Origin of the sequence: Streptomyces sp. MCA2 (assembly GCF_023544705.1) — a bacterium.
GTDB lineage: Bacteria > Actinomycetota > Actinomycetes > Streptomycetales > Streptomycetaceae > Streptomyces > Streptomyces decoyicus.
The window spans coordinates 1-57,079 of sequence record NZ_JAMJFM010000054.1 but is presented as its reverse complement, the minus strand read 5'-3'; the positions used below and the strand labels follow the sequence as shown (position 1 = coordinate 57,079).

The 57,079-nt window shown below is 71.0% G+C and carries 50 protein-coding genes (1 of these 50 cut by a window edge); 26 read left to right on the top strand and 24 right to left on the bottom strand.

Annotation, left to right across the window (positions count from 1 at the left end; genetic code table 11):
* A protein-coding gene (locus M8I34_RS33365; RefSeq protein ID WP_244417426.1) for a DUF2795 domain-containing protein crosses the window boundary here: on the bottom strand, positions 1 to 113 show its 5' end (the start). It extends 304 nt beyond the left edge of the window; the window shows 113 of its 417 coding nt (coding positions 1-113); it begins with the start codon at positions 111 to 113; its stop codon lies beyond the left edge, outside the window.
* 291 nt (positions 114 to 404) lie between these two features.
* On the opposite strand from M8I34_RS33365, the gene M8I34_RS33360 reads away from it, so the two are divergent.
* Positions 405 to 1,544 carry a Vms1/Ankzf1 family peptidyl-tRNA hydrolase gene (locus M8I34_RS33360; protein WP_250056009.1) on the top strand — a complete coding sequence of 380 codons (1,140 nt, stop codon included), beginning with the start codon at positions 405 to 407 and terminating at the stop codon, positions 1,542 to 1,544.
* A gap of 99 nt (positions 1,545 to 1,643) precedes the next feature.
* Positions 1,644 to 1,772 (top strand): LPFR motif small protein, encoded by a 129-nt coding sequence (locus M8I34_RS41500; protein WP_284051089.1) that lies wholly within the window; start codon positions 1,644 to 1,646, stop codon positions 1,770 to 1,772.
* 138 nt (positions 1,773 to 1,910) lie between these two features.
* Here the strand turns inward: M8I34_RS41500 and M8I34_RS33355 are convergent, their stop codons facing one another.
* Together M8I34_RS33355 and M8I34_RS33350 are read right to left on the bottom strand one after the other, a co-directional pair.
* Entirely contained in the window at positions 1,911 to 3,353 is a 1,443-nt protein-coding gene (locus M8I34_RS33355; protein ID WP_250056007.1) for an MFS transporter, read from the bottom strand.
* Entirely contained in the window at positions 3,350 to 4,297 is a 948-nt protein-coding gene (locus M8I34_RS33350; protein ID WP_250056005.1) for a nucleoside hydrolase, read from the bottom strand. Before M8I34_RS33350 ends, M8I34_RS33355 begins: the two co-directional genes overlap by 4 nt.
* Positions 4,298 to 4,641: 344 nt before the next feature.
* On the opposite strand from M8I34_RS33350, the gene M8I34_RS33345 reads away from it, so the two are divergent.
* From M8I34_RS33345 to M8I34_RS33335, 3 genes are all read left to right on the top strand, one after another.
* Positions 4,642 to 5,661, top strand: a complete 1,020-nt coding sequence (locus M8I34_RS33345) for a LacI family DNA-binding transcriptional regulator (protein ID WP_250056002.1) — start codon at positions 4,642 to 4,644, stop codon at positions 5,659 to 5,661.
* 224 nt (positions 5,662 to 5,885) lie between these two features.
* Positions 5,886 to 6,404 carry a lytic polysaccharide monooxygenase auxiliary activity family 9 protein gene (locus tag M8I34_RS33340; protein WP_250056000.1) on the top strand — a complete coding sequence of 173 codons (519 nt, stop codon included), beginning with the start codon at positions 5,886 to 5,888 and terminating at the stop codon, positions 6,402 to 6,404.
* Positions 6,405 to 6,574: 170 nt separating this feature from the next.
* The gene (locus M8I34_RS33335; protein WP_250055998.1) at positions 6,575 to 7,522 is read left to right on the top strand and encodes a hypothetical protein; all 948 of its coding nucleotides are present in this window, start codon (positions 6,575 to 6,577) and stop codon (positions 7,520 to 7,522) included.
* 199 nt (positions 7,523 to 7,721) lie between these two features.
* On the opposite strand, the gene M8I34_RS33330 is transcribed toward M8I34_RS33335, so the two are convergent.
* Together M8I34_RS33330 and M8I34_RS33325 are read right to left on the bottom strand one after the other, a co-directional pair.
* Positions 7,722 to 8,144 carry a DUF779 domain-containing protein gene (locus tag M8I34_RS33330; protein ID WP_250055996.1) on the bottom strand — a complete coding sequence of 141 codons (423 nt, stop codon included), beginning with the start codon at positions 8,142 to 8,144 and terminating at the stop codon, positions 7,722 to 7,724.
* Between the two features lie 235 nt (positions 8,145 to 8,379).
* Positions 8,380 to 8,931: an NUDIX hydrolase gene (locus tag M8I34_RS33325; protein ID WP_250055994.1), complete on the bottom strand. Its 552-nt coding sequence runs from the start codon at positions 8,929 to 8,931 to the stop codon at positions 8,380 to 8,382.
* Positions 8,932 to 9,160: 229 nt separating this feature from the next.
* Between M8I34_RS33325 and M8I34_RS33320 the strand changes: the two genes are divergently transcribed.
* From M8I34_RS33320 to M8I34_RS33280, 9 genes are all read left to right on the top strand, one after another.
* Complete coding sequence (locus M8I34_RS33320; RefSeq protein ID WP_250055992.1) at positions 9,161 to 12,073, top strand: AAA family ATPase; 2,913 nt, start codon at positions 9,161 to 9,163, stop codon at positions 12,071 to 12,073.
* Positions 12,074 to 12,393: 320 nt separating this feature from the next.
* Entirely contained in the window at positions 12,394 to 12,774 is a 381-nt protein-coding gene (locus tag M8I34_RS33315; RefSeq protein ID WP_244417416.1) for a hypothetical protein, read from the top strand.
* A gap of 77 nt (positions 12,775 to 12,851) precedes the next feature.
* The gene (locus M8I34_RS33310; RefSeq protein WP_250055990.1) at positions 12,852 to 13,559 is read left to right on the top strand and encodes a hypothetical protein; all 708 of its coding nucleotides are present in this window, start codon (positions 12,852 to 12,854) and stop codon (positions 13,557 to 13,559) included.
* Positions 13,560 to 13,600: 41 nt separating this feature from the next.
* On the top strand, positions 13,601 to 13,987 hold the full coding sequence (locus tag M8I34_RS33305; protein WP_250055988.1) for a hypothetical protein: 387 nt from the start codon (positions 13,601 to 13,603) through the stop codon (positions 13,985 to 13,987).
* 3 nt (positions 13,988 to 13,990) lie between these two features.
* A complete protein-coding gene (locus tag M8I34_RS33300; RefSeq protein WP_250055986.1) occupies positions 13,991 to 14,407 on the top strand; it encodes a hypothetical protein in 417 nt (138 codons plus the stop codon).
* Between the two features lie 152 nt (positions 14,408 to 14,559).
* The gene (locus M8I34_RS33295) at positions 14,560 to 15,090 is read left to right on the top strand and encodes a DinB family protein (RefSeq protein ID WP_250055984.1); all 531 of its coding nucleotides are present in this window, start codon (positions 14,560 to 14,562) and stop codon (positions 15,088 to 15,090) included.
* A 138-nt stretch (positions 15,091 to 15,228) separates the two neighbouring features.
* A complete protein-coding gene (locus tag M8I34_RS33290) occupies positions 15,229 to 15,786 on the top strand; it encodes a PadR family transcriptional regulator (RefSeq protein WP_244417411.1) in 558 nt (185 codons plus the stop codon).
* 107 nt (positions 15,787 to 15,893) lie between these two features.
* Positions 15,894 to 17,621 (top strand): acyl-CoA dehydrogenase family protein, encoded by a 1,728-nt coding sequence (locus M8I34_RS33285; RefSeq protein ID WP_250055982.1) that lies wholly within the window; start codon positions 15,894 to 15,896, stop codon positions 17,619 to 17,621.
* Between the two features lie 122 nt (positions 17,622 to 17,743).
* Positions 17,744 to 18,364, top strand: coding sequence for an L-threonylcarbamoyladenylate synthase (locus M8I34_RS33280; RefSeq protein WP_250055980.1), 621 nt, complete (start codon positions 17,744 to 17,746; stop codon positions 18,362 to 18,364).
* Positions 18,365 to 18,449: 85 nt separating this feature from the next.
* Here the strand turns inward: M8I34_RS33280 and M8I34_RS33275 are convergent, their stop codons facing one another.
* Positions 18,450 to 19,538, bottom strand: coding sequence for an NAD(P)-dependent alcohol dehydrogenase (locus M8I34_RS33275; protein WP_250055978.1), 1,089 nt, complete (start codon positions 19,536 to 19,538; stop codon positions 18,450 to 18,452).
* Between the two features lie 242 nt (positions 19,539 to 19,780).
* Here M8I34_RS33275 and M8I34_RS33270 point away from each other — a divergent pair, with 242 nt between their 5' ends.
* Positions 19,781 to 20,416, top strand: a complete 636-nt coding sequence (locus M8I34_RS33270) for a LysE family translocator (RefSeq protein ID WP_250056032.1) — start codon at positions 19,781 to 19,783, stop codon at positions 20,414 to 20,416.
* 115 nt (positions 20,417 to 20,531) lie between these two features.
* On the opposite strand, the gene M8I34_RS33265 is transcribed toward M8I34_RS33270, so the two are convergent.
* Positions 20,532 to 21,263, bottom strand: a complete 732-nt coding sequence (locus M8I34_RS33265; RefSeq protein WP_250055976.1) for a response regulator transcription factor — start codon at positions 21,261 to 21,263, stop codon at positions 20,532 to 20,534.
* 209 nt (positions 21,264 to 21,472) lie between these two features.
* Between M8I34_RS33265 and M8I34_RS33260 the strand changes: the two genes are divergently transcribed.
* From M8I34_RS33260 to M8I34_RS33245, 4 genes are read left to right on the top strand one after another with little or no spacing between them, the layout of a single operon-like run.
* Positions 21,473 to 23,020, top strand: a complete 1,548-nt coding sequence (locus M8I34_RS33260) for a tryptophan halogenase family protein (protein WP_250055974.1) — start codon at positions 21,473 to 21,475, stop codon at positions 23,018 to 23,020.
* Between the two features lie 4 nt (positions 23,021 to 23,024).
* Positions 23,025 to 24,299, top strand: a complete 1,275-nt coding sequence (locus M8I34_RS33255) for a cation:proton antiporter (RefSeq protein ID WP_250055972.1) — start codon at positions 23,025 to 23,027, stop codon at positions 24,297 to 24,299.
* Positions 24,286 to 24,840, top strand: a complete 555-nt coding sequence (locus M8I34_RS33250; RefSeq protein WP_250055970.1) for a flavin reductase family protein — start codon at positions 24,286 to 24,288, stop codon at positions 24,838 to 24,840. The genes M8I34_RS33255 and M8I34_RS33250 overlap by 14 nt, the downstream gene beginning before the upstream one ends.
* Positions 24,841 to 24,845: 5 nt before the next feature.
* Complete coding sequence (locus tag M8I34_RS33245) at positions 24,846 to 25,319, top strand: YbaK/EbsC family protein (RefSeq protein ID WP_250055968.1); 474 nt, start codon at positions 24,846 to 24,848, stop codon at positions 25,317 to 25,319.
* A gap of 48 nt (positions 25,320 to 25,367) precedes the next feature.
* On the opposite strand, the gene M8I34_RS33240 is transcribed toward M8I34_RS33245, so the two are convergent.
* From M8I34_RS33240 to M8I34_RS33220, 5 genes are read right to left on the bottom strand one after another with little or no spacing between them, the layout of a single operon-like run.
* Complete coding sequence (locus tag M8I34_RS33240) at positions 25,368 to 26,552, bottom strand: FAD-binding oxidoreductase (RefSeq protein WP_250055966.1); 1,185 nt, start codon at positions 26,550 to 26,552, stop codon at positions 25,368 to 25,370.
* On the bottom strand, positions 26,542 to 27,519 hold the full coding sequence (locus M8I34_RS33235; RefSeq protein ID WP_250055964.1) for an L-tyrosine 3-hydroxylase: 978 nt from the start codon (positions 27,517 to 27,519) through the stop codon (positions 26,542 to 26,544). The genes M8I34_RS33240 and M8I34_RS33235 overlap by 11 nt, the downstream gene beginning before the upstream one ends.
* Positions 27,516 to 28,004, bottom strand: coding sequence for a VOC family protein (locus tag M8I34_RS33230; RefSeq protein ID WP_250055963.1), 489 nt, complete (start codon positions 28,002 to 28,004; stop codon positions 27,516 to 27,518). Before M8I34_RS33230 ends, M8I34_RS33235 begins: the two co-directional genes overlap by 4 nt.
* Before the next feature lie 17 nt (positions 28,005 to 28,021).
* Entirely contained in the window at positions 28,022 to 29,827 is a 1,806-nt protein-coding gene (locus M8I34_RS33225; protein ID WP_250055961.1) for a gamma-glutamyltransferase family protein, read from the bottom strand.
* Positions 29,828 to 29,842: 15 nt separating this feature from the next.
* Positions 29,843 to 31,210 (bottom strand): TrpB-like pyridoxal phosphate-dependent enzyme, encoded by a 1,368-nt coding sequence (locus M8I34_RS33220; protein ID WP_250055959.1) that lies wholly within the window; start codon positions 31,208 to 31,210, stop codon positions 29,843 to 29,845.
* Between the two features lie 358 nt (positions 31,211 to 31,568).
* Here M8I34_RS33220 and M8I34_RS33215 point away from each other — a divergent pair, with 358 nt between their 5' ends.
* Positions 31,569 to 31,943: a nuclear transport factor 2 family protein gene (locus M8I34_RS33215; RefSeq protein ID WP_250055957.1), complete on the top strand. Its 375-nt coding sequence runs from the start codon at positions 31,569 to 31,571 to the stop codon at positions 31,941 to 31,943.
* 94 nt (positions 31,944 to 32,037) lie between these two features.
* Here the strand turns inward: M8I34_RS33215 and M8I34_RS33210 are convergent, their stop codons facing one another.
* From M8I34_RS33210 to M8I34_RS33175, 8 genes are all read right to left on the bottom strand, one after another.
* Positions 32,038 to 33,189, bottom strand: a complete 1,152-nt coding sequence (locus tag M8I34_RS33210) for a substrate-binding domain-containing protein (RefSeq protein WP_250055954.1) — start codon at positions 33,187 to 33,189, stop codon at positions 32,038 to 32,040.
* A gap of 52 nt (positions 33,190 to 33,241) precedes the next feature.
* A complete protein-coding gene (locus M8I34_RS33205; RefSeq protein ID WP_250055952.1) occupies positions 33,242 to 34,285 on the bottom strand; it encodes an ABC transporter permease in 1,044 nt (347 codons plus the stop codon).
* Positions 34,282 to 35,817, bottom strand: coding sequence for a sugar ABC transporter ATP-binding protein (locus M8I34_RS33200; protein ID WP_250055950.1), 1,536 nt, complete (start codon positions 35,815 to 35,817; stop codon positions 34,282 to 34,284). Before M8I34_RS33200 ends, M8I34_RS33205 begins: the two co-directional genes overlap by 4 nt.
* Positions 35,818 to 35,991: 174 nt before the next feature.
* A complete protein-coding gene (locus M8I34_RS33195; protein WP_250055948.1) occupies positions 35,992 to 38,895 on the bottom strand; it encodes a SpoIIE family protein phosphatase in 2,904 nt (967 codons plus the stop codon).
* Between the two features lie 203 nt (positions 38,896 to 39,098).
* Positions 39,099 to 40,067 carry a cyclase family protein gene (locus tag M8I34_RS33190; protein ID WP_250055946.1) on the bottom strand — a complete coding sequence of 323 codons (969 nt, stop codon included), beginning with the start codon at positions 40,065 to 40,067 and terminating at the stop codon, positions 39,099 to 39,101.
* A gap of 189 nt (positions 40,068 to 40,256) precedes the next feature.
* Complete coding sequence (locus M8I34_RS33185) at positions 40,257 to 40,685, bottom strand: MarR family winged helix-turn-helix transcriptional regulator (RefSeq protein WP_244417392.1); 429 nt, start codon at positions 40,683 to 40,685, stop codon at positions 40,257 to 40,259.
* 28 nt (positions 40,686 to 40,713) lie between these two features.
* On the bottom strand, positions 40,714 to 42,558 hold the full coding sequence (asnB, locus tag M8I34_RS33180) for an asparagine synthase (glutamine-hydrolyzing) (protein ID WP_250055937.1): 1,845 nt from the start codon (positions 42,556 to 42,558) through the stop codon (positions 40,714 to 40,716).
* A gap of 402 nt (positions 42,559 to 42,960) precedes the next feature.
* Complete coding sequence (locus M8I34_RS33175; protein ID WP_374211023.1) at positions 42,961 to 45,054, bottom strand: SpoIIE family protein phosphatase; 2,094 nt, start codon at positions 45,052 to 45,054, stop codon at positions 42,961 to 42,963.
* Between the two features lie 356 nt (positions 45,055 to 45,410).
* Here M8I34_RS33175 and M8I34_RS33170 point away from each other — a divergent pair, with 356 nt between their 5' ends.
* Entirely contained in the window at positions 45,411 to 45,566 is a 156-nt protein-coding gene (locus tag M8I34_RS33170) for a DUF6131 family protein (RefSeq protein WP_150127167.1), read from the top strand.
* Positions 45,567 to 45,630: 64 nt separating this feature from the next.
* On the opposite strand, the gene M8I34_RS33165 is transcribed toward M8I34_RS33170, so the two are convergent.
* Positions 45,631 to 47,130, bottom strand: coding sequence for a PepSY domain-containing protein (locus M8I34_RS33165; protein ID WP_250055935.1), 1,500 nt, complete (start codon positions 47,128 to 47,130; stop codon positions 45,631 to 45,633).
* Between the two features lie 353 nt (positions 47,131 to 47,483).
* Complete coding sequence (locus tag M8I34_RS33160) at positions 47,484 to 47,705, bottom strand: hypothetical protein (RefSeq protein WP_250055933.1); 222 nt, start codon at positions 47,703 to 47,705, stop codon at positions 47,484 to 47,486.
* Here M8I34_RS33160 and M8I34_RS33155 point away from each other — a divergent pair.
* Positions 47,704 to 48,072 carry a hypothetical protein gene (locus M8I34_RS33155; protein ID WP_250055932.1) on the top strand — a complete coding sequence of 123 codons (369 nt, stop codon included), beginning with the start codon at positions 47,704 to 47,706 and terminating at the stop codon, positions 48,070 to 48,072. The two genes, M8I34_RS33160 and M8I34_RS33155, sit on opposite strands and share 2 nt — an antisense overlap.
* 117 nt (positions 48,073 to 48,189) lie before the next feature.
* Here M8I34_RS33155 and M8I34_RS33150 read toward each other — a convergent pair whose 3' ends face one another.
* Positions 48,190 to 48,684: a peptidylprolyl isomerase gene (locus tag M8I34_RS33150; protein ID WP_250055929.1), complete on the bottom strand. Its 495-nt coding sequence runs from the start codon at positions 48,682 to 48,684 to the stop codon at positions 48,190 to 48,192.
* A gap of 144 nt (positions 48,685 to 48,828) precedes the next feature.
* Complete coding sequence (locus tag M8I34_RS33145; RefSeq protein ID WP_250055927.1) at positions 48,829 to 50,097, bottom strand: aminotransferase class I/II-fold pyridoxal phosphate-dependent enzyme; 1,269 nt, start codon at positions 50,095 to 50,097, stop codon at positions 48,829 to 48,831.
* 630 nt (positions 50,098 to 50,727) lie between these two features.
* Between M8I34_RS33145 and M8I34_RS33140 the strand changes: the two genes are divergently transcribed.
* From M8I34_RS33140 to M8I34_RS33125, 4 genes are all read left to right on the top strand, one after another.
* Complete coding sequence (locus M8I34_RS33140; protein WP_250055917.1) at positions 50,728 to 51,966, top strand: MFS transporter; 1,239 nt, start codon at positions 50,728 to 50,730, stop codon at positions 51,964 to 51,966.
* 132 nt (positions 51,967 to 52,098) lie between these two features.
* Positions 52,099 to 53,946 carry an alpha/beta fold hydrolase gene (locus tag M8I34_RS41735; protein WP_308372734.1) on the top strand — a complete coding sequence of 616 codons (1,848 nt, stop codon included), beginning with the start codon at positions 52,099 to 52,101 and terminating at the stop codon, positions 53,944 to 53,946.
* 268 nt (positions 53,947 to 54,214) lie between these two features.
* The gene (locus M8I34_RS33130; protein ID WP_250055915.1) at positions 54,215 to 56,146 is read left to right on the top strand and encodes a RiPP maturation radical SAM C-methyltransferase; all 1,932 of its coding nucleotides are present in this window, start codon (positions 54,215 to 54,217) and stop codon (positions 56,144 to 56,146) included.
* Positions 56,147 to 56,174: 28 nt separating this feature from the next.
* Complete coding sequence (locus M8I34_RS33125; protein ID WP_250055906.1) at positions 56,175 to 56,849, top strand: DUF5825 family protein; 675 nt, start codon at positions 56,175 to 56,177, stop codon at positions 56,847 to 56,849.
* Positions 56,850 to 57,079 lie beyond the last annotated feature (230 nt).

Here is a 57,079-nt window from a genome sequence, read left to right as displayed (position 1 = left end):
TGCTCCTCATCGGTCCGCAGGGAGCGCTCCGCGGTCATCTGCCCGCGCAGTTGCTTCTTCATGACGTCGTCCCGGGCGGGGCCGGTCTTGTCCGTGCCGTGTTCCATGACCATGGGTGCCTCCGGCTCTACGGGTCCCTGCCGACCCGACGCGTTACTCCCAGTTTCCCTGGTCCCTCAGCCCTAACAACCCGGCGGCGGCTGTTTCAAGCATGTACACGGAAACCGTCCGGGCATGCGCGGAACGTGACGGCAGATGCATATGCCCGCCATGCATACGCCTTTCGGGAACGGGAATTCGTATGTCAGCCCACCCCACACCGACGACAGCCGGCCGCAACCGACGACAGCCCCTCGCACAACGGGAGAATCCGCGGAATCCGAGGAAGCCAAGGAGGCAGCACCATGCGACTCTCGCTCCTGAAACCGGTTATCGACCGGCCAGGCCCCTGGGCATCCGTCTATGCCAATATCCCGCAGAGCACCGAGGACGCCGCAAAACAACAAGAGTTGACGGCAAGTGCCACCACGGCGCAGTTGTTCGCGCTCGGCGCGGACGAGGCCACCTGTGGCGCGGTGCACGAGGCACTGCTCACGTGGCGCGGTGGCGAGAGCGGGGCGCACGCCGGGCGGGCGCTGTTCGCCGCCCACGGTGCGGTCGTGCTCGACACCCCCCTTCCCGGACCCCCGGCCTTCCCCTTCGCGGCCTGGGGCCCGGTGCCCCGGGTCACCCCCTTGCTGGCGGCGATCGGCGACGACCCTGTCTGCCTCGTGGTCCGTCTGGACCGGGCCGGAGCGGACTTCGCGGTCCTCGGTCAACGGGGCACCGAGGACGCCGGCCAGGTCAGCGGTGCCGACTGGCCCCTCCACCGCACCTCGTCGGGCGACCCGTCCGAACGGCACTTCCAGACCAAGGTGGAGAACACCTGGGAACACAACGCCGCAGAGATCGCCGACGCGGTGCGCGAGGCCTTCGAGAAGAGCGGCGCCGAGGCCGTCCTCCTGGTCGGGGAGGCGCGGGAACGCCACTCGGTCCACGACAAGCTGCCCGAACCGCTGCGCGCCCTCACCTACGAGAGCGAGCACGGCGGGCGTGCGCCCGGCGCCGAGAGCGCGCTGGTGGACCGGGACATCGCCCACGTCAGGGCGGTCCAGGAACGCGAACATGTCGCGCAGGTGGCGGACCGCTTCCGCACGGGCGCCGGGCCCGGGAACAAGAGCGCCCCGCACGCCGCCGCAGGTATCCCCGCCCTGGTCGAAGCGGCCCGGGAACACCGGATCGACACGCTGCTGGTCAGTCCGCACGGCGCGGACATCGCACGGCATATCTGGGTGGGCTCGGATGCGGACCAACTTGCCGTGCGCGGTACGGAGTTGACGTCTCTGGGCGAGGAGCATCCGGTCGCCGCACGGGCGGATGACGCCCTGGTGCGGTCGGCGGCCGCGACCGGCGCCGACGTCGTGGTGGTCCGTGACCCCGAGCGGGCGCCGTCCGGCGGCCTCGGCGCCATCCTGCGCGGGACCGAAAAACCGGCACCGGAATGACCTGGTGACCTACTCCTTCGGCGGGCAGCACCCGACCGATCGAACCGGCCGACGGCGACGCATATCCCGCGTTGCCGGACGCCATGAGGGAGGCTCAGTATGTTGACGGCGATCGCAGATGTGCTCAGGTCGATCGGTGGCGCCCTCGCCACCGTCGTCACCCTGCCGTTCCGGGCCGTGGCCCGGCTCTTCGGCGGGGCCGCGGACACCGCACACGGACGCCACTGAAGCGCACGCGGAGAGCATGGCCTGCCGCAACGGGCACCATGGCATGCCGCATGGGCACGTCCGCGCACCCTTCCGCCGGCACACCGCCGCCCGCCGACCGGCATCCGGTCGGCGGGCGGGGGGGTGCCGACGGCTGCCTCAGCTCTGGGCTTCGGCCGCCACCGGCTTCGGGATCAGGAAGGACGTCGCGATGGCCGCGGTCAGAATGACCACGCCCGCGATCATGCCTGCGGTGTAGCCGCCGGCCGACGACGGGTCCGTCGGTGTGGCGGCCGTCTTGACCGCGTAGAGGAGCGCAAAGCTCAGGCCCGCGCCGAGGTTGAACGCGCCCGCGTTGAGACCGGGCAGGAAGCCCGGGTTCTCGCTGGGGGAGAGGACGATGCCCAGCCCGTTGAGGACGATGTTGGCCACGCCCGCGTAGGCGACGCCCACCAGGATGGACGTCACCAGCAGCAGGACCTGCGAATGGCTGTCCATCGTGAGCAGCATCAGGACGACGGTCGCCACCGACCCGACCAGGCCGAACCGCAGGATGCGGCCGTAGCCGAAGGTGGCGGCGAGGCGGCCGGCCAGCGGGCCCATGGCCAGCCCGGCGAGCGCGTACGGGGACAGCGTCCACCATGCGGAGGCCTCGGCGCTCATGCCGAGACCGGCCTGGGCGTCCTGGGCGAAGGCCGGGATCAGCCCGTTCATGACGGCGAACACACCGGTCATGGTGAGCACGGTGGTCAGCAACGTCGCCCACGTCGCGCGCTGCTTGAGGTGCCGGGTGGCGACCAGCGGGTGCCCACTGCGGTTCTCGGTCCGCCAGAACAGGGCGAAGGCGGCCGCGGACACCACGAGGAGGACGGCGATCAGCGGCCAGTTCGCGGCGGCCAGCTTGCCCGCCTCGTTGAGCGCGGTCAGCAGCGAGCCGACGGAGACGACGAGCAGCGTGACCCCGGGCCAGTCCATACGGGTCGCCGTGGGCGCCTTCGACTCCGGCGTCAGGGTGGCGACCAGCACGGTGGCCAGGGCCGCGACGACCGCCATCGCCCAGAAGACCGACCCGAACCCGTGGCGGTCGGCGAGGTAGCCGCCCGCCAGGGAGTCGACCCCGGCGATACCGCCGTTGACCGCGGTGATCACGCCGAGCAGGGTGCCGTAGCGCTTCGGCTCCTTCACCTCGACCCGCAGCATGATCAGACAGAGCGGGACGACCGGACCGCAGACCCCCTGGATGACCCGGCCGGCGAACAGCATCGGCACGCTGGTCGCCAGCGCGGCGACCACACATCCGACGACCATCAGGCCGAGCATGCCGGCCAGTACCCGGCGGCGGCCGATGACATCGCCCAGCCGCGGGAGGAACAGGGAGAACAGTGCCGCCGAGGTGAAGAACGCGGTCTGGGTGAGGCCGATCTCCGCGGAGCTGGCGCCGAGCGAATCCTCGATGTTCTTCAGCGCGGGGCTGAGCATGCTGGCGTTGAGCTGGAAGGCGAAGCACGCCGCGAGCAGCGCCGCGACCAGGACGCCTATCCGGACGCCGGAGCCGCCGCCGTCCGTTGCCTCGACGGGGCGCTGGGTGGTGGAAACGTTCATGCCTCGACGTCGCCGATCCGCTCGAGCGCGTCCACGACGAGGTTCCAGAACCGCTCGTGGTCGAGCTTGACCGCGACCTGGGTGGTGCAGTCGTCGGGGGCGGGCGCACGGAAGTCCGTCACGGTCATCCCGAGCGTCAGCGCACCGCGCAGCTCGATGTCCACCGGGGCCTTGCGCACGGTCATGACGTCCGGGTCGATCACATACGCGACCGCGCACGGGTCGTGGACCGGCGGGTGGTCGAAGCCCTGGTTCTCGCGGTAGGCCTCGCGGAAGAAGTCCAGCAGCTCCAGGACGAAGGTGGCGGGCCCGGTACCGACCGCGGCGATCTTCTCCTCGACCGCGGGGGTGGCCAGCGCCTGGTGCGTGAGGTCCAGGCCGACCATGGTGACCGGCCACGTCTCGTTGAAGACGATGTGCGCGGCCTCGGGGTCGATGATGATGTTGAACTCGGCGACCGCGCTCCAGTTGCCCTCGTGGTAGCCGCCGCCCATCAGGACGACCTCGCGGACCCGCTCCGCGATCCGCGGCTCCTTGCGGACGGCCAGCGCGATGTTGGTCAGGCCCGCGGTCGGGACGATGGTGATCTCGCCGGGCTCGTGGGACATCACCGTGTCGATGATCAGGTCCACCGCATGCCGGCGGTCCAGCTCGATGGCGGGCTCGGGCAGGTCCGGGCCGTCGAGGCCGGTCTCGCCGTGGATGTCCGGCGCCGTCTCGATCGACCGCACCAGCGGACGCGGGCAGCCGGCGGCAAAGGGCACGCCCGTGATCCCGGCGATGCGCGCCACGGACAGGGCGTTGCGGGTCACCTTCTCCAGCGTCTGGTTCCCGACCACGGTCGTCACGGCGACCAGCTCGACATCGGGATTGCCATGGGCCAGGAGCATGGCGATCGCATCGTCATGCCCCGGGTCGCAGTCGAGGATGATCTTTCTGGCCAACGGAGGAGCCCCTTTGCTCTGCTGCTCGGAAAAGCGGTGATGTGGTGGTGTGCGCGGGCCGGCATGGGCTCCGGCGCACAGCGCGCCCGGCGGTCACCCATGGTGAGCCCGGGCGTGGGGTCAGCCGACGGGCGAGCAGCATGGGAAAACGTTCTCCGGAAACTTGACCCATGGACCGGCCGGTTGTCAACGGTTCAATCTCTGGCCTTCCACCCCTTATCGGGAGGAAGGGTGAGCGGCGCGGCCGGTGAATCCGCGCCCTATGGGACAACGATTGCCAGGCGTTCAAAGGGGCGTATGCTCCCTCCGGTTCGGGTGGGCCGAGCGAAGGGAGCCGGGAGACGGTGGCCGAAGTCACGTTGAAGGATGTCGCGCTGGCGTCGGGCTGCTCCATTGCCACGGTCTCCCGCGTCCTGGCCGGCACCCGTCCGGTCGGCGCCGAGACCGCCCGCACCGTACGCGAGGCGGCCGAGCGGCTGGGCTACCGGCCCAACCATGTGGCCCGCGCCCTGCGCAACCGTTCCACCGGCACCGTCGGACTCGTTCTGCCCCAGATCACCAACCCGTTCTTCCCCTCCCTCGTCCGGGAGCTGGAGCACGCCCTGCACGCCGAGGGCCGGGCCGTGCTCCTCGCCGACTGCGACGACGACCCGGTGACCGAGGCGGCCCGGATCGGCGCGTTCCTGGGGCGGCAGGTCGACGCCCTGCTGCTGATACCGGTCGACGAGCGGCGCAGCCGGGAGGCGGTGGCGAGCGCGGCCGCCCGGGTGCCGCTGGTGCTGCTGGACCGCGGATGCGGCCCCGGCGTCGCCGACTCCGTCGCCGTCGACAACGCGGCGGGGATGGCCCTCGTTCTCGGTCATCTGGCGGCCACCGGCCGCCGCCGCCCGTGCTTCGTCGGCGCCGCCGGTACCGCGTCGGCGGCGGTCGAACGGCGCGCGGCCTACGAGGCGGGCGCCGGGGCGCTGGACCCCACGGCCCCCGGCCGCGTCGAACTCGGCGACTTCTCGGTGCAGTGGGGGCGGGCCGCCGTCGACCGTGTCTGGCCGTCCCGGCCGGATGCCCTGATCTGCGCCAACGACCTCATCGCCGCCGGCGCGCTGCAACGTCTGCGGCAGTTGGGCGCGGACGTACCGGGCGAGGTCGCCGTCACCGGGTTTGACGACATCCCGCTCGCGGGACTCGCCGATCCGGCGCTGACCACGGTCCGCCAGCCGGTCGGCGAACTGGCCGCCGAGGCCGCCCGTCTGCTGAGCCGGCGCCCGGCCGGAGGGGAGCCGGGGCCACGGCACACGGTCCGGCTCGCACCGCAGCTGGTCGTACGGGCCTCCAGCGCACCGGTCGGCGCCCCCTCGGCCCCCTGACCGCTGCCTCTTGGTCCGCTGACCGCTTCCCCCATGGGTGAGAGCCGCAGCGGCTCCGCAACTCTTGACCGTACGCGGTCAGCGAGTAAAGTCTAGACCAATCAGTACACCCTCGCGTCATCCACCCCACACTCAACGAGGCATCCCGGGGCGGACGTTCGGCGCCGTCGGCGGCGTCGGGTCCGCCGTTCTCGCGTGGCGGTCTCCTTCGCGAAAGGGTTGTCATGCACAGGAGAAGAAGGCTGGCCCTCGCCATCGGGGCGGGCATCGCCCCGCTGCTCGTCGTCACCCTGCCGGTCAGTCCGGCAAGCGCGCACGGCTATGTGTCCTCGCCGCCGAGCCGGCAGGCGCAGTGTGCCGCGGGCACCATCGAGTGCGGCCCCGTCAAATGGGAGCCGCAGAGCGTCGAGGGGCCCAAGGGGCTGACCAGCTGTAGTGGCGGCAACAGCCGGTTCGCCGAACTCGACGATGACGCCAAGGGCTGGAAGGTCACTCCGATCGGCAGCTCCCAGTCCTTCAACTGGAGACTGACGGCCCGTCACTCCACCAGCACCTGGCAGTACTTCGTCGGCGGAAAGAAGGTCGCCGAATTCAACGACGGCGGTGCCCAGCCACCCGAGACCGTCTCGCACACCGTCAATTTCGGCTCCCTCAAGGGCAAGCAGAAGATCCTCGCGGTCTGGAACATCGCCGATACCGCGAATGCCTTCTACGCCTGCATCGACGTCAGCATCGGCGGCTGAGCGTCTCCCCTCGACGCCCGCCCCCTCGCCCCTCCCGGCCCCACCGCCCCGTCTCCCTCCGCCGGTCACAGCCGTGTGCAGCCGAGCGGCAGGGCGACGAGGGCGGTGCGGCACCCGTTACGATCGGCCCATTCAAGGCCGTTGTGCGTGGCCGCTGCCGGGAGGAAGAGATGGGCCTGTTCCGCCGAGGACCGAAGCGGGATTCCCGCGAGCTGGCACGTGACGGGGAGTTCGGCTTCTTCTCCGAGCGCGAAGGCGGCGTCTTCAGATCACAGGTCCGGCAGGCCTTCGCGGAACAGGGGCTCGAAGTCACCGCGTACGCGGGGGTGGTCACCGACTCCGCGGGCCGGCAGTTCGGCCTCGGCAACCTCGCCGCGGTGTGCCACCGCGACCGGCGCGGTGAGCGCAGCTGGCCCGCGCTGATCCGGGATCACGTCGGCAAGGTGCTCCGTACGATGGACGGCCCGCAGCCGCTGGAGATCCTCAGCGCGGACGAGATCCGGGCCTGCCTCTACCCCCGTGTGGTCGCCCAGGAGACGCTGCCCGCCTCGGACTCCTTCCGCTACGGCCGCGCGCCGGCACCGGGGCTGCGGGAGGTGCTCGCCCTCGATCTGCCCGAGGCGGTGCAGATGCTGAGCGAGGACTCGCTCCACGACCTCGGGGACGTGGCCGAGCTGCGTATCCGCGCGATGAACAATCTGCGCGCCCTGCCGGTCGAGGGGCACGAGACCGTCCGGCGCGGCGACGGTTCGGCGTTCGAGGTGCTGCTCGGCGATTCCTTCTTCACCGCGAGCCGGGTGCTGGTACTGGACGAACTGGTGCAGCGGCTCATGGGCACCGAGCTCACCCCGGACGGTGCGCTGGTCGCCCTGCCCTTCCGCCACCAGCTGGCGTTCCACCGTATCCAGGATGCCCAGGTCGTCCCGGCGTTGCAGGCCATGGCGCAGTTCGCGGCGGCCGGGCACGAGGAAGCGGCGGGCGCCATCAGCCCGAGGGTCTTCTGGTGGCGCCGGGGCGTGATGACCCCGCTGAGCGAGCCGGACGGCGGCGGGCTGCGGGTGGTGGCGGATGCGGACTTCCAGGCGATGCTGGAGCGGTTGGTGCAGGACGAGGCCTGAGCGGCGCCACGGAGTCCGGGCGCGCACACCTCGCACAAGATTTTCTTGCGAAATATTCACCATGAGGGAACCTGCGGCCCCTTCCACCCGTTATCACTAGTGAGGCCCCACGCTCTCCCCCGTGCGTGGGGCCTCACTGTGTCCCCGGGCCCTGTGTCCCCGGGCCGGTATCCGTGCGCTCCGGCCCGCCCGCTCGGTCTCAGCCGTCGAGCCCTGCGCGTTCCTCCTCGGTGAGCAACCGCGAGCGGATCAGGAAGCGGACGCCCTCCGGCGCTTCCAGGGAGAAGCCGCTGCCCCGCCCCGGTACGACGTCCACCGTCAGATGGGTGTGCCGCCAGCGCTCGAACTGGTCCGCCGACATCCAGAACCCGACCGGTTCCGGCACGCCCTCCACGGTCAGCCGGGCCAGCAGCACATCCGACGCACCCGTGCGGAACTCCCCGGCCTGGTAGCACATGGGCGCGCTGCCGTCACAGCAGCCGCCGGACTGGTGGAACATCAGCGGGCCGTGCTGATCGTGCAGCAGGCGCAGCAGTTCCGTCGCCGCCGCGCTGAGCGCGATACGCGAAGCGCCCTCCGGGGCAGCGCCCCCGGCCGCCTCCTGCCCCTCGCCGCCGCCCATCAGATGCCCCCCGGCTTCTTCGCACAGCAGCTGACCAGCGGGTTGTTGGTCTCTTGTCGGTACACGTGCCGTTCCTCCCTTGACCGGCCACAACGGACGCCACCCCGGGACGGCGGCGAACCGGCCCGGAAGGGGCCGGATCGTGGTCACCGAGCCGCCACAGAGGCAGTGCCCCAGTTAACTCCCTGCAACGTTGCGCGGTGGTTGCACACGAAGGCGGGAACTGCGGGAACTGTCAGACGCGGCGGCTCCCGTCGGCGTCCGGAGATTCCCGGCGGTCGTGGTGCGACACGGGCGCCGCAATGCCGAAGAAGTGCGGGGGCGGTACCTCGATGTCCAGGTCGGGGCGCCAGGCCGCGAGGATCTGGGCGGAGGGCGTGAACAGCGGGCCCGGCAGGCCGGTGGGGTCGTGCCACTGCCAGTCGCCGACGTTGTCGGGCTCCGCCGCGTAGGGCGTGCCGGTGTAGGCGGTGACGACGGCGGCCATCGTGATGCGGTGGACGCCCTGGACGTCGTCGTGCAGCATCGCGAAGACCCGGACGGCGTGCGGCTCGGCATGCAGACCGGTTTCCTCGTGCAGTTCCCGTGCGGCGGCGGCCGGCACACTCTCGCCCGGGTCGATCTTGCCTCCCGGGAGTTCCCAGGTCCCGGCGCGGTGCCGGCCGATCAGGACCTGCCCCTGAGGGGCGAGGACGATGACGCCCACGCCGAAGGCGGCCCGCGCCTCCGGCGGCCGGCTGTTGCGCGGCCGGCCGGTCACCGTGCCTCGAGTGGTTCCGTCCGTCATGCCGCGCCTCCTGGAGTCCGTCCGGTGAGAGGGGCAGCAGCGTATGCCGTCGGCGGCGGCGCGCGTGCGGGGTACCCGCCTCCCGTGACGGACCGCGGCATTCCGCCCGGGCGCACGTCTCTCCGGCGGATCCTTCGGCCGGGTACATCCGGTCGCCCGGATCAAGCAACCGCGGTGGTCATCGCGACGTCTCGAAAGCCAGATGGAACAGAGGAGAGTTGACCAACCCGTGACGTTCGGACATTCCCGTGATGCATGCGGTGACGACTGGCCGTTGGTGGGGCGTGCACGCGAGCTCGCTGCCCTCGACGCCGTGGCCGCCGACGTCTTGTCCGGCCGGCCGCGCGTCGTCCAGCTCGAAGGGCCGGCCGGGATCGGCAAGTCCGTCCTGCTGAGCACCTGGTGGGAACGTAACGAGCAGTTCCGGGTGCTCCGGGCCCGCTGCCATCCCCTGGAGCGCGAATTCGCCTTCGGCGCGGTGCGGCAGCTGTTCAAGCCGCTGCTGGCGGCGGTCTCCGAAACCGAGCGCGCACGTCTCCTGGAAGGCTCCGCTGCCGCCACGCTGCGGGCGCTGGACGACGCCGCCGCCACGGACCCCGTGCCGGAGGCGGCCGATGTGACGGCATCGACGCTGCGGGAACTCGACGCGCTCGTCTCCCGGCTCGCCCGCCGGCAGCCTCTCCTCCTGGCGGTCGACGCCCTCCAGTGGATCGACCAGCCGTCCCTGCGATGGCTCGTCCATTTCGTCGGACGGGCCGACAGCCACCCGGTGCTGATCGCCGTGACCACCCGCAGCGGCGAGGTGAAAAGGCTCGATCCGCTGTTCGCCGAACTCGTCCGTCCCGCGAACTGCCACACCCTCGACCTGGAGCCGCTCGACGTATCCGGGGTGCGGCAGCTGGTGCGGACGCTGTGGGACGCGGAGACGCCCGACGAGGGCTTCTGCGCCGCCTGTCACGCCGCGACGGGCGGGCACCCGCTGTTCGTCCGCGCCCTGCTCCACCAGGCACAGCGCAACGGGGCGCAGCCGACCGCGGCATTCCGGGACCGGATCCCCACGGTCCTGCTGTCGACGCTCGGCGGGGAGATCTCGCACCGGCTCTGCCAGGCGTCCGGCGAAGTCGTGGCGCTGGCGCGGGCGCTGGCCTTCCTGGGCGACCGCAAACCGCCCGAGCTGCTCGCCGCGTACTGCGGGACAGGACGGGCCGTGGTGCTCTCCGCGGCCGAGGATCTGCGGTCGCTGGGCCTGCTGCGGGCGGACGGCGACCTCCGCTTCACCCACCCGGTCGTCCGGGACACGGTGCTGGGAACGCTGTCGCCCGAGGAACTCGGCGTCGGCCATGCGCGGGCGGCCCAGGTGTCCTGCCTCAGCGGACGTCCCGACGAGGAAGTCGCGGCCCATCTGCTGGCGGCCGGCCCCGTACACGGCTCCTGGGTCCTGCCGGCTCTGCGCAGAGCAGCCACCCAGGCCTTACGCCGTGGCGCACCGGAGACCGCCGTGACCTATCTGCACGCCGCGTTGAACCAGCCGCTGGACCTGCCCGAACGCGCCCGCGTACTCCTCGAACTGGGCACGGCGGCCAGCCATTACGACGCCGCGCTGGCCATCTCCTGTGTCACCGGCGCGCTCGAGGAACTGACCGACGAAACGGCCCGCAGCGACGCCCTGGGCGTGCTGGCCTACTCACTGCTGCTCTCCCGTGGCTCCCGTACGGACCTGTCCAGCGTGGACCGGAAGATCGCGGCACTGCGCGACCGGCACACCGCGGGCTCCGGGGCCGCCGACCGGGAGCTGGCGCTGCGGATGACCGCGCTGCGCTCGTGGATGGAGTTCGAGCGGCCGTCCGTCGGCCCCGCCCCGGCGCCGGCCCCCGGCACGGACGACGACCTGGCCGACCGCACCGCGGGGGAACGGCAGCTGCTCGCCATCCGTGCCTTCCGTGCTCTGCGCGCCGCCCTGCCCGCCCCGTACATCGCCGGTCTCATCGAGCGCGCGTCCGTCAATCTGCCGGCGTTCTCCCATGACCTCTTCCCGCTGCACTACTTCGTCGCCCAGACGCTGCTGTACCTCGACGAGCTCGATACGGCCGACCGGCTCAACCGCCATCTGACACGGGAGATCTCGGGCAAGGGCATGGAACTGCTCGTCTCCTCCCTGCTGCTGTACCAGGCAGGGCTGGCGCTGCGCCGCGGGAACATCACCGAAGCCCTCGACACGGCGCAGGCCGCGGCGGACCAGGCATCCTCCGCCGGCCGGCCCCCGTACGCGCTGACCTTGGACACGATCAGGATCGATGCCCTTCTCGCGCAGGGCCACATCGAGGCGGCCGAGCGGGTCGCGGTCCCCCATGCCGTGGCGGGGCAGGCCGAAGTGGCGTGGGAGCGGCCCCGGTTCCTGATGAGCCTGGCGGCGCTGCGGATCGCTCAGGGCGATCTGCGCACGGGGCTCTCGCTGCTCCGTGAGTGCGGCCACCACTGCGACGCCGCCGGGACGGTCAGCCCCACGATGTCTCCATGGCGCTCCCGTGCCGCGGCCGCCCATCTCGCGCTGGGGGACGCGAAGTCGGCCCATGAGCTGGCCGAGCAGGAACTGGATCTCGCCCGCCGCTGCCGGATCCCGCGTGCCCTCGGGGTGGCGCTACGGGTGGCGGGAACGGTGACGCCTGGCCGCCAGGGGCTGGACCTGCTGGCCGAAGCCGTGAGCGTGCTCGGCCCCACCCCCGCACGCCTCGAACTCGCCCGCGCCCTGCACGACTTCGGTGTCGCACTGCTGCGCCAGGACGACAGACGAGGTGCCCGCGGTGTACTGCGCGAGGGGCTGGACCTTGCCGTCGGCTGTGGTGCCACGGCGCTCGCCACACGGCTGGGGGAGCGGCTGCACCTCGCCGGCGGCCGGGTCAGCAGAGCAGGTGGGCAGGGGATCCGCGCGCTGACCGCAGGGGAAGAGCGCGTCAGCACACTGGCGGCTCAGGGATACAGCAACAAGCAGATCGCCGAACTGCTCGTCGTCACGCTGCGGACGGTGGAGACCCACCTCACCGGTGCCTACCGCAAGCTCGGGATCACCGGGCGCCCGCACCTGGCGGCCGCGATGGCCGAGGCGGCCAGGTTCCGCAGGGGGAGCGACCCGGCAGATTCCTGAGCACGGTGCCACCGGCTCCGCGACCGACCCTGAAGGCCCCTCATCGGAAGGTGAGGGGCCTTCGGTATGTCCGTCGGCAGTCGTCATCGGACCTGTGGTCGGCAGGGACAAAGCCCTGTGGTTCTCGTGGTCCTCGTGGTCCCAAGCCGTGGTTCCGGTTTTCTTCCGGCATTCCTCGTGGTTGTCCCGGGAGGGCGGTCTCCGGGTACCGAAGTCTTAGCCGCAATCAATTGATTCGGCGGCCTTGGCATGACTTACTCACCTTTCACGGCGTCGCATTCTTTCGACGTCACCAGCCAGTGCAAGAGGGAGTAGTAACCGTGAAGATCAGCCATCGGGCCGTATTCGGTCTTCTTTCGGCGGGTGCCGCGTGCTTCTCAACCGTACTCTCCGCTCCCGCCGCTTATGCGGGATCCGACAACTACATCCAGATCACCAACCACGGCGGCGTCCTCGCCAATACCTGCTACAAGTGGCGTGGCGCCGAGGGCAAGAACTACTGCCACAACGTCAAGCCGGTGGGCCAGACCTGGAAGGCGTATTTCCCCGCGGAAGCGACCGGCGCGATGATCGATCTCAGCATCAGCGTGGTGGACTACGCCACGGTGGACTCCGCAGCGGTGATCGATACCAACAAGAACCACTGCTTCGAGATAACCGGCCTCGCCGACCGGCCGAAGCTTCAGGAAACGGGCTGCTGAAGGCAGGTATCACGGAGAGCGCCGGTGCGGCGCTCTCCGCCGGAAGAGTTTCCGTCAGCAACAGAGTGAGGAAAACGTTGATCTCCACATCCGCATCCCGAGCAGGTATCGCCCTCGGTGCCGTCACCGCCGCGCTGTTCCTGGTGGCGCCCATGGCATCGGCGGCCGCGCAAGACGCCGGCCTCGCCCAGGTGAACGGCCACACCGATAAGTGGATGGCGGAGGCAACCCCCTCCGTCACCTACGACAACGGTTACAAGGTGGACTCCGCGGAAGAAGTCAAGAGCGCACTGGAACAGTGCAAGGACAGCGGTGTTTCGTGCGCCGAGAAGCCCGTGGAAAGCAAGCAGGTGACGAAGTGGTTCGACGTGGGAAATGACGCCATGGGCGTCGGCCCCATCGAGAACTGCGGTACCGGGCAGGGGGAGATAAACCAGACGCTCAGCGGAAGCAAAACCTTCACCTGGGGCTGGAACGTCGGCGGCAACGTCGATCTCACCCTGGTCAAGGACGTGCTGAAGATCGGCGCCTCCGCGCAGTACAGCGAGACCAATGCCGAGACGAAGGCCGGCGACATCCGCATCACCGTGAAGCCGGGCGAGCGGGGAATGCTGATGATGGGCAAGGACACGGAACAGCGAACCTCCGATGTGACGATCCAGGGCGGCAAGTTCGGCGGCGCGAAGATCACGGGACTGCGCACCGAAATCCTTCTCGCCGAGGCGGCGCGGGTGAGCACCGACGTGGTCAAGTGCGGTGAACTGCTGAAGAAGGAGCAGAGTTGAGCGCCGGTTCCGCTCACCAGAAACTCATGAAGGGGCACCCTGTGCGGAATTACAAGAGGTCGGTGGCCTACGGCGTTGCCGCCCTGGGCCTCGCGCTGGCCGGCGGAGCAATGACCGCACCGTCCGCCGCGGCCGCGGGCTCGGGCAAGTACATCGGTTTCACCAACAACGGCTGGTATCTCGTCGACACCTGCTACCACTGGCAGTCCTCGACGACCCCGGACTCCTGCGACAGAGGAAAGCCCAAGGGCACGGACTGGCGGGTGGAAATCCCCGACGACGCCCAGGGCGTCAGGGTCGAGGTGACGGTGCTCGCGCAGGTCGGTGGCGGCAATGTGTCGCCGCAGATAACGGACCTGAGCCGCAACCATTGCTACGTGCTGAGCGGTCTCACGGGTAGCCCGGCGATCACTGATAAGGAGTGCTAGGGAATGCCCGGACCATCGAAGCGAGAGGCGAACTCCAGCGTGCGAAGCAAGAAGCGTTCCCTGGCATACGGCGCGGCCGCCCTGGGCCTGGCGCTGGCCGGTGCGGTATTGACGGCCCCCTCCGCCACTGCCGCCTCGGACAACTACCTCCAGTTTGACCACCAGGCGGCGTCCCTCATCGACACCTGCTACGAGTGGAAGGGCCCGGAGGGCATAGAGAAGAAGAACTACTGCCACAATTACCGGCCGGTCGGGGATTCCTGGAAGGCCTATTTCCCCGCTGAGGCAACCGGGGTCACGGTCACCGTGCACTGGTCGGGAGGCTCACAGCCGCTGTACATCAACGAGGCCGACAAGAACCACTGTTACCGGATCGAAGGCATTCTGCCCGGGATCCACGTCCTCGATACGAAGTGCTGAGCGACTGACTCCGGGGCCCGTCGGTGCATTCCGCCGACGGGCCCCGCGGCATGCCGCCGGACCGCATGCGGCCCTTCGGGGAACTCCCAGGGAACGGCACTGCACGGACACATCACTGGACAGTTCACTTTCCCCTCCTTAAGGTCCTCATCATGGTCCACAAGATCGAGCCAGCCGTAGAGCCTCCGGTCACTCTCACCAGCCCCTCCGACCTTCTGACCGGCTACCTCGACTTCTACCGGGACGCCGTGCTGCGCAAGGTGGAGGGAATGTCCGACGCGGAGTTGAGGAACAGCCGGCTGCCCACCGGCTGGTCGCCACTGGGCTTGTTCAAGCACCTGGCCTGCGTGGAACTGCGCTGGCTGCAATGGGGCTTCAACGGGGAACACATCGAAGAGCCCTGGGCCGAATTCAAAGAACGCCCCGGGCCGTGGCACGTCGACTCCGGCGAAACGTTCGAGGACGTCAAGAAGTTCTTCCAGGAGACCTGCGCACGATCCCGCGCCATCGTCACCGCGGCACGGCTGGAGGACCAGGCAGCCACCCTCGGCGGAAAGGTTCCGGCCGACGAGGACCGTCCCACCCTGATCTGGATCCTCTTCCACCTGCTCCAGGAGTACGCCCGGCACGTAGGGCACCTCGACATCGCCCGCGAGCTGGCCGATGGAGCCGTCGGGGAGTAACCGACGACACCGCCCGCCCGTCATGGGCCGGCACCAACGGGGGCAGTAGTCGAGGAGCCGCACCCCGCCCGGGTGAGCCGTGTCTCACCCCGGCGGTGCCCCTTGTCTATGCAACTCGTTGCATAGAAGGATCGGGGTATGGCGCTCGAACACGCGATCCTCGTCTCTCTGCTGGAGAAGCCGGGCTCCGGCTATGAGCTGGCCCGGCGGTTCGAGCGGTCCATCGGATACTTCTGGACCGCCACCCATCAGCAGATCTACCGCGTCCTCAAGCGCATGGAGAGCGACGGGTGGCTCGACGTCCGCGAGGTGCCGCAACAGGCCCGGCCGGACAAGAAGGAGTACTCCGTCGCCGCCCCCGGCAGGGCCACGCTCTCCCAGTGGCTGCACGAGCCGATCGAACCCGAGAGCGTGCGGCACGAGCTCGCCGTGAAGATCCGCGGCGCGGCCTTCGACGACCCGGCCGCGCTGATCCGCGAGGTCGAGCGCCACCACCAGGCGCACACCGACCGGCTCGCGCACTATCTCGCGGGGGAGCGGCGGGACTTCACCGGCCCCGAGGCCCCCGCCACGCCCGACGCCGGGCAGGAACTCCAGCACGTCGTGCTGCGCGGCGGCATCGCGTACGAGCGCATGACCCTCGCCTGGCTCGACGACGTACTCGCCACCCTGCACCGACTCGGCTCCGCGCGCTGAACCGGCGCCGACGAACCGCCTGTCCGCCCCACCCCGCCGTCCACCGACACGGCCCCGAAGCATTCCCTCCACGTCCCTCAACCCCCGAACCGGAAAGGCGAACATCCATGGCCGACCAGCTGCTGTTCAACCCGCACACCTACGACCCGGCGCACTTCGACCCCGAGACCCGCAGGCTGCTGCGCGCCACCGTCGACTGGTTCGAGGAGCGCGGCAAGCGCCGGCTGATCGAGGACTACCGCTCCCGTGCCTGGCTGGCGGACTTCCTCGCGTTCTCCACCAAGGAAGGGCTGTTCGCGACCTTCCTCACCCCGGCCTCCGCCGCCGACGGCCAGCAGGACAAGCGCTGGGACACCGCCCGGATCGCCGCCCTCAACGAGATATTCGGCTTCTACGGGCTCGACTACTGGTACGCCTGGCAGGTCACCATCCTCGGCCTCGGCCCGGTCTGGCAGAGCGACAACGCCGCCGCCCGCAGCCGCGCCGCCGAGCTCCTCACCCAGGGCGAGGTGTTCGCCTTCGGCCTGTCCGAGAAGTCCCACGGCGCCGACATCTACTCCACCGACATGCTGCTGGAGCCGGACGCCGACGGTGCCGGCGGCTTCCGCGCCAGCGGCTCCAAGTACTACATCGGCAACGGCAACGCCGCCGGGCTCGTCTCCGTCTTCGGCCGCCGCACCGACATCGAGGGCCCGGACGGCTATGTCTTCTTCGCCGCCGACAGCCGCCACCCCGCCTACCACCTCGTGAAGAACGTCGTGGACTCCTCGAAGTACGTCAGTGAGTTCCGCCTCGACGACTACCCCGTCGGCCCGGACGACATCCTGCACACCGGCCGCGCCGCCTTCGACGCCGCCCTCAACACCGTCAACGTCGGCAAGTTCAACCTCTGCACGGCTTCGATCGGCATCTGCGAGCACGCGATGTACGAGGCGGTCACGCACGCGCAGAACCGCATCCTCTACGGCCGCCCCGTCACCGCCTTCCCGCATGTCCGCCGCGAGCTGACCGATGCCTACGTCCGCCTCGTCGGGATGAAGCTGTTCAGCGACCGCGCCGTCGACTACTTCCGCTCCGCCGGCCCCGACGACCGCCGCTACCTGCTCTTCAACCCGATGACGAAGATGAAGGTGACCACCGAGGGCGAGAAGGTCATCGACCTGATGTGGGACGTCATCGCGGCCAAGGGCTTCGAGAAGGACACCTACTTCGCCCAGGCCGCCACCGAGATCCGCGGCCTGCCGAAGCTGGAGGGCACGGTCCACGTCAACCTCGCCCTGATCCTCAAGTTCATGAGCAACCATCTGCTGAACGCGGCCGACTACGAGGCGGTGCCGTCCCGCCTCGACGCGGCCGACGACGCGTTCCTCTTCCGGCAGGGACCGGCCCGCGGCCTGGGCGCCATCCGCTTCCACGACTGGCGCACCGCCTACGACGCCTACGCCGAGGTGCCCAACGTCGGCCGCTTCCGGGAGCAGGCGGACGCCCTCTGCGAGTTCGTCACCACCGCCGCCCCCGGCGAGGAGCAGAGCCGCGACCTCGACCTGCTGCTCGCCGTCGGCCAGCTGTTCGCGCTGGTCGTGCACGGCCAGCTGATCCTGGAGCAGGCGCGCCTGACCGGTCTCGACGCCGACGTGCTCGACGAGCTGTTCGCCGTCCTCGTACGCGACTTCTCCGCGCACGCCGTCGAGCTGCACGGAAAGGATTCCGCCACCGAGGCACAGCAGCGCTGGGCACTGGACGCGGTCCGGCGTCCGGTCGTCGACGACGCCCGCTCGACGCGCGTCTGGGAGCGTGTCGAGGCCCTGGCCGGGGCGTACGAGATGGCGCCGTAGCAGCGGTGCCCCCGGGCCGCCCGCATCGCGGACCGGCGGACCGGCCGACGCCTCCAGGTGCCGGCCGGTCCTGCCGGACCTGTGACGTGGGCGCGAGTGGCCGGATCACGTAGGCTCGGCGGATGGCGAAGTATTTCGACGTGCACCCCGAGAACCCCCAGCGGCGCACCATCAGCACGGTGGCCGACAGCATCCGCTCCGGCGCGCTCATCGCGTATCCGACGGACTCCTGTTTCGCGCTGGGATGCCAGCTGGGCAGCCGCGACGGCATCAGCCGGATCCGGTCGATCCGCAACCTCGACGACCGTCACCACTTCACCCTCATGTGTGAGAACTTTGCTCAGCTCGGGCAGTTCGTGCACATCGACAACGACGTCTTCCGCGCGATCAAGGCGGCCACGCCCGGCAGTTACACCTTCATCCTCCCCGCCACCAAGGAGGTGCCGCGCCAGCTGTGGCACCCGAAGAAGAAGACCGTCGGAGTCCGGATCCCGGACCATGTCGTCACTCAGGCCCTGCTCGCCGAGCTCGGTGAGCCGCTGCTCTCCAGCACCCTGCTGCTGCCGGACGAGGAGGAGCCGATGACGCAGGGGTGGGAGATCAAGGAACGGCTCGACCACGTGGTGGACGCAGTGCTCGACTCGGGCGACTGCGGCACCGAGCCGACCACGGTGATCGACTTCTCCGGCGGCGACGCCGAGATCGTACGCCGAGGGGCAGGCGACGTCGCGCGATTCGAGTAGCCGGACCGAGGCCATCGCGGCTGCCGCGGTCGGCCGGTGACCCGGGCAAGTCTCCGGCCCGGCATCCCGCGGCGGTCGGGCCGGCTCAGCCGAAGGTCAGCACGGGCTTGATGGCCCGGCCCGCGGAGGCGGCCTGCGCGGCCGCCTCGATGTCGTCGAAGCGGAATTCGGTGATGAGCTTCTCGACCGGGAGCTTGCCCTGCCGGTGCAGACCGATGAGGCGCGGGATGAACTCGGCGGGCACCGCGTCGCCTTCGATCACTCCCCGGATCCGGATGCCCTTGGTCAGCACGGCCATGATGTCGAACTCGGCCCGCGCCCCGACCCCGACCAGGGCCAGCGTGCCTTGCTGCCGCAGGGCCGCAAGGGCCTGGGAGACCACGGCCGGCTGACCGGTGGTGTCGACGGCGTGGTGCGTTCCTCCGCCGGTGAGATCGCGGACGGCCGTGGCGACATCGCCGACGGCGCTGGGGTCGAGCGCCGCCTTGGCGCCGAGCTCCTCGGCCACCGTCCGCCGGGAGCCGACAGGGTCGACCGCGATGACGGTGCAGCCTTCCGCGACGGCGGCCATGACCGCACTCAGCCCCACACCGCCCGCGCCGAAGACGGTCACGGAGGACCCCTCCGAGGGCCGCAGGACGTTGAGGACCGTGCCCGCCCCGGTCTGTACGCCGCAGCCGAGCGGAGCGGCGATGACCGGGGGGAAGTCGGCAGGGATCTTGACGGTGTTGCTCTCGTAGGCGAGGGCATGGGTGGCGAAGCTGGACTGTCCGAAGAAGTTGCCGAAGACCTGCGCACCGGCGCGGGAGAGGCCGGTGCTGCCATCGGTCCGGGAACCGCTGGCGTTGAGGGCGTTGATGCCCGTCTCGCAGTAGCTGGAGTGGCCGGACACGCACTGTCCGCAGCTACCGCAGCTGCGGTAGCTGAGGCACACACTGTCGCCGGGGGCGACGGTGGTCACCGCCGCGCCGACGGCCGCCACGACGCCGGCCCCCTCGTGGCCGAAGACCATGGGACTGCGCGTCCAGATCTGCCGGGTGCTGAGGTCGGTGTGGCAGATGCCCGCCGCGGTGATTCTCACCAGGATCTCGTCCGGCCGGGGTGCCTCGATATCGAGGTCGCGGATGGTGAACGGGCCACCGGGGGACTCCACCAGAGCTGCCTGTATACGCATGGGTTCCTTGAGCTGTCGGCCACGGGCGTCGCTCCGACAGTAGCGTTCGTGAGCGAGGGCCTTTTGACCCCCCGTCATGCACGCCCCAGCGGTTGATCCCGGGGTGACGCCCCCGCAACGCCCCGGCGGACGCACCGCACGACAGGAGCCCCGCCGAGGCGGGCTGCACCGCCGGTCGCTCTCACCCCACCAGCACACCGGAAACCACATCACGCAGTGAATGCGGTGGGTAACCTGTGGTCATGATCGAATTAGACCGTCTTGCCGTCTTCGTGACCGCTGTGGCCGTATTGATCGCTGTGCCGGGGCCGAGCGTCCTGTTCGTCGTCAGCCGTGGTGTCGCGCTCGGGCGGCGGGCCGCGGTGTTCACGGCGGTGGGAAACGAGGCGGGCCTGCTGGTGCAGGTGGCGTTGGTGGCGTTCGGGCTGGGGAGCATCGTCGAGCGCTCGATGCTCGTCTTCTCGCTGCTGAAGTTCGCCGGTGCGCTGTACCTCGTGTATCTGGGTGTTCAGGCGTGGCGCAACCGCCGGCTGCTGGCGGTGTCCGACGATGGCACGCCGAAGACCGAAAGCGCGGGCCGGATCCTGCGGGAGGGGTTCGTGGTGGGGGTGAGCAACCCGAAGGGGCTGCTGATCTTCACTGCGGTGCTGCCGCAGTTCATGGATCCCGCTGCGGGCCATGTGCCGCTGCAACTGCTCCTGCTCGGGGCGATCTGTGTGCTGATCGCGCTGATCTCCGACGCGTCGTGGGGGCTGCTCGCCGGCACGGCACGCAACTGGCTGTCCGGTTCGCCTCGTCGGCTGTCTTGCATCGGTGGTGCGTCGGGCGTGGTGATGGTCGGGCTGGGGATCCGTCTGGCGTTCAGCAGCCGGGATTGAGGGGAGCGGTCCGGTCGTGCGGCTTTGCCGGTGCCGGTGCCGGTGCTCGTGCCGGTGCCGGCACCGATGGCGAGGCCGAGGCCGATGGGCGGTGCCGATGTCCATGAGGCTGTCGTCACGGCCGGCGGCCCGTCATCCCGGCCCGCGCGATGCCCAGTTCGTAGGCGGCCGCGACGGCGCTGGCACGATTGCGCAGGCCGAGCTTGACCAGCAGATTCTGTACATGCGTCTTGACCGTGCTTTCGCTCACGACCAGTTCGGCGGCGATTTCGACGTTCTTCATTCCGCGTGCCATCAATTGCAGCACCTGGCGCTCGCGCAGGGTGAGCAGTTCGAACGCCTCGTGCCGGACCAGCTGCCCCGGCGGGGTGGCGCGGCGCGACCTGCCGCAGCCCGGTGGGCAGATCCGGTATCCCCGGGCCACGAGCCTGAGGGCGGAGACCAGATGTCCCGGTGCTTCCCAGGTCAGCACCACACCTCCGGCGCCCAGCTTGTCCGCCTCCAGGCAGAGGGGGTCATCGACGTCGTTGGTCAGCAGCAGCATTCTGGAGGCGCCGGTGTCGCAGTAGTGGGCCGCCCGGTGCACGAGATGGGCGACGTCGATGGAGCGGCAGGAGGCGTTGACGACGAGCGCGTCGAGCGAGGTGTCGAGGCAGGCGTCCAGTGCGGTGGTGCTGTCCCGTGCGCTGCCGACGAGGCTGAGGTCGGGAAGGTTCCGGAAGACATGGACCAGCCCGGCGTGCACGAGGCTGGAGTCATCGATGAGAAAGATGCGCAGAGGTCCGGGATTCTCCGCAAGTCCGTCGCCCCCGGGTGCCGGCGTCTGTTCGGATCGAGCTGCACCCATGGGTTGCCTCGCATAGTCGTCCGAATCGAACAAATCACATCTTCTCCCGCGCCCCGTGTGACGAGGGCACTACTTTCCGCCACGTTCCCGGGGCATGTTCCGCAGGTCCGTCTGGCTACTTCGGACTAGTGCTTTCGGCATGCGCACCTGCCGCGATCGGCTCGATGTGCTGAGGACGCCGCATCGCGGTCGAACCTAGAGTCAAGGTCATGACACAGAGCGTGGTGATTCTGGGCGGCGGCACGGCGGGGTGGATGACTGCCTCCTACCTGCGGGCGGCATTCGCGGACAGCATCGACGTCACGGTCGTGGAGTCCCGGCGTATCGGCACCATCGGGGTGGGGGAGGCCACCTTCAGCACGGTCCGGCATTTCTTCGACTACCTCGGGCTCAGCGAGGCGGACTGGATGCCGGAGTGCAACGGCACCTACAAATTAGCCGTGCGGCTGGAGAATTGGCGGGCACCGGGAGACTGTTTCTACCACCCGTTCGAACGGATGCGAGTCGTCGACGGGGTGCCGCTCACCGACTGGTGGCAGCGGGTCGGCCCGACGAGCCGGTTCGACCGGGACTGCTTTCTGATCCCCTGGCTCTGCGACGCCAAGGCCTCACCGCGCCACAGGGACGGCCGGCTCTTCGAGCAGGACTTCGCCGAAGGTCCCGACCGCCCCCTCTACCGCACGACTCTCGCCGAGCAGAACACCCAATTCCCCTACGCCTACCACTTCGACGCCTCCCTGCTCGCGGACTTTCTGACCCGGTACGCCGTCAAGCGCGGTGTCCGCCAGATCATCGACGACGTGGTGGACGTCCGGCTCGACGCACGCGGTGGGATCGACCACCTGCTCACCCAGGAGACCGGGGAGCTGCGAGCCGACCTGTACGTCGACTGCTCCGGCTTCCGCAGCAGGCTGCTCGGCCAGGCACTGGAAGAGCCGTTCCTCTCCTTCCAGGACTCCCTGCCCAACGACCGGGCGGTGGCCCTGCGGGTCCCGGTCGACACCGCACGGGAGGGCATCAGGCCGTGCACCACGGCCACCGCCCAGGACGCGGGGTGGATCTGGACGATTCCGCTGTACGACCGGATCGGCACCGGATACGTCTACGCGAGCGAGTACTGCGAGCCGGCCCAGGCCGAGCGGGCGCTGCGCGACTTCGTCGGCCCCAGGGCGGAGGGCCTGGAGGCCAACCACATCCGCATGCGGATCGGACGCAGCAGTCGTGCCTGGGTGAACAACTGCGTGGGCATAGGCCTGTCCGCCGGGTTCGTGGAACCGTTGCAGTCCACCGGCATCTTCCTGATCCAGCACGCGATCGAACAACTCGTCAGGTACTTCCCCGGCGCCGACCGGGATCCGGTGCTGCGCGACGGCTACAACCTCAGCACGGCCAGGGCCATCGAGGGGGTCCGTGAGTTTCTGATCCTGCACTACCGGGGCGCTGCCCGTGCGGACAACGACTACTGGCGCGACGCGAAGCGCCGGCCGCTGCCCGACGACATGGCGCTGCGCCTCGAACAGTGGCAGCGCAAGCTGCCGGACAACGACAGCACGTACCCGTACTACCACGCATTCGAGCCCTACTCGTATGTGTGCATGGTCCTCGGGCTCGGCGGGATTCCGCTGCACCATCCGCCCGCGCTGGATCTCTTCGACCCCGGCCGCGCCCGGCGCGAGCTGGAACGGGTCCGCCAACAGGCGCAGACCCTGCTGGACACGCTGCCCAGCCAGGTGGAGTACCTGTCCGGGATGCGCTGACGTGGTGGCCGTGCTCCAGGCCGCGGCGGCACTGGCGGGCGTACTCGTCGTGGCCCGCTGTGCCGCCGGGGCGGCCCGACTGGTGCGCCAGCCGCCGGTGATCGGTGAGATCGCCCTCGGGCTGGTGCTCGTGCCCGCCCTCACGGCGGTGGCCGGGCCCCGCGTCACCACGGGGCTGTTGCCGCCGGACGCGATGGGGTATCTGCACACGATCGGCGTGGCCGGTCTCGCGCTGTATCTCGCGGGTGCCGGTCACACCGTGCGGCCGCGCCGGAGCGAGGTGACGCCGCGTTCGTACGCGTGGCTGCTGACCGGTTCCCTGGCGCCCGGTCTGGTGGCCGGGGTGTTCCTTGCCGCGTGGGTGCTGTGGCGCGACCTTCCCCTGGAACGCGGGGCGGCGCCGCCCGCGGCGCTGGTGCTGCTGCTCGCCGCCGCGTTCGCGGTCACCGCTGTGCCGGTGCTGGTCCGGATCCTCACCGACCGGGGCCTGCTGGAATCGACCGAGGGCCGGCTGTCCGTCCTCACCGCCGTGTCCATCGACGCGCTGACCTGGCTGATCCTGACGGGTGCACTGGTGGCGGCGGCCGGCGACGGCGGACGGCTCGGCCATGCCGTTGCCGTGATCGTCGGCGGCGCGCTGGCCGTCGTACCCCTGCGGCTGGTGCTGCGACGGAAGGCCGTGTCAGCGCTGTGCGCACGATGGCCGGCCGCCACCGGGGCCGTGCTCGGTGCGGTGGCGGTCGCGGCCGCCCTCGCCACCGAGCGCGCGGGACTCACCGCGATCTACGGCGCCGTACTGGTCGGGCTGGCCGTCCCCTGGGACGGCGGGGAGGGGCCGTGGGCCCGGTCCGTGCGCGCCGTGGCGAGGATCGGGCGGCTGCTGGTTCCGGTGTTCTTTGTGACGACCGGGCTCGCGCTGGGCACCAAGGGGCCGAGCGGATTCTCCTGGGCGACCCTGGCCCTGGCCCTGCTGCTCGCGTTCGTGGCAAAGGTGGCCGGGGGCTGGGCCGGAGCACGTGCCGCCGGCCTGCCCACCGGCCCGGCGCTGCGCATCGGGGTGCTGATGAACACGAGAGGGCTGACCGAGATCGCCGTGCTCCAGGCGGGGGTCTCCGCGGCGATCCTCACCCCCGGCCTCTTCCTGGTACTGGCACTGATGGCGCTGATCACCACCGCCGCCACCGGGCCGCTGCTGTCGCTGGTCGAGAGGCGGTACGGCAGGAGCGCCGGCTCGCCGTTCCCCGAGTCCGAGGAGTTGCTCTCGCATGACGACGCCTGAAGCGGCCGCCCAGGAACAGCGCGCGAGCGAGCGGGAGTTCCGGGCTCTGATGTCCCTTTTCCCCACCGGTGTCGCGGTGATCGGCGCGCTGGACACGGCGGGGCGGCCGTGGGGCATGACCTGCTCCTCCTTGTGCAGTGTCGCCCTGACGCCGCCCACGCTGCTGGTCTGTCTGCGCAGCACGAGCCCGACGCTGGACGCACTGCTGGGCACCGGGACATTCAGCGTCAACCTCCTGCATCACACGGCACAGGACGTGGCGGAGTTGTTCGCCTCCGGTGACCCGGACCGGTTCCGCGCGACACCGTGGCACCTGCCCGATGCCGCGGGCGGCCCGCATCTACGGGACGCCGCCCACGCCGTAGGGGATTGCAGGGTGGTGAGCACGCTCCACGTCGGTGACCACACCGTCGTCCTCGGGCACGTACTCCGGGTCGGCGCCCTCGCCACGGCCGGACAGACCCCACTCCTGTACGGGCTGCGGCAGTACGCCGCATGGCCCGCGCGCGGTAGCGTGACGGGCCCCGACTACGAGGAGTGAGTGCCGTGGAACGCAGTGAGGTGTTAACGCCCGAGGAGGTGCTCCGGAAGTCCGGAGTGCCGTTCACGGTCATGAGCCACGTCCCCATCGTGGGTCAGCACGACGCCGAGACCACACTCGGTCTCGCCACCGAACACCTTCTGAAGACCATGGTGTTCAGGACGAAGGACGAGGTCTTCGTGCTGGCCGCACTGCCGGTCAGCGGCCGCGTCCACTACGGCCGGCTGGCAAGGGCGGCGGGCGTGTCACGAGCGATGCTCCGTCAGGCCGCGCCCGAGGAACTGAGCCTGCTCGGAATGGAACCTGGCGGCGCCAGCCCGGTGTGCGACCGGCCGGACGTCGTGACCGTCTTCGATGTCTCGGTGACCCGCATGAGCACGGTCTACTGCGGAAGCGGCCGGGCCGACCGGACCGTGAAGATCGAGGCCCAGCAGCTGATCGAACTGGTCGGCCCGAAGATCGAAGAGCTGTCCTCGTGACGTGGGGAGCCGGAACGACCGGCTCCCGACGTCAGACGTCTCCCTCGATCAGACGAACCTGGCCGGGCTGAACGGCTCGGTCTCCGCGGGAGAACGGGCCCCGGTCAGGTACTCCGCCAGCAGCCGCGAGGTCCCGGGCGCCAGCGGCATACCGTCGATGCCGTACCCCGACAGCAGCCACAGCCCCGGGGCCCCAGGTGCCGGGCCGACGATCGGCAGACCGTCCGGAGACATCGGACGCACCCCCGACCATGCCGCCCGCACCGGTGTCCTGGCCAGCGCCGGCGCGTGGCGCGCGGCGGCCGCCGTGATCAGCGCAACCGCCTGCTCGCCGTCTCGCACATCATCGAGCTGAAGCGCCGGTCCACTGCTGGAGCCGAGCACGACCTCGCCGCTGGGCAGGGGTTGCAGGGAGAAGACCACCTGCGTGCCCGAGGACGCCCGGGCGGCATCGGACACCTCGTCCAGCAGCGGCGGCCCCTGCCGCTTCAGCCCTCCCGAGCCGTGCCACGTGGACTGCATCAGCGTGTGCCCGAACGCCGCGTCCGCGACCGGCGCGGTACGCACCAGCCACCCGCGCGCGCCGAAGACCGGGATGTCGGTCCCGGCCTGCTGCGCCAGACTCCTGGACCATGGCCCCGCCGCGAGGACGACCGCGCCTGCCTGCTTCGGCCCGTCGTCGGTGATCACACCGGTGACCCGGTCACCACGCCGCAACAGGCCCCGCACCGACGTATGGGTGACGATCTCTGCGCCCGCGCGCCGGGCCCGCTCGGCCAGGGCCGCGGCGGCCAGCACGGGGTGGAGGGCATACGCCCCCTCGACCACCACGGCGCCCGCCAGTGCGGGGGAGAGGCCCGGCTCCAGCTCCAGGAGTTCGCGGGTGCCGATCTCCGCCGACGGGAACCCCGCCTCCGTCAACGCCGCACCATGGCTGCGGGCTCGGCCCAGGCTGTCCTCGTCGGTCGCGACCAGGAGATATCCGTGCGGGCGCAGCTGGAAGGGCACCTCGCCCTCCCGCTCGGCCTGTTCGTAGTACGCGATCGCCTCCGCGAAGAGGCCCCCGCAGGCGGGCAGGGGGCTCGGCAGCAGACCACCCTGGTTGCGGCCCGTCGCGCCGCCCGCCAAAGGACCGCGTTCCAGCAGGAGGACGCGTGATCCGCGTGCGGCGAGTTGTTCCGCGCAGGCGCAGCCGGCGATCCCGCCGCCCACCACGATGACGTCATGTGCCATGAGTTCCGGTTCCTTCCCTGGGCCGCTCAGCAAGGGGAACGAGCGCCCAGCGCCCCACGGCGTCGCGGGCGATGGCGCTCAGGAGCTGCGGTATCGCCTCTTCGCACTCCTCGACGGCCGGTGCCATCAGCGCAGCCGGCTTCTCCTGCCGGCTGGACGCGAAGCCCGGGTACAGGCCGTTGGCCGTCAGGTCGTCGCGTACCGCCCGTACCCGGCGCAGCAGTTGGGAGGTGACGTCCGACCGGGAACAGGGCGCGCGGAGGGTGAGAAAGTAGGTGTCGTACAGGACCGCACGCACCTCACGCGGCAGGATGCGGCCGCTGCCCGCCGACGCCTGGAGCAGCGAGGGGGCGCCGGGCACCAGCTTGCGGGCGATGCCCTCGTGTACGGCGTCGTGGAGTGTGCACTCCCGGAGCAGTGTGTCGGCGCGGCCGCCCCACGCGGTCGGCAGGCGGCCCCGTAACAGTGCCCGGACGTGACCGTAGTCGCGTGCCCAGCTGCCGGCGAACCCGGGGTGATACCGGACCATGCCGGGTCTGATGAGCCGGTGGTAGACATCGCGGGTGCAGGATGCGGTGTAGAGCAGCATGGCCGAGTAGCCCCGGACCAGTCGGGCCGCCGACGGGAGACCGCCCGGCCCGTCCGGGGCGGTCGGCACCTCCCCCGCCCGTCGTCGCAGCTCCTGCCAGAACAGGAACGTCAGCTGATGGCCGGTGATCCACCGGAACCAGAACAACTGCTCCGCCGAGGTCGGGACTCCCGGGCCGACCGGGCCGCCCGACGGGGCCCGGCCCGTTCCCGTGCCCCACAGCTCCGGGTACCGGGCGGCCGGATCCGTACCGCCGCCGCCCTCGTCACGGCCCGGGTGAAGCGGCAGGAACAACGGCTCCAGCCCGTAGGCCCGGCCACCGAACTCGGGGAGGGCATCCAGGAGAGCGGCGGCCGAGTCGCCGTCCAGTGTGGTCACCTCCCCTCGGCCTCCGCCGGTATGTGGGTGAACTCGTACTCCAGCCCGTTCACGTCGTAGGTGTAGAAGCTGCTGACCCCGTCGTCGTCCACGACGATCTCCGTCGGAGGATCGGGCCGGGCGAAGGAGAACTTCCCCGACGCGAACAGCCGCTGCCACCGGTCCCGCCACTCCTGGAGCTCCGCGGCCGTGGTGGCGGTCATGCACACATGCTGGAACTGGAGCATGTCCGGCCGCGGGAGGGCGTAGGAGGCCGCACGGGAGAAGAGATGGAACCGGGTCCCGGCGGCCACCACCTCGGTCAGCCGGACGATGCCGGGCAGCCGGCTGTGTGTCAGGTCGGAGAAGGAGTCGAGGGTCCAGGCCGCGGTGCCACCGAAGAACTCGGTGTACCAGGCGACACAGTTGTCGTGGTCGGCCGTCTCCACCGCGAGGTGGTGCAGACCGGTTCGGAGGGAACTGCCCGGCTGTTTCGGTTCATCCACAGGTATCGGTCTTCCTTTCATCTGGCGACTGCGTAGGCCTGCTCGCCCCGCGGGGAAGCGGCCGCGACGACCATGCCGTCGCCGGGCTCGACGCCCACGGCGCACACCCTGCCCAGCGACCAGTCGGGGACGGACTCGATCTCGTGCCCACGGCGGGTGAGATCCGCGGTGACGTCGTCGGGGCACCGGCTCTCGATCTTCACCGCGAGTGGCCGGTGGGTGCGGGGGGTGAAGGAGCTCGGGACGTGCTCGGAGTGGAACGCGAGGGTTTCGGTGGCGCGTTGCAGATCGAGCCCGAAATCGAGGTGGGCCAGGAAGAAGCCCAGCGTCCATTGGTCCTGCTGGTCGCCGCCCGGGGTGCCGAACGCGAGCCGGGCCCGGCCGTCGCGCAGGACCAGGGTGGGACTCAGCGTCGTCCGGGGCCGCTTGCCCGGTGCGAGGGAGTTGGGGTGGCCCTCCTCCAGCCAGGCCATCTGTCCCCGGGTGCCCAGCGGAAAGCCGAGGCCCGGAATCACCGGGGAACTCTTGAGCCAGCCACCGCTGGGCGTCGCGGCCACCATATTGCCGTGGCGGTCGGCGACCGTCAGACAGCAGGTGTCTCCCCGTGCCTCGGTCCTCGCCACGACCGGCGGGATCACGGTCGGCAGGCCGTCGTACAACTGGCCCTGCCAGTAGGGCCCGCCGGGCGGCTCGGCACGGCCCACCGGTGGGATCCACGCACGCCGGTCCCCGGGTGCGCCGGGCCGCAACGTGCCGGCGGCGGTCCGGCCGTCGACGAGTTGCCGGCGGCGCCGGGTGTAGCCGGGGTCCAGAAGGGCGGCCAGCGGTACGTCGGTGAAGTCCGGGTCGCCGTACCAGGCCTCCCGGTCCGCGTACGCCAGCTTGGCGCACTCGGTCACGGTGTGCAGGTAGTCGGCGCTGTTCAGGCCCATCGCCGCGAGGTCGAAGCCCTCCAGGAGGGCGAGCTGCTGGAGGAAGACCGGACCTTGGGACCACGGACCGGGCTTGTGCACCTCGACGCCCTTGTAGCGGCAGCTCGCTGTTTCCTCCGTCCGTGCCTGCCAGAGGGCCATGTCGTCACCGGTGAGAAGTCCGCTGTGGCGCCGCCCCGTGGCGTCCAGAACCGAGGCGCGCCGCAGCCGGCCGTCGATGGCCTCGGCGACGAATCCGCCGTAGAACGCCTGGTGAGCGGCGCGAATCTGCTGCTCACGGCCCGGTCCGGCGGCCTCCGCCTCCTTGAGCACCCGCCGGTAGGTCTCGGCGAGCGCGGGGTTGCGCATCCGGGAGCCGGGGCGGGGCGGGACACCGTTCACCAGGTACGTGTGTCCGGACTCGGTCCACTCGTCCCGGAAGAGCGGGGCCAGGACGGCAATGGCCCCGGCGGCCTTGGGCAGCAGAGGGTAGCCGTCCGCCGCATAGCCGATGGCGTGGTCCAGTACCTGCCGCAGACGCAGTGTGCCGTACTGCTCCAGGAGCGCGAGCCAGGCCCCGAAGGCCCCGGGCACGGTTGCCGGAAGCAGCCCGGATCCGGGTATCCGGGTCAGGCCCAGGTTCCGGAAGGCTGCCGGAGTGGCCGCCCGTGGCATGGGACCCTGCCCGCAGATGACGCGGACATCGCCGCCGGCGGCGTCGAAGAGAAGGATCGGCACATCGCCGCCGGGCCCGTTCAGGTGCGGTTCGACGACCTGTAGCACGAACCCCGCCGCCACGGCGGCGTCGAAGGCATTGCCCCCGCTCTCCAGCGCGGCCATCCCCGCTGCCGAGGCGAGCCAGTGGGTCGAGGACACCGCGCCGAAGGTGCCCCGCAGTTCGGGACGTGTCATCACCACGAGGGCGCCTCAGGCCGATGCCGACGGCGAGGGCAGGTCGCTCAACGACGCCGCTATCTGCGCGTCCGAGACGGTCGGGTTCTCCAGCGACCCGGCGAGGAAGGAGTCGAAGGCCGCCAGATCGAAGTTGCCGTGCCCGGAGATATTGAAGAGGATCACCCGCTCCTCCCCGCTCTCCCGAGCGGCCAACGCCTCCACGAGCGCCGCCTTGAGCCCGTGCGAGGACTCAGGAGCGATCACGAAGCCCTCGCTGCGGGCGAAGCGCACCGCCGCGTCGAAGATCTCGGTCTGCGGGAAGGCCCGGGCCTCCACCAGCCCGTGCTCCTTCAGCAGGCACAGGCTGGGCGCGTCGCCGTGATAGCGCAGACCACCGGCGTGGATGGGGCCGGGGATGAAGTCGTGCCCGAGGGTGTGCATATAGAGCGGTGGGGTGAGGCCGGCGGTGTCCGGATAGTCGTACGCCAGCTTGCCGCGGGTGAGGGTGGGGCACGCCTCGGGCTCCGCGGCGAGGAACCGGGTCCGGGGGCGTGCCCCGCTGAGCCGGTCCTGCATGAACGGGTAGGCGAGCCCGGCGTAGTTCGAGCCACCGCCGACGCACCCGATCACCACGTCGGGGTACTCGCCCATGATCTCCATCTGTTTCTTCGCTTCCAGACCGATCACGCTCTGGTGCAGAAGAACGTTGTTCATGATCGAGCCCAGGGCGAACTTGGTGTCGTCCCGCCCGAGCGCGTCCTCGACGGCCTCGCTGATGGCGATGCCGATGCTCCCCGGCGAGCCGGGATCCCCGGCCAGGACGTCGCGCCCCGCCTTGGTCCGCCGGGTGGGGGAGGCATAGACCTGCGCTCCCCAACTCTGCATCAGTGACTTGCGGTAGGGCTTCTGCTCGAAGGAGGCCCTGACCATGTAGACGTTCACTTCGAGCCCGAAGAGCGCCCCGGCGAACGACAGCGCCGAACCCCACTGCCCCGCCCCGGTCTCCGTCGTGAGCCGTCGGATGCCCTCCTCGGCCGCGTAGTACGCCTGCACCACCGCCGTATTCGGCTTGTGCGACCCCGAGGGCGACACGCCCTCGTACTTGAAGTAGATATGCGCCGGTGTGTCGAGGGCCCGCTCCAGACGTTCCGCCCGGCACAGCGGGGAAGGCCGCCAGATCTTGTAGACGTCCCGGACCCGCTCCGGGATGTCCACCCAGCGCTCCTGGGTGAACTCGTGCTCGATGACCTTCCCCGGCAGCAGCCCCGTCAGATCCGCCGGCTTCAGGGGCGCCATGGTCGTCGGGTTGAGCGGGCCGGGAAGCGTCGCGGGGAGGTCGGGAAGGATGTTGTACCAACGGTCGGGCAGGTCGGATTCTGACAGCAGGACTCGCTTCAACACCGGTGCTTCCCTTCTTCGAGAGCGGGGTGCGACGACGACGCGCGAGCATCGTATGGAGGGCGGAAGCGTGCGAGCTTCATCTGTTGTGCCCGTTACTCGGCACCGAACTCCGCAGATGGAACTAGTCCGAAAGACGCGGACCTTCGCGGGGTGCCACGCAGGGGGCGGTCCGGCTGATGGACTACGACAAGCGAGCACCGTGCCTCTCGACGGCGGGCCTGCGCCCCTTGGAGGCGCTGACCGGACCCGGCACGGACCTGGCACGGACCTGGCACGGACCTGGCACGGACCCGGACCCCGGGCCGGCGAACCGTCGCTCGCCGACGACCCCCGGACCACCGCATCGGAGGAAACGGCCATGAACACCACCGACACAGCACTCATCCGCGCCTTGGAGAACCGCCGCTTCGACGCCCTCGTCGCCCGCGACTTCGCCGCCTTCGCCGAGCTCGCCCATCCCGGCCTGGCCTACACCCACTCCAACGGGGCGGTGGACACGCTCGATTCCTATCTCGCCAAGTGCGAGAGCGGCCACTTCGTCTACCACCGGATCGCGCACCCCGTGGACGCGCTCACGGTGGTCGGGGACACGGCCGTCGTCATCGGCGAGATGCACGCCGACATGACCGCCGGCGGCGTCCGCAGGAAGCTGGCCAACCGCTCGCTGGCGGTGTGGGCCCGCGCGGACGGCAGCTGGAAATTCCTCGCCTATCAGGCCACCGTCAAGCAGTGACGCCGGACGAACGACAAGAACTCGACCGCGTCCACCACTGAGCGGAGCCCCGCCCCCGGTCCCCCCGTCACCGACGACAAGCCCCGCCCCCCTCTCACCTGCCCCAGATCTTCCGGTACGCCGCGCGGTAGCCGGGCGGGTCCCAGGTCGTGGCGCCGCGGCTGTTGGCTGCTGTGGAGAGGTGTACGGGGGTGACGTATTCGCTGGCGGGGGTGGCGGAGAAGGCGCGGTTGAATTCGTCGAGGATCTGCCAGCCCTGTTGGGAGAAGGGCTCGGGGACGGTGGCTGATTGGAACTGTCTGCTGTTGATGCGCTGGAAGGCGGAGGGGTCGCCGTCGCCCGCGCCGATGTTGTAGGGGGCGCTGCCGCCTTTCTTGCGTGCCGCGCGCAGGGCGGGGGCGGCGTCGGCGAAGTAGACGTCGTTGATGGCTGCGGAGTGGGTCCAGCCGTCCCGGAAGCGGGAGAGGAGGGAGGAGACCTCCTGGGGGGTGCGGCTGCTGGTGTCCGAGATCGGGATGTTCTCCTCCGCCAGCAGTCGTACGCCGGAGCAGGCGGCAAGTCCCTTCTTGATCAGTTCGGACTTGTGCCGGGCGAACGGGATCGAGGCATCGGTGAACACGACGACTCCGGCATGGCCGCGGGAGTGCGCGATGATCCAGTCCGCGCTGATACTCGCCACGTCCTGGACGTTGGTGGTGATGTTGCTGAAGAGTTCGGGGTCCTTGCTCGGGCCGGGGGCGTCGACCGCATGCCAGCCGATGAGCGGGAGGTGCTCCGCTCGGGCCCTGGAGACCTGTTGCGACGTCAGGCGCGGGTCGAAGCCGCCGATGACGATGCCCGAGGGACGCAGGGTGAGGGCCTGGCTGAAGGCTGCTTGGATCCCGGCGGGGGTGCCCTGGCCGTCGATCACCCGGACGTTCCAGCCGATGGCCTTCGCGGCGTCCCGCACACCCTGCGCGGCGCCCGCGACGCCGGGGTTGGTCATGGTCTGCGCGACGAAGACGATCCTCTTGCCGGAGACCGCCGTGGGGCCGGTGGTGGGGCCGTCCCAGGTGGTGTGGATCTTCTGAGCCCGCCGAACGGCCGCCCAGGCCTTGGCCAGGACGGTGGGGCAGCCGGCCCGTGGCGGCCCTGGGGAGGAGGCACCGGCGCCGGCCGAGGCGCCGCGCTCGCAGCCGGTGAGGGCTGTGGCCGCTATCGCGAGGACGACGGCGCCGGCCAGAGCGGACTTGCGGTGCGTGTACACGGGCACTCCTCGCGGAGGGGCGACGCGGTGGTGACGGCCGGAGGTCACGACGTCACCTGCGGCCGGTCGTGGCGGGTTCGGGCAGGGGTCGGGGAGGTTCCGTCCGTCGTTGGCGCAGCTGCCGGCGGGCCGCGTAACCGGCCATGCCGACGGCGATGAGCAAGGTGGCGCCGTTGAACAGCGGGGTGACCCAGAACTGGGCGCCGAGCTGGCCGATACCGGCGAGGCCGATGGCGAGAATGACGACGGCGACGAGGGTGCCCAGGGCGTTGGCGCGGCCGGGTTTGATCGCGGTGGAGCCGAGCAGCGCCCCGACGAAGGCGGGCAGCAGATAGTCCAGGCCGACGCTGGGGTTGCCGATGCGCTGCTGCGCGGCGAGCAGGACCCCGGCGATGCCGACGATCAGACCCGAGCCGGCAAAGGCGTAGATGACGTAGCGCCGGGTGGGGATGCCCACCAGCTCGGCGGCGCGGGGGTTGGAGCCGATGACGTACAGATACCGGCCGAGCGGCAGTCGCTCCAGGAGCAGCCACAGGACGCCGGTCAGCGCGAGGACGTAGAAGGCGGAGACCGGCAGGCCGAGGAACCGGGAGTCGTAGAGATCGGTGAAGGCGGCCGGCAGGCCCTGCGGGCCGGGCACGATCCGGGCCCCGTTGGTGATCCAGCCGGTGAGGGCGTACAGGATGCTGCCGGTGCCGAGCGTGGCGATGAAGGAGTTGATCCTCGCGAATTCGACGAGGACGCCGTTGACGACGCCGACGACCGCCCCGCCGAGGACCACCACGAGGCACGCAAGGGGCCAGGGCCAGGCTTCGTCGGCGAGAAGATGCATCGTCATGACGTGTGCGAGGCCGAGACCGTAGCCGATGGACAGGTCGAACTTGGCGGTGACGATGGGGATCATGGCGCCGAGCGCGAGGACGGCGGGGATCGACTGGTTGGACAGGATCTCGGAGATGTTGTCCAGGGTGGGAAAGGTGTCCGGCAGCGCCAGGGAGAAGGCCAGGAACAGCACAGCGGTGAGGACCAGGAGGCCGTAGGCGCCGAGGAGATGTCCGAACCGGCGGCTCAGCGGGGGAGGGGGAGCGGGGGTCATGGTCTCCTCGTCCAGGTGAGCGGGGGCATCGCCGAGGAGGCACGGGCGAGTGCGGTGACCGTGAGGGCCTCGCCGCTCAGCTCCACCGTCACCGCCCCGCGGACGAACACCAGGGCGCGGTGGCACACCTGGGCGACCTCCTCGAAGTCGGTGGAGAGGAGCAGAACCGCGAGACCCTCGGCCAGGGCGTCCCGGAGCAGGAGGTAGAGCGCCGTCTTGGCGCCGACGTCCACCCCGGCGGTCGGCTCCTCGAGGATCAGCAGGTGCCGGCTCGTCCTGAGCCACCGGCCGACCATGACCTTCTGCTGGTTTCCCCCGGACAGGGTGGCGATCGGTGCCTCGGTGTCCTTGGGGGAGACCGAGAACCGCTCGATCAGGGCAGCGGTTTCGGCGCGCTCGCGCCGAGGGCGCAGCGGGCGCCAGCACGGCACACCGTCCGCCCGGGGATTGGCGAGGACGTTCTCCCGTACGGTCAGTTCGGCGGCACAGCCCTCCTCCTGACGGTTGCTGGACACGAAGCCGACGCCGGAGTCGACAGCGACCGTGACCGTGCGCGGCGCATATGGGCGTCCGCCGAGCAGGGCCCGGCCGCCGAGGAGGTGCCCGGACCCGGCGAGGGCGCGGCCCAGTTCCATGTGCCCGGCGCCGGTGAGGCCCACCATGCCGAGGATCTCACCGCGGCGCAGATCCAGGCTGACCGGTGCGGTGTTCCCGGTCCGTACACGGTCGAGACGCAGCACGGGCGGGCCCGTGGCGGGGGCGAACCGGTAGCCGCCCGGTTCGTGCCCCACGATGTCGCGCACCAGCCGGGCGGCGCTGTAGTCCCCGAGCGGGCCCTGGCTGATGAGGCGGCCGTCGCGCAGCACGGCGAAGGCATCGGCGACCTTGTACACCTCGTCGATCCGGTGGGTGACGTGGACGAGGGCGTGTCCTTGGTCGCGCAGGGTGTGCAGGACGTCGAACAGCCGGGCACAGTCCGCTGCCGGGAGGCTGGCCGTCGGCTCGTCGAGGACGATGAGCGCGGCCTGTGTGGACAGGGCGCGGGCGATGGCCACCAGGGAGCGCTCGGCCCGCGGGAGGTCGGCGACGGGTGTGCCCGGGTCGAGATGCGCGGCGACGAGGTCCAGGGCCGCGGCCCCTTGCCTGCGGGTCCGGGGCCAGGACAGCAGCCCCGCGCGGCGCGGATAGCCGGCCCCCAGGGCGATGTTCTCGGCGACCGTCATCCACTCGACCAGCCCCAGGTCCTGATGGATGAAGGACATGGCGCGGGCGGCCGCTTCGGTGCCGAGCGGGTGACCGGCGACGGTCACCTCGCCCTCGTCCGCGTGGTGGACGCCCGCGAGCACCTTGATGAGGGTGGACTTCCCGGCACCGTTGGGACCGAGCAGGGCGAGGATGCGGCCGGAGTGGATGTCGAGGTCGACCGAGTCCAGCGCGAGGGTGCCGCCGAACCGTTTGCTGAGGCCGCGTACGCGGACGAGAGGCTCTGCGGCAAGGCGCGGGGGAGGGGTGCTGTCAGGAGTGTCATGCACAGACTTCTCCGGGGGTCGGCCGCTTGGTCCTTCTGGGTGCTTCCCGACTGGCGGGCAGTGCCGCGGGGCGCTTCGCGGTGGTGAGAGCGGCGCGTCGGGCGGTGCACCATCCGGACCGGTTACCGCAATTCGGTCATGGTACGGCCCGCTTCGGGCTGGATGTCGGATGGACCGTCAGAGCGCGGGAATGTCGTCGAAATACGCTGCGGCGGCGTCGGCCTTGCCCGCGGGCGCCTCCAGCGCGCACTCGGCCCAGATGACCTTGCCGCCGGCGGTGTAGCGGGTCCCCCAGGCCTGCGCGAGTTGGGCGACGAGGAACAGGCCGCGGCCGCCCTCGTCGGTGCTGGCCGCATGGCGCAGATGCGGGGCGGTGCTGCCGGCGTCGGAGACCTCGCAGATCAGTGTGCGGTCGTGGAGCAGGCGTACCTGGATGGGCTCGGTGCCGTAGCGGATGGCGTTGGTGACCAGTTCGCTGAGCAGGAGCTCGGTGGCGAAGACGACCTCGTGCAGCCCCCATTCGGCCAGCCGGCGCGTCACGGCGGCACGGATACCGGAGACGAGCGCCGGGTCGGCGGGCAGGTCCCAGGTTGCGCTCCGGTGCGGGGCCAGGGCGTGGGTGCGGGCGACGAGCAAGGCGATGTCGTCGGCGGGGTGCTGGGGCACCACGGCCCGGACCACGGCCTCGCAGGTGTCCTCGGGCGGGCGGGTCGGGTGAGCCAGGGCGTGCCGCAGCTGGTCGAGGGAGGTATCGACGTCGCGGTGACGGTCCTCGATGAGGCCGTTGGTGTAGAGGACGAGCTGACTGCCTTCGGGGAGAGTGAATTCGGCGGTTTCGAAGGGGAGACCGCCCAGGCCCAGCGGCGGTCCGGCGGGGAGGTCGGGGAAGGTGACGGTGCCGTCGGGGTGGACCAGTGCGGGCGGCGGATGGCCGGACCGGGCCATCACGCACTGCTGCGTCGTGGGGTCGTAGATGGCGTACAGGCAGGTGGCGCCGATGATGCCGGTGCTGTCGGCGGAGGGTTCCTCGCCGCCCTCGTCCCGGTCGAGGCGCCCCACGAGATTGTCGAGATGGGTGAGGACCTCGTCCGGACCGAGGTCGAGTTCGGCGAAGTTGCGCGCGGCGGTGCGCAGCCGGCCCATGGTGGCGGCGGCGTGCAGCCCATGACCGACGACATCCCCGACGACGAGGGCGACGCGGGTGCTGGAGAGCGGAATGACATCGAACCAGTCGCCCCCGACTCCGGATGCGGCGGGCATATAGCGGTAGGCGACCTCGACGGCGCTCTGCTCGGGGAAGCTCTGCGGCAGCAGGCTGTGCTGGAGCGCAAGGACCATGGTGTGTTCGCGGGTGAACCGGCGGGCGTTGTCGATGCAGATGGCGGCGCGGGTGGCGAGTTCCTGGGCCAGCGAGCGGTCGTCGTCCCCGAAGGGGGCGGGGTCCTGCGCCCGGTAGAAGCTCGCGGTGCCCAGGGCGATCCCGCGGGCCAGCAGGGGGACGGCGATGAGCGAGTGGATGTGGTGGCCGAGGAGGCGCTCGGCGTGCTCGGGGTCCTGGGCGATCCAGCCGCCGGCCGCCCGCAGGTCGGGCTCCAGCACGGGCTGCCGCTCGGCCAGACAACGGAGCTGGGGTGTGGACGGGCGGAGATCGACCGGCTCACCGGCAGGGTAGAAGGGACAGTCGTCGCGAATGCCGTGGACCACCGTGCGGTAGAGGCCGGTGCGGGGGTCGGTCGGCTCCTCGCCGCGCAGCACCGCCTCGGGAAGGTCGATGGTGACGTAGTCGGCCAGGCGCGGTACGGCCATCTCGGCGAGCTCCCGGGCGGTACGGCTCACGTCCAGGGTGGTGCCGATGCGGGTACTGGCCTCGGACAGCAGCTCCAGGCGGCGCCGGGCCGCCACGGCGTAGGTGCCCACGCCCGGTTCGCCGATCAGCACCAGGCCGCTGGTCGCACTGCCGGCGGTATGTCCGGTGGCGCCGGGCGGGCGGACCGTCGTGGCCGGGTGGTCCGGTTCGGCGCCGGGCAGGTGCCCGGGCAGCGGGACGGCGGGGGCGAGGACCGGTGGCGTCAGGGGGCCGGGTGAGGTGCCGGCTTCGGTGAGGACGGTGCGGTGTTGCTCCGGAGCGGGGAGCACCGCCTCGATGACGACGCCCTCCACCCCGGAGGGGCTGGTCACCGGGCGGCTCAGCAGGGTGACCCGCCGGCCGCCGGGCAGCAGGACGTCGACGGCGGCTCGCTGGGCCGCGGAGATCAGGTCGGTGGCCCGCTCCTTGAGGATCATCTCGTCACGCCAGTCCAGCCCGCTCCCGGCCAGTCCGCTCCCCGCCGGCCCGCTCCCGGCCAGTCCACTCCCCGCCGGCCCGCTCCCGGCCGGCTCGCCCAGTTGCCCGTTGCCCGTCGTATCGCCGGTCGGCGCACGGTTCCTGGCGTCGAGATACGCCTGGAGCAGGGCGCGTTCCCGCGTCGAACTCTGCTCCAGCAGCCGTCGTTCGATGGCACCGGCGGCCTTGCTGATCACGAGGTTCAGGGCCGCGTCCGCATCGGCGGGCGGATAACCGAAGCAGAGCACGCCCACGATGCGTCCGCTGAGCGGGTCCCGGACGGGAATGGCCGCACACGCATTGGCCTGGGAGCGTTCGGCGAAATGCTCGGCGCCGTAGACGTTGATCAGCTGCCGTTCCGCGAGCGCCAGACCGATTCCGTTGGTGCCCGCGAACTCCTCGGCGAACACGAAACCCGGGACACTCTGGATCGCGGCCAGCTGCCTGACCTGGGAGGTTTCGCCGAAACGGCGTTGCAGCACGGCGCCGCGTCCATCGGCGAGGGACACATTCATGGTTCTGCCCGCGAACCGGTACTCCAGCCGGTCCAGTACGGGTGTGGCGGCGCGGACGAGCCGCCCGTCCAGATCGAGATCCTCGAAGTAGGGAAGCTCGCAGCCTTCCGGTGAAAGCCCCAGGGACCGGGAACGCTGCCAGGAATTCAGGATCGGGTTGCGCACGGTTCCCTCGACCGTCCCACCTCGAAGGAACTGCTCTCGGGCGCGCGCGGGACCGATGTCCTCTCCCACGAGGCCCATCCCCATCACTTCCCGCATCGGCACGTGCTGCCATGGCCACCCGTACATCGGAGCAGCCGCATCATGCGCTCCAATTGTAGATCTTTGTACATATAACGGACGAGAGTCCTGGTGCTCCATTGGGCCGGGGGCGGCCGTCGGCCGTTACCCGCGGTCATGACCGGAAACGGTGCGGCCCGGCCGTCAGCCGTCCGGCCTCGTCGTCACAGCACCGCGACCGGGTTGACGGGCGAGCCCGTGCCGCCCGGGATGTTCAGCGGGGCCACCACGAGGAGGAACTCGTAGCGGCCCGCCTCCGCGCCGGCGGCGGAGAGCGCTTCGAGGTCGAGGTTGTCCAGGAGCGGTACTCCCATCGCGGCGAGGGCGAGCGCGTGGACCGGGGAATGCACCCCCTCGACCGGTGAGGGCCGTACATCGCTGTCGCCGTCGCCGCCGAGCAGGGCGATCCCCCGCTCGGCCAGCAGGGGCACGGCGTCCACGTGAAAGCCCGCGCTCGCCGTGCCGGGGTCCCAGGCGCCCTTCTCCCGGCGGCGGCGGACGCTGCCGGACCGTAGCAGCACCGCGTCGCCCTCGCCGATCGTCACGCCGAGTGCCCGCTCCGCGGACACGATGTCCCCGGCGTGCACGGCCCGCCCCGGCTCCAGCCATGGGCACCCCAGCACGGCGGGCAGGTCGAGCAGCACCCCACGCGTCACGAGGGGGCCCAGTGCGGATACGGCACCGAAGCGGGCCCCTCCGGCGTCGACGCACTCGCGCGCCGTGCGGCCGTCGTAGAGCTGTCCCCGGTAGGCGGCATGGGACAGGGCGTCCAGGTGGCTGGTCGCCTTGCCGTGGTAGTCGACGGCGATGAAGTCCTTGTGGGTGGACGGTTCCGGAGCCTCCACATCCCCGAGGTCGGACATGTAGTGCAGGGCCGGCTTGCTGTTGTCCGGGCCCGCGGCCGTGTTCCACGGGCGGGCCAGGGGGACGACCGTTCCGGACCGGGCCAGGGCGGCGGCCCGCCGTACGTGGTCCGGGGTCACCCGGTTCCAGGCGCCGCGGTCGGCGGGCGTCCAGCGGCCCCACGTACGGACCGCCGCGAACAGTGCGTCGAACTCCTGGCGGGAGACGGCGGGCCCGTTCCCCGCCCCGGGCGACGGGGGAGTCGGTGCCGCACCGGGGTTGCCGGTCATCTGCTCAGCGCTCCAAGGGGGACGGGCCGCCACCCCTGCTGCGAGGTGTCATGCCCCGTCCGGTCGGCCGAGTATCGCGCGTCCTCGCCCCCGCGCGAGGACGCCACTCGGCCCGGCCGGCCCTCGCACACCCGGGCGGCCGACGTCGCAGCCCGTGCACCCACGTCGGCCGGCCCGGGAGGGCGAGCCTCAGTCCGCCGTGTCCGCGAGCCTGCGCAGCAGGGGTTCCACCTCGGCGAGTTGGCGGATCTCGGCGGGCCGCAGCGAAGCGAGGCGGGTGGCCAGTACCTCGGCTTCGCCGCGTGCGATGTCGGCCAGCGCGGCGGCGCCGCGCTCGGTGAGCAGGACCCGGCTGGCCCGCTTGTCGGCCGGGTCGGACTCGCGGCGGACCAGACCCGCCTCCTCCAGCCCGATGACCGCGGCGGTGGCGGTCGGCTGGGAGCAGGGCACCCACTGCGCGATCTCGCCGACCCGGGCCGGGCCCTGCCGTGTCAGCAGTGCCAGGACGGCGATATGCGTCAGATGGACGCTGCCCGCCGTGGAGGCCCGGCGCAGGCTCCGGGTGAGCCGGTGCAGGGAGACCACCAGCTGTAGCGCCTCGTCGTCACCGATTGTCATCGCTCAGCCCATCGCGCGCCCGTTCAGATCAAGAGAGCGTAACCGTGGGGGAGTACATGTCCCACCACAGAGCCAGATCCAGCGTCTTCTCGAGCCCGCGCCGGGACGCCTGGGTGATCTGGGGAGCCTCGTGGTGCGCGGCGCGCTTCAGCCAGTTGCGGTCGACGACGTCGAACACGGGGTGCGAGGAACGGGCCAGCAGGTCCTTGGCGTGGTGCTGGAGCGCGACCGCGTACTGCGGGTCCTGTGTGGAGGGGTAGGGGCTCTTCACGCGGTCGTACACCGACTTCGGCAGCAGATCCGCCGTGGCCTCGCGCAACAGGCTCTTCTCCCGTCCGTCGAAGGACTTCAGCGACCACGGCGCGTTGTAGACGTACTCGACCAGCCGGTGGTCGCAGAACGGCACCCGCACCTCCAGTCCGACCGCCATGCTCGCGCGGTCCTTGCGGTCGAGCAGGATCCGGACGAAGCGCGTCAGATGCAGATAGCAGATCGTGCGCATGCGGAACTCGAAGTCGCTCTCCCCGTCGAGACGCTCGACGCCCTTGATGGCGGAGCGGTAGCCGTCCTGTATGTAGGAGCCCAGGTCGAGGGAGGTGGTGACAGCGGGGTTCAGGATGTTGCCGTCGTCGCCGAAGTGCTCCGCGAAGCGGACGAGCCAGGGGAAGGTGTCGGCCCGGCGGGCCTCCTCGTCGAAGAACTGCTTGTACCCGCCGAAGACCTCGTCCGCCGACTCGCCGGACAGGGCGACCGTCGAGTGCCCGCGGATCGCCTTGAACAGCAGATAGAGCGAGGCGTCCATGTCGCCGAAGCCCATCGGGATGTCCCGCGCGCGGATGACCTTCGCGCGGACATCGAGGTCGGCCAGGGCGGCCGAGTCCAGCACGATGTCCTGGTGGTCGGTGCCGGCGAGGCGGGCCACGTCGTGCACGAAGGGGGCGTCGGGGGTGGCGCGCAGCTCGTCGGCCACGAAGTGCTCGGTCCGCCCGGCGAAGTCGACCGCGAAGCTGCGTACCGTTTCGTCCGTCTCGCCCAGCTGACGGGCCGCCAGCGCGGTCATGGCGGAGGAGTCCAGGCCGCCCGACAGCAGGGTGCAGCGCGGCACATCGGCGACGAGCTGACGGCGGACGATGTCGTCGAGCAGGGTACGGACATGGGCGACCGAGGTGTCCCGGTCGTCGAGGTGCGCACGGGTCCGCAGCGACCAGTAGACGTGCCGGCGCAGCCCGTTGCGGTCCACGGTGACCACGGTGCCGGGTTCCACCTCGTACATGCCCTCCCAGATGGCGTGGCCGGGCGTCTTGACGAAGGCGAAGAGCTCGCGGAGGCCGTCGAGGCCGACGTTCCGCCCGGCCAGCGGATGGGCGAGGATCGCCTTCGGCTCGGAGCCGAACAGCACGCCGTCAGGGGTGGGGTGGTAGTAGAACGGCTTGATCCCCATCCGGTCGCGGATCATGACGAGCCGTCGGCGCTGCTCGTCCCAGACCGCGAACGCGAACATCCCGTTGAGGCGTCCGGCGACCTCCTCGCCCCATTCGAGGTACCCGCGCAGGACGACCTCGGTGTCGGAGCCGGTCGTGAAACGGTGGCCCCTGGAGACGAGTTCCTTCCTGAGTTCGCCGAAGTTGTAGGCCTCGCCGGAGTACACGAGGGTGACCGGGCTGCCGTCCGCCCGCTCGGCGGTCATCGGCTGACGTCCACCGGGCAGGTCGATGATCGCGAGGCGGCAGTGGCCGAGAGCGGCCGGCCCCTGCACCCAGGTGCCACGGTCGTCCGGACCGCGGCAGGCCATCGTCTCGGTCATCGCGTCCACGGTCTCCTGCTCGGAGCGCAGATCACGGTCGAAGGAAATCCAGCCGGTGATGCCACACATGCCATGTCCTCCTGATCCGGCCCAGGAGCCGCCGGACACCGCGAGCGGACACCTCGATGCCCGGTTGCCCGACTGCCTCGCCTGAGCCAGTTGTATCGAGCACCTATGTAACGAGCGTGTTCCTAGGGCGCCGCTCCGTCAACCGGGCCGTCACCCGCCCGGTACCGCGCCGAAACGCGTTCTCCCGCTCGCAAAACCACCCTGGAAACGGTGCTTGAGCTGCCGCTTTGCCGTGCTCCCCGGGACGGAGCGGCCGGCCGGCCGAGAGCTGCGCCATACGGGAGCGAGGGAAAGGCTTTACCTGGCTGCCGGGCGGGACGAGCGGGGCGCGCCCGCGCAGAAGGGTTCGCACGGTGTCCCGCCAGGGGGCGTCCCAAGGGGCGGGAGACGACGCCGACGGCGCTACGAGGCGGAGGTGAAGGGCCGGGTGCGGGCGATGAGCAGGGCGACGTCGTCCGGGTCGTCGGGGCGCCGGAGTTCGCGAAGGAGCCGGTCGCAGGTCTCCTCCAGGGAGCGGTCGGGGGCGTCGAGCAGACCGCGCAGGGTTTCGAGGCGTGCGTCGATGGGGTGGTGGCGGGTCTCGACCAGTCCGTCGGTGTACAGGACGAGTTGGTCGCCCGGGTCGAGGCGGAAGGTGGTGGTCTCGAAGGGGACGCCGCCGACCCCGAGCGGGGTGCCGGTGGGCAGGTCGAGAAGTTCGGGGCGGCGGCCCCTGCGGACCAGGACGGGCGGCAGGTGACCGGCGGTGGCGATGTGGCATTCGGCGCGGTGCGGGTCGTAGGTGGCGTACACGCAGGTGGCGATGTAGTGCTCCAGCCCTGAGGTGATCTTGTCGAGGTGCTGGAGAACCTGGGCGGGGTCGAGATCGAGGTCGGCGAAGGCGCTGGTGGCGGTGCGCAGGCGGCCCATGGTGGCGGCGGCGTCGATACCGCTGCCCATGACATCGCCCACGACGAGTGCGGTCTTGTCCGCTTCGAGCGGGAGGACGTCGTACCAGTCGCCGCCGATCTCGTACGTGGCCTGCGCGGGACGGTACCGGGAGGCGATCTGGAGGCCGGGGAGGTGCGGCGGGTGGTCGGGGAGCAGGCTGCGCTGGAGGGTCTCGGCGGCGTTGCGGACGCTCTGGTGGGAGCGGGCGTTGTCGATGCACACGGCGGCGCGGGAGGCCAGCTCGGCGGCCAGGGCGAGGTCGTCCTCGTCGAAGGGCAGCGGGTTGCGGGCACGGGTGAGACCGAGACAGCCCAGGATCTGGCCGCGGGCGATGAGCGGGGCGAGCAGGTAGGAGTGCACCCCGGCGCGGGCCAGCAAGGTGGCGGCGTGGTCGTCGCGGGCGATGCGCGCCAGGTCGTGGTCGTCCGCGTGGGAGACGATCATCGGGCGGCCGGTGCGTACGCAGAGGGTGGCCAGGCGGTCGGCGTCGTAGGCGGCGGTCTGGCCCGGAGGGTCGGCGGCCTGGAGGGCCTCGGTGGGGTAGGCGCCTTTCACGGCGAGGGCACGAAAGACCGCGGGGCCTTCCTCGCGCGCGGGACGGTGCTCACCCAGGACGGAGTCGAGCACATCGACCGTGACCATGTCCGCGAGTTCGGGAACGGTGACCTCGGCCAGCTCACGGGCGGTCTGCTCCACCTCCAACGTGGTGCCGATACGGGCGGATCCGTCCGCGATCAGGGCCAGCCGCCGCCGGGCCTCCGTCGCCTCCATGGCTGCCTGGTACCGGTCGGTGACGTCCACCACCAGGTCGGCCACTCCGAGCACCCGCCCCTGGGGGTCCTCCAGCCGGTACAACGAGATCGACCAGGCGTGCTGGTGCTCGGGGTCGGCGGGGCTGCGGCCGACGACAGTGGCCTGGTCGACCTTGGGGACCCCCGTCTCCAGTACCTCCCGCATCGCGGCCTCGGGCACCTCGAACTTCGCGGCGGTCATGATCTCGCGGTAGTGCCGGCCGAGGTGATCCTTCGCGGGAATGCCGTGCATCCGCTCCAGCGCGGGGTTGACGGACACATAGCGCAGCTCGGTGTCGAGTATCGCCAGCCCGATGGGGGACTGGGAGATCAGCCGGGTGGACAGGGCGACATCCCGCTCCACCTCGCGGAGCGTCGGTGAGTCGGTGGCGAGTCCCAGGGCATAGAAATCGCCGCGGTCGTCCAGCAGCCGCATATTGCGCAGTTCCACCAGCCGTTCGGTGCCGTCCTTGTGCCGGACCGGGAACGTGCCGCCCCAGCTCCTGCCGGTCTCCATGACCTCGGCGAACTTCTTGATCACCAGGTCCCAGTGCTCTTCGTGGATGAGCAGCGGCGCCGCGTACTGCCCGAGCGCCTCCCCGGCGGTGAAGCCGTACAGATCCTCGGCCTGCGGGCTCCAGAGGACGATCCGCCCCTCCGCGTCGACCAGCACCGCGGCAACAGCGAGGAGGTCCATCAGCCCGCTCGGCTGCGACGACTTGCCCTCCGGCCCACCGGCGGGCCACTTCTTGCCCTCCGGTCCACCCGCGGGCACCTTCTCGCCCTCCGGTTCGCCGGCGCCGGACGGACGCACATCGGCTGCGCACACCCCGGCACTCCTTCCGTCTGCCGGACCGCCGGGGCTGCCCCTCGCCCCGTTCCGTGGCCTGCCCACGCATCTGTCCGTGGCCGGCCCGCGGTCCGGTGAGTGCTGTGCCTTCCATGGTCCCCCCGGATCGCCGGACCGCACACTCGTCCGGCCGTCGCCGATCGTGGCCAGGGAAATGGGCGCGTAATGCGGACGGCGGCCGAACCGCGCCATCGGCGGTTTTCCGGGGCCTCACCACAACTTGCCGAGCCGGAAACCGAGGCCCAAAGTTAAAGGAAACTCACACGGGATCGGAGCGCATCGTGGTCGTTCTCGGAATTATTCTGCTCATTGTCGGATTCCTGACCGGAATTTCCATCCTCTGGACCATCGGAATCATTCTGGCCGTGATCGGCGCGATTCTGTGGATCCTCGGCTCGCTGGGGCACGCGGTCGGCGGGCGGAAGCACTACTGGTAGTGCGGCGGATCTGCCGCGTGGACAGGACCGCCGGCTCCCCGGCGGCATCCGCCCGCCGAAGCCGTCAGTCCACCGGGGCAGGGACGCGCCGACGCCCGATCACACCGAGCAGGACGTCCACGACCAGGAACGCGGCGAGCGAGATGCCGAGCAGCGGCACCGCCCAGCCCACCACCGCGACGACGAGCCCGAGCGGGATCAGTACGGGCAGCGGAATCTGCCGCCATGCGCCACGCGGAAGGGGACGTCCGAAGGACAGGGCGTGGGCGCGGGTGGGGCGGCGCTGCCACCACATCCGGTACCCCAGGACGATCAGGAAGATCAGCGCGAGGGCGAGCGCGGCCAGGGCGATCTGGTTGACGATGCCGAACAGGGTGCCGGTGTGCAGGTCGATGCCGTAGCGGGTGAGCTTGGCGAGGACGGGGTAGTCCGCGAAGCGCGAGACGTCCGTGACCTTTCCGGTGCCCGGGTCCACGGCGACGGCATCCTGCTTCTCCGGCCAGCTGCGCTGTACCTGCTTGACGACATAGGCGCTGCCGCTGTCCGTCGGCAGTCCGATCTCCACGGGGTTGGACAGCCCCTCGGCGCGGGCCGCCTTGAGCACCTTGTCGATGCCCACGTCCGCGGACGCCGCTCCGCCCGACGCACCGTCCTTCTTCCCGTCCATCCCCGGCATGTCGGGCATTCCCGCCATCCCGCCGGAGCCGCCATGGTGGGCATGGTCCTCGGCCACGGCCGTCGAGACGGTCGGCGTCGCCTGCCCCAGTGACTGTCGGATTTCATCGATGTTCGCCCCGGCGTACGTCGACCAGGTCAGCCCCGTGGCGGAGAGGAAGAACAGGCCGACCGCCGCCCACACGCCCACCGCGCCGTGCCATGACAGGGTCCTGCGCCGTCCGGTGGCGGCGCGATCCGGCAGCGCGAGGGACCGCAGTTTGCGGTTCGTGCGCTTACGCCCGATCCAGAGCGCGAGTCCGCCGCCGGCGACCACCCACAGCCAGCTGGCGGCCAGTTCGCTGTATAGGCGGCCGCTCTCGCCCAGGTGGAGATTGCGATGGAGATCGTCGAGCCAGGTGCGCATCGGCAGTGCACCCGTGGCGCCGTACGTCTCCAATGCGCCCCGGACGCTGCCGGTGTGCGGGTCGACGAAGACGGCGAGCTGGTGCTCGGCGGTCACTCCCGGCACGTCGGAGAGCAGGACGCGCGTGGTGTCACCCGGCTGCGGCGCCGGGCGTACGGCGGCGACCTTGCCCTCCGGGTGCGCCTTACGGGCGGCGGCGACCTGCTGGGACACCGGCAGCGTGCGCTCACCGGCCGGGACGCTCAACTCGTGCGCATAGATCACCTTCTCCGCCTGGAACGAGCCGGCGTAGAGCAGTCCGGTGACCGCGGTGACAAGGAGGAACGGCGCGACGAGCACACCGGCGTAGAAGTGCAGGCGCAATACCAGCGGGCGAAGGACGGACCACCCGGTCCGCTGTACGGCCGCCCCGTGCGTGTCGGAGCCGACGGCGTCCGGGGCATCGCCGACCTTGCTCGATGCGAGACGTTGTTCAGTGGGCACGCGGATGCTCCCAGCTCGAAGGTGATGTGGCCCAGTCCTCTGCCGTATGCATCAGGGAGTCGGACAACTGGAAGTGTGAGTTCCGGCCAGTTGGTGTGAGGTGGGTCACGTGCCGGGTGGCCGGGGTGCCGCCCGCACCCGGGCGCGCACCGTGTCCACTCGCTGTTCGGCCTGACGGAGGTGTCCACGGCACCAGTGCAGCGACGGCTTGCCCGAAAGGCAATGGGCGACACGGCAGTTGCGCGAAACATGTGAAACCGGCCCCGTGTCCGCGTAGGGGTGTCAGCGGTCCGGCTGCTGCGCCAGGCCGGCCTCCCCGGCCGGGAGGCCGCATGGGAGCCGCCGGCGACGCGTCAGGAAGTGCCTGCCCGGCCGCTCTCGTCGGCGTGCCGGATGCGTGCGTGCTTCAGGGCTACGTCGAAGTCGCCCTGGGTGTCGTCACACCAGTGCAGCAGGTCGGTGAGGGCCAGCCGCAAGGTCTCGCCGGGACTGTGGCGCCAGCCCTCACCCGAGGGCGTGTACGTCTGAAGGGCCTCGTTGGCGCGCTGCACCGCCGCGTCGTGTGCATCCGGCATGGCCACGTTCGCGACTCCCGTCGAAGGGTTCCGTCACTTCACGGCGGCACGGCCGGAGGGCGGCGCCGCGGTGGAAAACTACCGCCCCACTCTCACCGCCCGTCTGGAGGACCTGGGTCGGCAGATGACCGACGCGCTCGCCACCGTCCTGGCGGAGGAGACCGGAGCGGCGCCGGACGATCAGCTGCCGCGCCTGGTGGCCGGTCAGATCGGCTGGTTCCACTCGCTGGTCTACGCCGAGATCGGCCGGCGCATCGTCGCGGGCGGGAAACCGGACGCGATCGCCGAAGCGGTGCTGCAACTCCTCGGCCTCGTCGAGGAGTTGCTGAGCGAACAGGCGCTCGGCTACGCCGTACGCGGGAGATGATGCTCGTGGCCGGAGCCGGCCCGACGGGCTCCCCACCGCGCCGCGCCGGGCTGTCGACCGGTGCCGGCCCCGGAGGGTCGGCCGGGACTGCCCGGCGCGGGGGATGTGCGGTGATTACTACGCGACCACGCCGGACTTGGCGATGACGATCTTGGCGCGGGTGGTGCCGCCGTGGGAGCCCAGGGACTCGATCTTCCGGACGACCTCCATGCCCTCGACGACCTCGCCGAAGACAACGTGCTTGTTGTCGAGCCAGTCGGTGACGATGGTGGTGATGAAGAACTGCGAGCCGTTGGTGTTCCGGCCGGCGTTGGCCATGGACAGCTGGCCGGGCTTGGTGTGCTTGAGCTGGAAGTTCTCGTCCGCGAACTTCTCGCCGTAGATGCTCTTGCCGCCGGTGCCGTTGCCGGCGGTGAAGTCGCCTCCCTGGAGCATGAAGTCGGGGATGACGCGGTGGAAGCCGGATCCCTCGTAGCCGAAGCCGTGCTGGCCGGTGGCGAGCTCACGGAAGTTCCGCGCGGTCTTGGGGACCACGTCGTCGAACAGGGTGAAAACGATCCGCCCAGCCGGATCGCCGTCGATGGTGATGTCGAAAAACACGTCGTTACTCATGACGGCATCCTTGCATCCCCGCTGGCCGGGGCGAGGCGCGGCCCCCGGCGCGTGACCCGGCGAAGGGGCCCTCGGCCGGGTCGCGCGCGCACCCTGCCCGGACCCGTTGCGCCCACGGGTTCGGGCAGGGGCGGGCATGGCGCCCTAGCGGACCTGCTGCTCGTACCCCGCGAGGCGGACGCAGACGGCGAGTCCTTCGATGGCCTGCTCCAGCTCCGCGAGGCCCGGGTAGCTGGGCGCGATCCGGATGACCGCGTCGCGCGGGTCGTCGCCGTAGGGGTGCGTGGCGCCGGCCGGGGTCAGTACGATTCCGGCCTCGGCGGCACGGCGTACGACCTCCTTGGCGCAGCCGTCCGGCACCTCGAGGGTCACGAAGTAACCGCCCTTGGGCGAGGTCCAGGTCGCGAGCCCGGTGCCGCCGAGCTCGGCGTCCAGGATCCGCGCCACGGTCTCGAACTTGGGCTGGAGCACGGCGCGCTGGCGCTCCATGTGGGCCCGCACCCCGTCGGCGTCCCGCAGGAACAGGACGTGCCGCAGCTGGTTGACCTTGTCGGGGCCGATCGACCGCTTGGCGTTGTTGCCGAGCAGCCACTGCACGTTCGCGGGCGACGAGCCGAAGAAGGCGACACCCGCGCCCGCCGCGGTGATCTTCGAGGTGGAGCCGAACACGAAGGCCCGGTCCGGGTTCCCGGCCTCGGCGCAGGCGGCGAGCAGACCGGCTATCTCGACGGGCTCGTCGGTGAGGTGGTGGGCGGCGTAGGCGTTGTCCCAGAAGATCCGGAAGTCGGCGGCGGCGGTGCTCATCGAGGCGAGCCGGGCCACGGTCGCGTCGCTGTAGCAGACGCCGTCCGGGTTGCTGTACTTCGGTACGCACCAGATGCCCTTGATCGCCGGGTTTTCGGCGACCAGCCGCTCCACGGCGTCCATGTCCGGGCCCTCGGCGGTCATCGGCACCTGGATCATGTCGATACCGAACCGCTCGCAGAGTGCGAAATGCCGGTCATAGCCGGGTATCGGGCACAGGAACGCGATGCGCTCCTGGTCCACCCAGCGCGACTCGGCTCCCGGCAGCACGCTCAGCAGGGCGTGCACCAGGCAGTCGTGCATCAGCTCAAGGCTGGAGTTTCCGGCCGCGAGCAGCTGCCCGGCCGGCACCTGGAGCACCTCGGCGAAGATCTCCCGCAGCTCGGGCAGTCCCTGGAGGCCGCCGTAGTTGCGCACGTCCGTGCCGTCGGCGGAGGTGTGCCGCCCGCCGGGCAGGCTCAGCAGGTCCGCGGAGAGGTCGAGCTGCTCCGGTGCCGGCTTGCCCCGGGTGAGGTCGAGAGAGAGTCCGCGGCCCACGAGGTCCTGGTAGTCCTGGCGGGCGCGCTCAAGGAGGCCGGTCAGGGCGTCGGGGCTCAACTCGGTGGTCATGGTGGTTCCTCTCGCAGGTGCCGCTTCGATCGGTGGCGCCTGCCGAGAATACAAACCGGTGCGGGGGACCGGTCCGGGAGCCGTGCGCGGTGCGGGCGGCGGGCGGAAAGCCCGGGGAATCCCGGGGAATCCCCGGGTGAGGTGCCGCCGATGGTGTCCGGCCCAGCTGCCCGAGGAGCCCGGAGCGGGGCGGAGTGCGGGCGGCCGAAGGTGTTCCCTGTCCGACATCTTGTGGCCTGTGTCACTGGCTGGTTAAGCTCCAGCACGCTTTAGGCACATTTCCTCCGCAAGTTGACCTATTGGTGCGGCAATCTTCACGATCTGCCCACGAAAACCGAGGTGGCTTCGCATGGAACGGCGATCGGCGACCCCGCGCGGAGGCGACTTACCGCACGGCTTAGCGCACGGCTTACTGCACGGCATGCCGCCCGGCTTACCGTCGGCGTTGTCCCGGAGTGCGCCGGCGAACCGGCCGGTGAACGACCGGGCCGGGGCGGCGTTCGACGGCGCCCGGCACGGCACCCGTCACGGCACCCGTCACGGCACCCGGCACGGCGCCGTGCACGGCGCCGCGAGACCGGCCCCGGGCCGTCCCTGATGACGCGGCCCGCCACGGCGGCAGCGTCCGCCGTGCCCCTGCCCCACGCCCGCCGCGACGTCCGGCTGTTCTGGGGGGCGGGTACCTGCGACGCACTCGGCAGCCAGGCGTCCGGGTTCGTTCTGCCGCTGCTGTTGCTGAGCCTGGGCCGTTCCCCCGCCGAGGTCGGCGCCCTCGCCGGGCTCTCCGCGGCCGCCACCCTGGTCCTCGGTCCGCTCGCCGCCGTCCCCGCCGACCGCGGGGCACGCAAGCAGGTGATGGTGGGCGCCGCGCTGGTGTCCGCCGCGGCGATGACCGGTGTCACCGTGGCCGTCGCGGCGGGCCCGGTCCCGGTGGCCGCGCTCCTCGCGGCCGTACTTGTCGAGCGGTGTGCGACCTCCTGCTACGAGGCGGCGTCGCGGGGCACCGTGGCGCTGGTGTGTCCCCCCGAGGCGCACCGGCGTGTGCTGTCCCGGTTGGAGGCGGGGGAGCGGGGCGCCCTCGTCGTCGGGCCCGCGCTGGGCGGGCTGCTCTTCTCCGTCGGCGCTTGGCTGCCGTTCCTCGTCGACGCCCTGTCGTACGCCGCCGCGGCCGGCGGCATCCACGCCATGCGCGCCGATCTGTCCGCACGGCAGGAGCAGTCGCTCCCGGCCACCACCCCGCGCCGGACCTGGCGGGCCCTGTCCTCCGAAGCCGGGGCAGGGCTGGCCCTGATCCGCCGCGAACCCTTCCTGCGGCTGGCGCTCGTCTGGATCTCGGCCGTCAACGCGCTGCTCGTCGCGCTGTATTACACGACGGTCTTCGCCCTCCAGGACCACGGCCGGGGCGCGGCCCCGCTCGGGCTGGTCCTCGCGTCGGCCGGGGCGGCCGGCCTGGCCGGCGCGCTGGCGGCACCCCGGCTGGTCCGCCGGCACTCCGCGGCGCGCGTGCTGGTGCCGGTGTCCTGGCTCCTGGTGCCGCCTGCCGCGGCCCTGACGGCGGCCCGCGACGCCTGGCAGTTCGCGCTGCTCTTCGGACTCCTCTGTTTCCTGACGCCGCCGGCCACCGTGGCGCTACAGGCCCGGATCCTCCAGATCACCCCACCCGGGCTCCAGGCCCGCACCGGCACCGTGCTGGCCACCACCTCCGGTGCGGCCGCGGCCCTGGCCCCGGCCCTCGCCGGGCTGTCCGCCGACCGGACCGGCGTCGCCGCCACCCTGACGGGCTGCGCCGTGCTGCTGGCCGCACTGGCGCTGTACGCGACCTGCGCGGCGCCGTCCGTCACCCGCGGCACCAGGGAGGAGCCCGTATGAGCGCGATCGCGGCACGTATCGCCACGCCGTCGTCCGTCACCCGCGGCACCGGGGAGGAGCCCGTATGAGCGCGATCGCGGCACGTATCGCCACGCCGTCGTCCGTCACCCGCGGCACCGGGGAGGAGCCCGTATGAGCGCGACCGCGGCACATACCGCGACACCGTCGTCCGGCACCGGCTTCCGGGTCTACCGATCGGCGCTCCCCGAGGTCTGCCCACGCGACCCGGCGCGCATGGCCCTGGCCGCGGACGCCGACGGCCGCTGCGAAATCTTCACCTGGAACGCCGCCACCGGCACCGCACGCCAGGTCACCGACAGCCCGGACGGAACGCTGCACTGCGCCCTCGACGCGGACGCCCGGGTGTGGTGGTTCGCCGAGGACCGGGGCGGCCGCGGGCTCTGGTACTTCCAGGACTTCGAGGGCGGGCCGCGGCTCCGTGGTCTGACCGGCCTGCGGCCGGGACTCCCGTACGGTCTCGCGGTCAGTGACGCCGGCACCGTGGCCATCGGGCTCGGGGACGGCCATGGGATGACCGTCCACTTAGGCACACCGGGCGGCCCGGCCCGGCCGGTGCGGACCGTCGACGGCCACGCGCTGCTGACCGGCATCTCGCCGTCCGGCGGGCTGCTGGCGCTGTCGGGGGCGGCGGGCTCCGACCGTGCGGTCACCCTGCTGACCTGCTCCGGGGCAGTCCTCGACCAGCTCTCCGGACAGGGCGGAAGGCTGTGGGCGCTCGGCTTTGCGCCGACCCCGTCGGCCACCGAACTGCTGCTGGTCCAGGAGCACAACGACCGCTACCGACTGGCCAGTTGGCGGCCGGGCGCCGGACTGCGGCCGCAGGACTGGTGCCGCTTCGACACCGAGATCACCGCCCGCTGGTACCCCGGGGGACGGCGCGTCCTCATCCGCCAGGACCGCCACGGCCGCTCCACCCTCACCGCGGCCGACCTCGACCGGCGCACCCTGACCCCGGTGCCCTGCCCGCCCGGCACGCTGCTCGACGCCGTCCCGCACCCGGGCGATGACGTGCACTACCTCTGGACCGACACGGCCACCCCGCCACAGATGCGCTCCACCGCCGGCACCCGGCTCCCGTCGCTCCCCGCCCTGCCCGCCCCGGTGCCCGGGCGGCACCGCGACCTGTGGACCCCAGGCCCGGACGGGCCCGTGCACACCCTGCTCAGCGCACCGGACCATGCTCCCGGCCGGCCGGCCCCGCTGGTGTTCCTGGTGCACGGCGGCCCCGCCGACCACGACCGCGACGCCTACGACCCGCAGGTGCACTCCCTGGTCGCCTCCGGGTTCGCGGTCGCCCGGGTCAACTACCGCGGTTCCACCGGATACGGCCCCCGCTGGCGCGCCGCATACGGCGAGGGCGTCGGGATCACCCAGGTCGCCGATCTCGTCGCGGTCCGGGCCGATCTGCTCCGCCGCGGACTGGCCCGCGAGGACGCGATCGGCCTGTGGGGCACCTCCTGGGGCGGCTACCTGGTGCTGCTCGCCCTCGGCACCCGGCCGGATCTCTGGCAGGCGGGCGTCGCCGTCAAACCGGTCGCCGACTGCGCCGCGGCGCACCGCACGGGCACCCCCGCGCTGCGTGCCCTGGACGAGCGGCTGTTCGGCGGGACCCCCGACGCCGTGCCCGCACGCTACGCGCGGAGTTCGCCGCTCCACTATGCCGCCGATGTCCGCGCCCCCCTGCTGGTGATCGCCGCCACCCGCGACGCCAAATGCCCGCCCGGCCAGGTCCGGAGCTACCTCGCTGCCCTGCGGCAGGCCGGCGTCGCGCACGAGTCCTTGTGGCTGGACACCGGCCACGACGGATACACCGGCGCCCACCATGTGACCGCCCTCCGGCGCGCCATGGGCTTCCTCGACCGCCACCTGCGCCGCGACCCGCGGCCCACCGAACGCCCTGTCCCCCAGCGGACGGGGTCTCCGGGAGCACCGGCCCGGCCGGCGTCCCCCGGAATGTGAGCACCGTTCCCGAAAACCGACAGAACAGGAGAGCAGCCATGCAGAAGGACATCATCCACAACGACCCGCTCGCGGGTGACGAGGAGAACCGCAAGCCGGGCATCGGCATCACGGTGACCGTCCCGTTCCGCAACGCGGAGGACACCGAGGAGGACTGATCCTCGCCGGCCGGCCCGGTGCGCCACCCGGGCCGGCCGGACCGCCGTGCGTCACCGGCCGGGCACCGGCCCCGCCTCCCACCCCGACCCGCCGCCTACGAGGAGCCGACATGCGCGTTCTGCTGGTCAACATGCCCTGGTCCCCGATCGACCTCCCGTCCCTCGCCCTCGGCATCCTCCGGCGGAGCGTCGACGAGCGCACCTCCGGCCATGCCGATGTCCTGCACGCCAACCTGGAGTTCACCGACTGGATCACCCGGCGAACCGAGTTCACCGCGGACGACTACCAGTTCTATGCGCTCTCCTCGTACTTCATGGGATGCGGCGACTGGGTGTTCTCCTCCGCCCTCTACGACGACCCCGAGTGGCGGATACCGGAGTTCAATGCCTCGATGCGCGGCAAGCTGCGCGACGCACGGCTGCGGATGTCGCACGAACTGCACCGCGTGGTACCGGAGTTCGTTCAGGAAATCGCCGAGCGGATCGTCGCGGCCGGCCCCGACGTCGTCGGCTTCACCTCCACCTTCCAGCAGAACACCGCCGCGCTCGCCGCCGCCAAGTACGTCAAACGCCTCGCCCCGCACATCAGGACCGTCATGGGCGGCGCCAACTGCGAAGGCGAGCAGGGCGAGGCCGGCCACCGCAACTTCCCCTTCCTGGACTTCGTGGTCCGCGGCGAGGGCGAAGCCGCCTTCCCCCAGCTGCTCACCGCCCTCGACGAGGGCGGCGACCTGTCCGCGGTCCCCGGACTGTGCCACCGGGGCCCCGACGGCACCAGCACCGCCAACCCGATGAGCACCAGCCCGCTGCCACCCGCCACCATCCTGCCGCCCGACTACAGCGGCTACTTCGAGCGGCTGGCGTCCTCCGTCGCCCGCAACTGGGTGGAACCCAAGCTCGTCGTCGAGGGGGCCCGCGGCTGCTGGTGGGGGGAGAAGCACCACTGCACCTTCTGCGGACTCAACGGCTCCTTCATGCAGTTCCGCAGCAAGAGCCCCGAGGTCTTCTACGAAGAGATCATGGACCTGGCACGCCGGCACCGTGTGCTGGACATGTACGTCGTCGACAACATCCTCGACATGGGCTACCTCAACACCGTCCTCCCCCGCATCGTCGACAGCGGCTACGACCTGCGGATGCACATCGAGATCAAGGCGAACATGCGCCGTCCCCAGCTGCGCACCCTGGCCGACGCCGGAATGATCTACGTCCAGCCGGGCATCGAGAGCCTCAACAGCCGGGTCCTCGACCTGATGGACAAGGGCGTGAGCGGCTGTCAGAACGTCCGTATGCTCCGCGACGGAGCCGAGACCGGACTCTCCGTCTCCTGGAACTACCTCCACGGCTTCCCCGGCGAGACCGCCGCCGACTACGAGCCCGTCATCGCCCAGTTGCCGGCACTGGAGCACCTCGATCCGCCGGTCGACCTGTCCGCCCGCATCGCCATCGAACGCTTCAGCCCGTACTTCAACCGGCCCGAACTCGGCTTCACCGGCCTGCGCCCCGAGGAGCACTACCGCTTCACCTATGACCTGCCCGAGTCCGAACTGCACGACCTGGCCTACGTCTTCGAGGCCCCCGAACGCGGCATCGGCGAACCCACCGTCACCTCTCTCAACGACGCCCTCGGCGCCTGGCGGAAACACCACACGGACAGCAGGCTCACCCACACCGACCTCGGCGACCGCATCGTGCTCGTCAGCCGCAGACGCGCCTTCGACTGGCGGGCCATGGAGCTCACCGAGCCCACGGAGACCGCGGCCTTCCGGCTCCTCGACCAGCCGCACGCCCCCGCCGCACTGACCCGCAAACTCGCCGCGCGCCTGCCCGGTCACCCGGTCGACGAGACCGCCGTGCACGCCCTTCTCCAGCACTGGGTGACGCTCGGGCTGGTCTTCACCGACGGCGGCCAGTACGTCCACCTGGCCCCGGCGGCCGTCAACGAGGACCTGCTGCGGCTCGACTTCATGCGCCACAGCCACGCCGCGCCCGCCCCGCAGGAGCGGCCGGACGCACCGGCCCGCGCCGTCGTCCACGCCTGAGCGCCGCCCGGCCCCCGAGGAGACCGTCATGACCTGCACCACCACCCCCGCCCCCCGGGCACTGACACTCGCCGCATGGCGGGACTACGACGAGGACGCCTGCACACTGCCGGGCATGAGTCTGGGCGAACTCGACCTGGCCGGACCGCCGGAGGAGCACGCCGCCCGGCTGTGGGAATGCGGGGTACGCCGTGCCCGGCTCGCCGAGGACATCGACCTGACCTCGGCCGACGACCCCGACGCCGCCGCCCATGCGGTCCGGCGGCTGTGTCTGGTCCGCGATCTGACGGCCCGCGCCGTGCTGGTCCAGTGGCAGCTGCGCCTGCCCGCGGAGCCCGATGACGGATGGCGCGACCTCAGCCATCTCCAGCCGCCCCGGACCCTCACCGGCCCCGCCGACCCGGCGGCCGCGCTCACCCAGTGGCGCAACGAGCACTACCTCTGCAAGTGCCTGTGGCGCCAAGGCCCCGGCTTCGTCCAGATCCGCGACCGACGGTGGGGCAACCTGCGCCGTTTCACCGCGGACGAGCCCGAATACCGCGAGGCCATCGGCCGGCTGGCCTACGGCGCCCCGCTGTCGGCCGTACCCGGGGCCATCGCCGCCGACTTCCTGGCGGAACGGCTGGTCGCCCGCACCGGACCGCTGCTGTGGTGGCTGCCGTACCGGGTCAACCGGTGGATCCAGGAGGCGATGGCCGTTTGAGGGCCGCGGGAACCCCGTGGGACACCGCCTCGCCCCGGCCTCACGGGCCGGGGCGAGGCGGGCCGTCTGCCGCTTCCTCGCGTGCTCGTGTCCTCGTGTCCTCGCGTGCTCGCGCCGCGGGGCGACGACTGTGGCGCAGGCGACAACGGGAAGCGGATGACGGGGCCGCTGTCGCGTGTTGCGAACAGCGGAGCGTTCACCTGCCGACGGCGTTCCGCAACCGCCCTCTC

Coding starts and splice junctions, on each gene's coding strand:
- asnB (WP_250055937.1), bottom strand. CDS start 42,558: ATGTGTGGCATCACCGGCTGGATTTCCTTCGACCGTGATCTGCGCTCC.
- M8I34_RS33340 (WP_250056000.1), top strand. CDS start 5,886: ATGCACAGGAGAAGAAGGCTGGCCCTCGCCATCGGGGCGGGCATCGCC.
- M8I34_RS33215 (WP_250055957.1), top strand. CDS start 31,569: ATGAACACCACCGACACAGCACTCATCCGCGCCTTGGAGAACCGCCGC.
- M8I34_RS33295 (WP_250055984.1), top strand. CDS start 14,560: ATGGTCCACAAGATCGAGCCAGCCGTAGAGCCTCCGGTCACTCTCACC.
- M8I34_RS33185 (WP_244417392.1), bottom strand. CDS start 40,685: ATGACAATCGGTGACGACGAGGCGCTACAGCTGGTGGTCTCCCTGCAC.
- M8I34_RS41500 (WP_284051089.1), top strand. CDS start 1,644: ATGTTGACGGCGATCGCAGATGTGCTCAGGTCGATCGGTGGCGCCCTC.
- M8I34_RS33265 (WP_250055976.1), bottom strand. CDS start 21,263: ATGGGTGCAGCTCGATCCGAACAGACGCCGGCACCCGGGGGCGACGGA.
- M8I34_RS33275 (WP_250055978.1), bottom strand. CDS start 19,538: ATGCGTATACAGGCAGCTCTGGTGGAGTCCCCCGGTGGCCCGTTCACC.
- M8I34_RS33355 (WP_250056007.1), bottom strand. CDS start 3,353: ATGAACGTTTCCACCACCCAGCGCCCCGTCGAGGCAACGGACGGCGGC.
- M8I34_RS33205 (WP_250055952.1), bottom strand. CDS start 34,285: ATGACCCCCGCTCCCCCTCCCCCGCTGAGCCGCCGGTTCGGACATCTC.
- M8I34_RS33300 (WP_250055986.1), top strand. CDS start 13,991: ATGCCCGGACCATCGAAGCGAGAGGCGAACTCCAGCGTGCGAAGCAAG.
- M8I34_RS33250 (WP_250055970.1), top strand. CDS start 24,286: ATGACGACGCCTGAAGCGGCCGCCCAGGAACAGCGCGCGAGCGAGCGG.
- M8I34_RS33325 (WP_250055994.1), bottom strand. CDS start 8,931: ATGACGGACGGAACCACTCGAGGCACGGTGACCGGCCGGCCGCGCAAC.
- M8I34_RS33160 (WP_250055933.1), bottom strand. CDS start 47,705: ATGCCGGATGCACACGACGCGGCGGTGCAGCGCGCCAACGAGGCCCTT.
- M8I34_RS33360 (WP_250056009.1), top strand. CDS start 405: ATGCGACTCTCGCTCCTGAAACCGGTTATCGACCGGCCAGGCCCCTGG.
- M8I34_RS33150 (WP_250055929.1), bottom strand. CDS start 48,684: ATGAGTAACGACGTGTTTTTCGACATCACCATCGACGGCGATCCGGCT.
- M8I34_RS33225 (WP_250055961.1), bottom strand. CDS start 29,827: ATGACACGTCCCGAACTGCGGGGCACCTTCGGCGCGGTGTCCTCGACC.
- M8I34_RS33280 (WP_250055980.1), top strand. CDS start 17,744: ATGGCGAAGTATTTCGACGTGCACCCCGAGAACCCCCAGCGGCGCACC.
- M8I34_RS33195 (WP_250055948.1), bottom strand. CDS start 38,895: ATGGGCCTCGTGGGAGAGGACATCGGTCCCGCGCGCGCCCGAGAGCAG.
- M8I34_RS33270 (WP_250056032.1), top strand. CDS start 19,781: ATGATCGAATTAGACCGTCTTGCCGTCTTCGTGACCGCTGTGGCCGTA.
- M8I34_RS33335 (WP_250055998.1), top strand. CDS start 6,575: ATGGGCCTGTTCCGCCGAGGACCGAAGCGGGATTCCCGCGAGCTGGCA.
- M8I34_RS33285 (WP_250055982.1), top strand. CDS start 15,894: ATGGCCGACCAGCTGCTGTTCAACCCGCACACCTACGACCCGGCGCAC.
- M8I34_RS33240 (WP_250055966.1), bottom strand. CDS start 26,552: ATGGCACATGACGTCATCGTGGTGGGCGGCGGGATCGCCGGCTGCGCC.
- M8I34_RS33260 (WP_250055974.1), top strand. CDS start 21,473: ATGACACAGAGCGTGGTGATTCTGGGCGGCGGCACGGCGGGGTGGATG.
- M8I34_RS33130 (WP_250055915.1), top strand. CDS start 54,215: ATGCGCGTTCTGCTGGTCAACATGCCCTGGTCCCCGATCGACCTCCCG.
- M8I34_RS33290 (WP_244417411.1), top strand. CDS start 15,229: ATGGCGCTCGAACACGCGATCCTCGTCTCTCTGCTGGAGAAGCCGGGC.
- M8I34_RS41735 (WP_308372734.1), top strand. CDS start 52,099: ATGAGCGCGACCGCGGCACATACCGCGACACCGTCGTCCGGCACCGGC.
- M8I34_RS33330 (WP_250055996.1), bottom strand. CDS start 8,144: ATGGGCGGCGGCGAGGGGCAGGAGGCGGCCGGGGGCGCTGCCCCGGAG.
- M8I34_RS33125 (WP_250055906.1), top strand. CDS start 56,175: ATGACCTGCACCACCACCCCCGCCCCCCGGGCACTGACACTCGCCGCA.
- M8I34_RS33155 (WP_250055932.1), top strand. CDS start 47,704: ATGGCCACGTTCGCGACTCCCGTCGAAGGGTTCCGTCACTTCACGGCG.
- M8I34_RS33190 (WP_250055946.1), bottom strand. CDS start 40,067: ATGACCGGCAACCCCGGTGCGGCACCGACTCCCCCGTCGCCCGGGGCG.
- M8I34_RS33145 (WP_250055927.1), bottom strand. CDS start 50,097: ATGACCACCGAGTTGAGCCCCGACGCCCTGACCGGCCTCCTTGAGCGC.